Raw genomic sequence first — 57,671 nt, forward strand, 5'->3', positions numbered from 1 at the left:
GGTTGTATCACGTTGGCCGTATCAAACAGTGGTTGGGATATTTACGGAAAGAATACGATCAAGCTGATGAATTATTTATGCAGATCAGGGCATTAAAAACCTCATCAGATATTTCTAATGTTATCTCTTGGGTAGCCAATAAAAATATTGTTAATGTATAAACAGTAAGACGGCAGGGTTGTAATATACCACGGTTGGAAAATTTAAAAGACTATTGCATATATAAGATAAATGAATATTTTTTAGATTAATGTAACACCTAATTATCTAATTAAACATGATTAATGAATAATAATTGTTTCTAATTATATATTTTTTATTATGTTTTTATTGGTTTTATATTTAATTTTGAATTTATTTTTTATTTTAATGCAGCTAAATTTAAAGTCTTAATTATTTATATATTAAAATTAACTCGGATTAATAAAATAAATGATATGGCGAATTTTTTTTACGTTTAATCTGGCGTAACTAAAATGATCGGCTATAATAAAATTATTGATGACGATTGAATGAATATATTCATGGTTTATGATCTATTTAGGTATAGATAGTATACATAATAAAATTGTAAAAATAATGACTAAATGTGTAAAATAACATCTGTATAATTTACCTATATATGGTATGCGGATTTCAATATTTTCTATATAAAGCATTTTTTACATATAGTATGTTGCTCTAATCCTGAAATATCACTATCTCATTATAGATAATGTTTATTTGTAATGACTTTATTTTTATCGTGATAATTAATTTAGATTAATATCTTTAAATTTCATATAAATAATTGGATGTGATTACATCATAAATATAGTTATCCAGATGGATTTATATTTTATGTATCGGTGGATAATATATTTTTTGAATAACGCTAAGAGGTTGATTATGTATCATCATGAATATGAAGAGCAAGATAAAAAACAAGATGACTATAGCCATTGGGTTGGAGTAAATGGTATTAGAGTGAGAATTCGAGGAATGAATGATTCTACTCGCTTATTTGCTAATGGAAGAAATGTAGTGGCTGTAGATGTTCATATTATACCAACTGACGCCAACGGTAAGGACATTTCAATTTTTAGTTCCAAATTTTTAAATCATGTCTATTTGATTGATTATGAAACGGGAGAACATCTGACTAGGCAGGCTAAGGGAGTTTCAAGAGATAACTGCACATGGGCGTATAGGAACTCCCCTAATAGTTTTACTGAGTTGCCAGATATATCTGATTATTTTACAAAAAAAACAATTACAGCATTTGATTCTGAATTAACTACTAATATGGTGACTTTTTATGTTTATTGTTTCCGAGCCGAAGAAAAAAAAATAGGTGCTTTTATCAAGACTCCAAACGGAGATGAATACACTTCACAAGGTACTGAATCAGGACAATCTGGATTTAATTCACATATTCAATTAATTGGGATACCTGAAATAATTTATTCAACAGAAACAATAGACATAACAGATTATGCTAGTCATCGACGGATCGACAGTAATGATGATTGGGAATACCATAATACATATGTATCCTTAAAAAACAATTCACTACAGAGAGAACGACGTATTATATATGTAGATATTGCTGGTAGATCTAATGCTGCATATTCTGTTTTTCATACTGGTCGATATAACAATATTTTTCATTATATATGGGAAATAGGTTGTGTAAGTGATGTTAAATTGAATCTTGATGGAACCGATTGGGGGATTGGTAAATTTACATACGATATAAGTGCGACTATTAAAGAAATGCCTGGAGCTCTTTGTTTTACTGTGTTGTATATAAAATACCTTAATCCACCATATAAGAATATCAATACTAAGCTTCGAATAACTCTCTATGATCAATATGGAAATACAGGTGATTTTATTGTGAAAAGTAAGGACCCTACAAGATCTAAAATTGAACTTCAATCAGTTAATAATGACGAGCCGTAAAAAATCGTGTATTTAATCTATTGATTCATCAAACTGGAACAGTTTTTAATGCTTGGAAAATTTCACTGGATATAGGGTTTGTAGGACGAGGCCCAGTGAATCACTATATCCATTCTTTCAAGTTTTAGACTTATTGGCTATGCTTGCTTACTCGATTATGTGGTTATAGTAATGATTTAGCGAATATATTAATTTTTTCTAATTTTTCGAGATTGAAAATATGCATGATGGAATTATAAAAAATAATCCATCTATGTAATAAATGACATTTTATAATATTCCTAAACATGTTTCTTAACGTTTACTACACATGTAATCATGACATTAATTTGTATAGAAATAGAAATTAGTTACTTTGTCAATATAGTTATCCAGATGAATTTATAGTTTATGTATCAGTAGCTAATATGTTTATTGAATAATTCCAAGAGGTTGATTATGTATCATATATATGAAAATAATGATGATTATGGTCAGTGGGTTGGGGTGAGTGACTTTGGCATTGAAATTAAAGGAATGAATGGTTCTGCCCACTTGTTTGCTAATGCAAGAAATATGGTGGCTGTAAATGTTTATATTAAACCAATTGATTTAAATGGTAAGGCAATTTCAATTTCCAATTCCAATATTTTAAAGCATGTGAGTCTTATTGATTATGATACGGGAGAAGAAATACTCATGGATCAACAGACATGGAAATATGATGTACCGAGATGGTCATACACGACAACCCCTAATGAGTTTACTGAGTTGCCAGATATTTATCATTCTTCTACAAAAAAATTGACTGCTGAATTTAATGCGGAATTGGCTACTACTAATATGGTGACTTTTTATGTTTATTGTTTCCAAACTGAAGCAATAAAAATAGGTGTATTTATCAAGACACCATCTGGACATGAATACACTACACGAGATAATGAATCAAAACAATCTGGATTTAATTCATATATTCAATTGATTGGGGTTCCTAAAATAATTTATTCAACAAATAATTTAGAGATAAAATCTTACCCCAGTAACCAAGATGATGACAATGATGACGAACATTCTTGGGAGTATCATAATATATATATTTCCTGCAAGGAAAGTCTACTGCATGGAAAAAGAAGAATTATAAAATCAGAAGCACATAAAATAGAAAAACCTATAGATGCAAAACCGGGTAGAAAATATGATTTTGAATTTGATAGTCCATACTCGTATTATCGTGGCTATGAGTATTCCCCTAATTCTGGAAGTGATTTTATTCTTCATTATTTATGGAATTTAAGCCCCGTAAGGGATGTTCAGTTGGGTGATCATATAGGTTTGCCTGACTTTAAATTACATATAGATATTACGGCAACTATTAATGAAGTACCCGGAGCTCTTTGTATTACTGTGTTGTATTTGTCCAATATAATCGGAGATCTTGGTCCCTACATAGGGGTGAGTCCAATATCTATTTATGATCAATATGGAAATAGGGGTAGCTTTGTTATAAATAGTTATTTTGATACGAATTATTATGATATTCAACTTAAACCGGTGAGTATTGACTCTGACTGCTGAAGAGAAACGCGATGTTTTTCTTAAATCGATTAAAAGTGGCTGCTCGTAAAAAAGATCGTGTATTTAATCTATTGTTCCATCAAAACGGAACTGTTTTTAATATTTAACCCATTTCACTGGATATAGTCCTACAGGCCCTATATCCAGTGAATAACTATCCCCGTCGTCTTTCAAGTTACAGCTTTATTGGCTGTGATTAGCGCATTGAACGCCAACCGTAAAAAGAGGCCTCAAATGAATAATACTTTTTTCTCCAACGCCCACAATTTTCAAAGTGCGGCGACAAGCGGCGTTGACCCAAGAACCGGCCTGTTTAATTACACGTTGCTGGTGGCCCAGATTAGCGGCAACAATCACCTTGGCCCTGATCTGACCATGGCACTGTCATACAGTCCCCTGAATACTAAAAATACTGGCTTTGGCATTGGATTTACGTCCGGCTTGACCCAGTATGACCGACAAAACCGGCTGTTAATGTTGGCGAGTGGGGAGCGCTATAAGGTGATTGAAACCGATCAGACCGTCTACCTGAAGCAGTACAAGCAAGATGTCGTACGCTTTGAAAAAGACACCAAGCAGAATGTTTATCGGGTGATCCATAAATCCGGCCGGATTGAAGTGCTGACCGGGGCAGAGAATGGCTATGACCTCAAAGTCCCCACCCAGATTTTTAGCCCGTTGGGGCACTCCTTAACGCTGGACTGGGATTTCAATCGGGGTGTGATCCCCTATCTGACCCGTATCTCGGATGAAACACAAGTCCTGTTAACCGTTAACTATGAGTTGGGTGTGCATACGAAAATAACGGTTTGGCCAGATACCTCGGAATCCCATGAGATCCAGTTATTGTTTCAGAATGAGTATGTCACACAGGTCAAAAACACAGCGATTGATCCGACTTTGGTCTGGCAGCTTGGGTACAGCCGGGATCACGTCCGACTCTTAACCGAAATCACCTTCCCGACCGGGCTGATTGAGCACGTTGATTACCAGTCTGACGGGCATCGGTTTCCCGAGAATGTCCCCTTGTCCCCGTTACCCTATGTCACCCGGTACACCCAGTATCCCGGCCATGGCCCGGCTATTGTGCGGACGTATCAATATACCGATCTTAACTTCCTCGGTTACGGCGGATTTGGCAACTGGGATCGTGATGAAGACTATCTCTATAGCATGATGACCGACTATCAGTATGGCTCGACTGAAATCTGGGATGACGGCACCTCGCAACGCCATATTACCCGGCGCTATAACAACTACCATTTGCTGGTGTCAGAAACCATTCAGCAAAACCAGTGCAAACGGGAACACCGGACCGACTATTATGCGCAGATTGGGGTTGCCTTTGAGCAGCAGCCGGCACAGTTCCAGATGCCGAAATCGGCTACCGTCCGTTTTAATGATGAACCAGACGGGGACGTTATCCAGACGGAATTTGATGCGGCGGGCAATCCCATGATGCAGATAGCTCAGGACGGCACTCGCACGGACTGGATCTACTATTCGGCTGACGGCGAAGGCGACGATTGCCCGCCTTCGCCGCACGGTTTCGTGCGTTTTGTTAAATCCCAGACCGTCACGCCGGGCCGCTCCTCCCCCGAGGGGGCTTATGACGATGCCCCAGTACACCAGACAATCTATCGCTATAGCCGATTTCCCACCCGCGAAGGGACACCTGCCGCTTATGCTGTGGTGCGCACCTATCAAGGCTTGTTCAGCACCGGCCAGTTGTTGCATGAAAGACAGACTCACTATATCAATGCCGTTAGCTCCCCGGATCATGGTCGTCTCCAGCGCATTGAAGAGACCGTACATGAGGCGACTCCGGCGGCGGCGAGACAGGGCTGGACGAGCCAGCAGACCTTTAGCTACAGCGTACAGGGTGACAATTTGGTACAAAGCACCCAGTGGACCGGCCATGACCAACTCAGCTACACCACCCACCGCACCCAATCACGGTTCAGTGGTCAGGTTCGGCATGAAATGAATGCGCAAAAATGTACCTGTGATTACTATTACGACGGCGTTGGCCGTTTGCTGAAGCAGGTCACGAATGCGGAAACCGATTATGCCCATGAAATTAAGTATGCCTATGCCTTTGAGGAAGACGGTTTCGTGACCACCACCCAGACCGATGTCTGGGGCAACCAGCAACGCACCCGCGTTGACGGGTTGGGACGGCCCTATCAGCAGGAGGTACTGGAAAAAGGGCAGGAAGCACAGGGCTGGCGGAAGGTGGCCGAAACGGCGTATGACAGCTGGGGGCGAGGGGTCAGCCAGACGCATTATGACCGTCTGCCCGTGGACAATGATGACGGTAGTGAGGCTGGTAGTGAAACCCTCGTCGCTGCCCGGCTGCGTTTTGAATATGATGACTGGGGACAGCAACATCGTACCATTCAGGATACCGGTGAAAGTGCCCAACAAGATTACGATCCGGTGACCCGTACCACGCAGATAACCCGGCAGGCAGGAGGGTTGAGTTTTGCCAAAAGTACCGTAGTGTATGATCAAAATCACCGTCCGGTGACCACCACGCTGTATGACCGGGCAGGCAAACCGTATAGCCAGCAGAGTCATCAGTACGACGGTCTTGGCCGGGTGCGGGCCACCATTGATGTACTGGGGCAAAAGACGGCTTACGCCTACGATGTGTTCGGGCGGGTCAGCACCCTGACACACAGCGACGGGACGGTTGTCCGGAAAAGTTATGCTCCTTTCAGCAGCGGCAATCTGGTGACACAAATTGAGGCCGGTGGACACGTGCTGGGCACCCGCAGTTTTGACAGCCTGCACCGCCAGACATCAATCACCTGTGGTGGCCGTACCGCTCAGGCGACCTATCAGGACGTGGCTCCGTTGCCCTGTCAGGTGACCGATCCGTCAGGCCAGACAATGACGTATGACTATGAGATGATGCTGGGAAATGCTCTGACCCGGGCGTCGGCCGGAGACATGCAGCAGTATTTTACCTATGAGCCGAAAACCGGGGTCATGACGCAGGCCTGTGCAGCCCGGCAGGCCACTCGCCGTCTGAGTTATACCCCCGCCGGCCGGTTGCAGCAGGAAAGTTTCCGCTTTGACGAGACAGCGGAAGAAAACAATGAGCGGCAGGCAAACTACATTTACTCCTCCTCTGGTGTGCTGACCGGCTATCAAGATGTGACGGGCACACACCGCAGTGTGCACTTTGATCCCTTTGGCCGCCCTGTTTTCGCCCGGGATACGGATATTGAAGTATCTTTCACTTATGATGCGGCCAGCCGGGTCAGGCGCTGGCAGGTGTATGATATTCAGCATCAGCAGACGTGTGCCACTGCGCTGGAGTGGGATGAGTTTGGTCGGGAGATCTACCGTCAGATCCAGACAGCAACAGAGACCCTGACTCTGGAACAAACGTATACGGTCAAAGGGCAGCTGGCTTCTCGCCTGACCCATTCACAGCAGAGTGGGGTATTACGTCAGGAGAGCTACACGTACGATCCGGCCCGCGGCTGGCTGATGGCCTATGTGTGCACTGGCGTGGAATGCCCGCGCGACGCCTACGGTTTTGTTCTGGCCAGCCAGCGCTTTACCTATGACCGATTGGGAAATATCCTGACCTGCACCTCCAACCTTGAAGATGGCAGCACGGATACGGCCACATTCCGTTACAGTGCGTCAGACCCCTGCCAGTTGCACACGATCACCCACACCCATCCGGGGTATCCTGCCGTGCTTTCCCTGAAATATGATCAGGCCGGGCGTTTGATTGAAGATGAAGCGGGCCGGCAGTTAACCTACGATGCCCTGGGGCGGCTGGCGGCTGTCAGTTTAGATGACACGACCAGTACTTACGCTTACGACGCCACCAACCGGTTGGTGCAGCAACAAATCGGAACAGATAACACTCATGAGCTTTACTATCGCGGGGCCAGCCGGGTGGTGGAAATCCTGCGGGAAAGCGGGGTGGCGACACGTCTGCTGCGTGCCAGAGGAGAAGCCGTCGCCACGGTGACGGGGAACGACAGCCAGTTGCTGGGTACAGACGGGCACAGCAGCGTTCTGCTTAGTCACCAAGCGGACGGCAGCCAGACCCGCCATCGTTATTCGCCGCATGGGCAGCAGGCGGAAGAAGAACGTCATCCGGCTATCCCGGCCTATAACGGCGAACGCCTTGACCCGGTCGGCGGCGTCTATCATCTGGGCAATGGCTATCGGGCTTATAATCCTGTACTGATGCGTTTTAATGCACCCGACAGCTGGAGTCCGTTTGGCGCAGGGGGCCTTAATGCGTATGCCTACTGTCAGGGCGATCCGATCAATCACACCGATCCCTCAGGGCATATGAGTCTGGGCAATATTCTGGGGATTGCCTTTGGTGCTATCGGACTTATCGTGGGGCTGGTTATGGCCGTTCCCACTGGCGGGGCATCGTTGGCGGGTGATTTAGCTATTATCAGTGGTCTGATCGCGGATGTGACAGGCATTGCCAGTGCCGTCACTGAAGAGAGTAATCCACAGGCGTCTGCGATCCTCGGGGGTGTTTCCATCTTGTCTGGGGTGTTCAGTCTGGGAGCTGGCACCATCGGTGGCATTGCCCGTGGTATGCGGCGGGTGGGGGAAAAACTGATAGGCAGCTTTGCCCCAGGGCTGAGTGGAAGAGGGGCTGTAGGAGCAGGTGCACAAATAATGGGAAGACAGACAACGGCAGAAGGTGCTTTTACGCAAGCAATAAACAATGGCTGGATTCAAGAAATTGAACATCCTGCGGGTAGTGGTTTTCATACGTTACAGCTTACAGCACCTGAATTTGTGCCAAGTCTTTCAGTAATTCACGAAGACTATCCGCTTCTGATGAGATTAGGATTTGATCCAATGGATGTGTCGATGACGGGAGGGAGGGTAAGTCAAATTGATAATACTGCCATGACGTTCGGGGGGGCGCCGCCTTATATAGATATCACAATTAATACGGTATATAGATTATATGCACCATTCATAACCGAGAATACAGGGCTTGATGCTGGTAGAACGATGATCAAGATACTTCATTCCAGCATAGTTGAGCGTTTCACTAATGGTAGTCTGATGTACCGTACACCATTTGATCAACAATATATTCATTCAATAAGCCATTTTTGGAGCCTGAATGGAGTGTCTCATAGCCCACAATACTGGCTACTGAATGATATGATGGAGAGAGATGTGTCGTTATGGGGACTTATTGTAAACACGTTCGGCACGGAGGCTGCTACATATAATAATATTGATATATTTAGCTTTTACAATACCTTGATCTCTGGCCTTCCTTGATATAAAAATAAATTTCTGGAATTACCATCAGGAAAATAAAAAGGAGCCCTGTTTTGACAGACTCCTTTTATTTTTCCATACTATAGCAACCTTATTACGATATTTATTCTATACCTGGATGCTATTATCACAGAGATGTTTATATTACTGGTATTCACATATTAATTATTATTTATGACCAATATGAAAATAAGGAAATATTTTTAACCGAGGGACAAGATTATAATAATAAAAAGGAATTTACTGTTTATTTTGCGGATGTTTGGCCTTGTCGTACAGCCCTTGAATACCAAGTACGCCGATTTTAGCATTGGTTTACGCTCGGGATGAACCCAGTATGACCGGTAAATCAGACCTGATGGAAGTGCTGGCTGGCGCAGAGAATGGCTATGACCTCAAAGTCCCCACCATGATATTCAGTCCGATTGACCACATCTTGGCTTTAGACTGGTCTTTCGGGACAGGCGCAACCCCTCCAAGATTATAATGACATTATTGTTAATTGGCTGAATGCGGATTCAGGGATACCATAATAATAAGAAAGTAATCTGTTATTTTGTAAACTTATTTATCAGTATTACTAATTACTGATAAATATCTTCTCTTTTAAGATTTGCAATTTTTTTTGTTAGTGTCTTAAATTAGGGCATAGAAGCGTAATTGGATTCGTAAGAAAACTATCTAATCAATATTGGAGGTTGTATATGGGTATCCTATCATGGATTATCTTTGGCCTAATTGCTGGGATTCTTGCTAAGTGGATTATGCCGGGAAATAATAGCAGCGGTATCATTATGACGGTGATTTTAGGCGTGATTGGTGCAGTTGTCGGTGGGTATATCAGCACATTCTTTGGAATGGGGAAAGTTGATGGCTTTAATTTTGGCAGTTTCGCCATTGCTGTTGTAGGAGCGATGATCGTCCTATTTGTATACCATAAAATGTCTAATCAATAATTTCCAACTTTTTTACAAATTTACAAAATAATTCTACAAAGTGGTTTTATAAATCTAAGAATCAATATGATTAATAACAAAAAAGGGCATTGTAATAATATGCCCTTTGCTATTTATTATTCTTCTGACATTTATTTTTCTAACGGAAGAGAATCGTCTGCTCCCCATTCAGCCCAAGAACCATCGTATAATCCCGCTTCCTTATGGCCAATCATGTCAAGCCCCAATACTAAAACGGCGGCTGTCATTCCTGAACCACAACTGGTCATGATCGGATGGTTTAAATCAACGCCTTGTGCACTAAATATCGCCGTAATTTCTTCTGCTGATTTATAACTTCCATTATCAATCAAAGTTGTCCAGGGCACATTTTTAGCGCCGGGAAGATGACCCATTCTTAAGCCCGGACGCGGTTCTGGAACTTTTGCCTGAAAGCGATCTTCCGCTCTGGCATCAACAAATTGTATGGGTGTCTTGTTATGCAGGGCATCAAGGATCTGTGCCTGAGCACAGACTTTTTCCGGGGTAAACTGAATATTGAAAATTTCAGGTGAACGGATAACTTCTCCTGATTCAGTCGGATAACCAGCCTGCTGCCATCCTTGTAACCCTCCTTCAAGAATACGGATATTACGTGTGCCAAAAATTTTGAATGTCCACCATGCCCGTGGAGCAGAAAACATGTTTCCCTGATCGTAAATTACGACCAGATGATTTTCACTGATCCCCATTTTACTGGCAGTTTGGCGGAAAACTTCCGGCTCAGGCAGCATGTGTGGCAGGTTGGTCTGTAGATTGGCGACTTTATCAAGATTAAAGAACTGGGCTCCCGGAATATGTTTATCCAACCAGAGCTGATGATAATCGATGGATTGGGTAGGCATTGGGGCACTGGCATCAATGATAACGATATTCTCATCATGGAGATGCTCGTTTAACCATTGTGGACTAACAAAATATTCATTTTTCATGAGCTTCCTCACCTGATGTCGTAATCTCGGATATTGTAGCGTGATATGCTGCAATATCTGGTGTTGCGATAAAAGCTGATATATTTATTGTTGCCCTGTCGGGGCATCTTCCTGCTGAATTTGTTGCGGCTTTTCTATTGGAGTCGTTGAGCGTGTGTACATATTCAATCCCGCAAGAAAAACACCGCCAATGGAACCGATAGAAAATAATATAATGATAATGAGCAGGATTTTTTTCATCTTTGTATCCAATAAGATTTTAATAATGCATTATAACGGCCATAAAAAGCCAAAAGATAGAAAGTCAAAAGTATATCGGCTTCTGCATTCCAGACAAGTGATATACCCAATGGATTTTAAGATGCAGCGTGATTAAGCTGATTTGATATCAACTCTATGCGAGAATAGCCTTCCAATTTTTAAGCAGCAAAACTCATGGCACTTTCCAGCTCAATAAAAAATCAAATTAGTCAATGGTATAAGGCACTATCTACCCATATTGATGGTTTCATTCCACGCGCACCCCAACGTCAAATGATTGCAGAAGTCGCAAAAACGCTGGCGGATGAAGAAGGCAGACATTTAGTGATAGAGGCTCCTACAGGAGTCGGAAAAACTTTGTCGTACTTGATTCCGGGGATTGCAGTCAGTCGGGCAGAACAGAAACCATTGGTGGTAAGTACAGCCAATGTTGCCTTGCAAGATCAAATCTACAGCAAAGATTTGCCGTTGCTACGCAAGATCATTCCTGACCTGAAATTTACGGGAGCTTTTGGTCGGGCGCGTTATGTCTGCCCCCGCAATCTGGAGGTCATTTGTGCCGCAGAGGGTGAGCAGATTGATCTGATGTTTTTGGTCGAAGATCGGGCGGAAGTTGCCAATAGTGAGGAACGGGAGTTATGTCGCCGATTGCGTAGTGATTACACGACCTTTGCATGGGACGGTTTACGTGATCATCATAAATTGGCACTACCAGATTCTTTGTGGAGAAAGATCAGTACGGATAAAATGAACTGCCTGGCGCGAAATTGTCAGTTTTATCACCGTTGCCCGTTTTTTCTCGCTCGCCGGGAAATTGAAGATGCAGATGTTGTTGTTGCCAATCATTCTTTAGTGATGGCCGCACTGGAAAGTGAGTCCGTTTTACCGGAGGCAAAAAATCTGTTGCTGGTATTGGATGAAGGTCATCATATTCCCGATGTTGCACGGGATTCACTGGAAGTTGAAGGCGAAATCACGTTATTTCAACTTAACGGGCAGCTCGATATGTTTGTCCGCCATGTGGAGCAATATCTGACTCAGTTCAGGCCGGCTAAACCACCTGCTTTAGCAAATATTCCCCGATTACAGACTCATTGTGAAACTATCCGTGAATATTTTAAGGAGCTGGCAGAGGTCACACAAGCGCTATTGCCTGAACGTAGTGAAGCAGAAGAATATCTATTCGAGCTGGGAAAATTACCCGATAGCTTGCTGTTATGTTGTCAGCAATTATTTAAACTTACTGATGGATTGCGCGGTTTAGCTGAAGCAATTTTAAATGATTTGAGCGATCAGACGGCTAAACAGGATATCGTTCGATTACATCGCTCTATTTTGCAAACCAGCCAAACATTGGGCTATTTTGAGAATATGACAAAACTGTGGCGTCTGGCTTCACAGGAAGAGTCTTCCCATGCACCAATATCAAAATGGCTCACGCGTCGCTATGAAAAAAACCAATCACACCTTTATTTTCACTGTGCCGGCATTCGGGTCAGTGAACAATTAACCCAGTTGTTATGGCGCAATATTCCGCATGTTGTCGTGACTTCGGCCACATTACGTTCTCTGAATAGCTTTTCCCGTATTCAGGAACTGACAGGTTTACATGAAAACTATGATGATCGTTTTGTGACTTTATCATCACCTTTCGAACATGTGCGGCAGGGGCGTTTAATTATTCCTCAAATGATACAGGAACCAACCATTCAAAATGAAATGCAGCACCTTGAGGAGATGGCTCGTTATTTTCGATTGCAGGTGATGGAAGGGAAGCACAGGGGAATGCTGATACTATTTAGCAGTCAGCGTGCAATGGAAGGTTTTCTTACTTTTGTCAAAGACCTGCGGTTAATGTTATTAGTACAAGGTGATCAACCTCGTTATCGATTGGTAGAAACGCATTGCAAGCGCATTGATGAAGGACAATTCAGCGTTCTGGTTGGATTACAGTCATTTGCTGAAGGATTGGATTTAAAAGGCGATTATCTTTCACAGGTACATATTCATAAAATCGCATTTCCGCCCGTGACTAACCCTATCATTATTACTGAAAGTGAATGGCTGAAATCTCTGAAACGCTACCCGTTTGAAGTGCAAAGTTTGCCAAGCGCTTCTTTTAACTTGATTCAACAAGTAGGGAGATTGATCCGTAGCCATGAATGCTATGGTGATGTGGTAATTTATGATAATCGATTATTGACCAAACGTTACGGACCACGTCTTTTGAATTCGTTACCTGTATTTCCAATTGAGAAACCTAAAGTACCATCAAAAGAAGAATTGATGATATTGAAAAAGGATAAATAACTCATGCTTGGGTTATTTATCCAAATCCGACATAATTAAAGTCCCGTATTAACAATCTGATTATTATGTATTTTATAATCATTAATGGTTAATCCTTGTGTGAACTTTTCATCATGTGAGCTTAAAATAATAATTTTTTCATCTGAAAAAATGTTAATAAGCTCTTTAAAGAAATCGATGGACTTTAAATCCAATCCATTAGTCGGTTCATCAAAAATATAAACATCGACATCAGTCATCAGCGCTGATGTCAGTAATAATTTCCTTTTTGTACCCAGTGACATATCGCCAAATTTTATATTTAAATAACTTGATATACCGAAACCAGACAAGTAATCATCCAGATGACAGTGTTGATTTAATTTTTTGTAGCGTTTCGTCAAGTTTATAATATCAAGGCCGGTAAGGAAATGATAAAAATCAACACTGTCAGATAGATAAAACCCCTGTTTTTGCAAATTAAATTTTTGGCATTTATTTTCTTTGATGAAATTAATTTTACCTTTATTCATTTTTTTTAAGCCAGACAGACAAGAAAGGAAAGTTGTCTTTCCCGTTCCATTACTTCCAATAATACGATTTAACCCTATATTAAATTGACAATTAACGTTTGAAAGTATTTTCCTATCACCGACAATAGCTTCTAATTCAATAACTTTAAGCATAAAAATGTCCCCACAGATAAGAAGATAAAACAATAAAACATAATGCAATGAGTTTTGTATATTGTGTTCTTAATAAACATATTAATGTGGTAAAAATAGACATTATGCAATAATAAATAAATAGAGTCATAGGGAATAAAGGCATTAAAAACAAAGAGAAAAAAATACAAGATACAGAGAAAAAAGAAAAAGATAAACAGCACTTTAAAAATGATAGATTTTTTATAGAGATGAAGTTAATTAAATATCTAAGGTGGTTTTCGTTATTTTGAATTATTTTGTAGAATAATATCATTGATATATACAGCGTGTACCCAAAGAATATTATGGCAATGTCATTAGTCTTTTCGGGAGTTTCTTGACGTGCTAAATAAGCGACGGTAAATGAAATTATCATTGAGTTTATTATATTTAAACAGAATGTTTTGTTGGTTGATAGAAAATTAATTCCATTAATAAAATGGAAGGAAGGAAGGCGCTGTAGAAAAATACCACTTATTACAATGTTATTTTTATTGTTTTTTTTAGTTTGAATAAATAATTGGAAAGCTAAAGACAAAATAATAATCGTATAAAGAAAATCACACAATGGGTTATATCTAAATATAGATAACAATATAAATAAAAATGACAAAATCACAGTATGAATTATCATGAGTTCAGATAAAGAAAATCCAATCACTGCAAAGGAAGTGATTAAAAATAATATAGATGCTATGTGTGATACAATATTGTTGTTATCAGATAATAAACTGATTAAAAAGAAAAGGGAAATAGGAATAGAGCTATAAATCATAAAAATTATTCTACATGAAAAAAATGTTCTATCATTTATCAATGATGAAATAAATCCATTTGAATGTCTCAGAGGCAGTAAATTTTTTTGCAAAGAATAAAAAACAATATATATCAATAAGAATATTATGGATAGATAAAAACAACTTGTGGCACTATTTGGGATTACGATATAGTGTGATAAGTGTATCAGACCATTAAACACACCTCCGGATTTTGCTGGAATAAATAAAAACAACAAAAATAAAATGAGATTTTTATTTCCTGCAGCAAGTTTATTTATCTTACCTTTGTACTCCAGTGCGTCAGCAATAAATAAATTCATATTTATCTCCTAAAACCAAAATCTATATAATTTTCTTTTTGAATTTTCAAGGAACGCTGTTCTGGAATGCAAATATAAATAGTTACTAAAAACAACACACTGATTATTTTTTAATTTAAATCTATATTGATTTTCTTTTTGGTGTATGAGGTGAGTTAAATCTCTAAGAATAGAATGGACTTCTTTAGTGCATTTAAAGTTATTTATTAATGGTGAAAATGATATTCCAATATTTTTATTTATTTTTGAAAATATTTTTTTTGTGAATTGTTTATTAATGAAAGAAACACAATCATCATTAAATAAAGTATGAATTTTCTCGTTATACTTATCAACTAATAAGTTATAAATAGATTTTGCACTAACCAATATACTATCACCTCCAATTTCAGAGGGCGTTTCACAATAAAGAGCCAGTGTATCAGGTTGTGTTTTCTCGTGACCTTCATCTGTATGTACAGGTTGAGAATAATGAGATTCAAAAAACCATTTTGGTTTTTTTTGTGATTCTATTATTTCATATTTTTTATGTTTTCTATTTTTATTGTTTATGGTTTCTCCAAAGATGTTTTCTAAAAAAATGGCCACATCATTTACATTGTCTTCTTTATCAAAATTAATAATATATACATAGCCTAAATTATTTATATTTTCATTAATGTCTCGCTTTGTGTTTTTATCAATGTTTCCTTTTTTTAATTTATGAAAAATAACGTTGGGGTTGTATTCTGAAAGATTATATTCTTTAGTGTTAATAATATTTTTAACTTCATTAAATAACGTCAAGTTATTTGATTCCATTTTATTTCCTTAATTGTTTGTATAGGGCATCAATTTTTTTGATAGATTGAATATGTCCTTTGCTCTATTTGAGAATAAAAAGATGTTTTTTTCTATTGAAATTGCCATTGTTTGACATAATTTTATAATTCTTTCGGTTGTTCCATGATATGTTGAGTTTGATTTTATCCCAAATAATTCACTTCTATAGTTAAATATTTCCACGCCAACGATATAACTATGGAACAGAGTGTATATGGGGAATTTATTATCATTAAATATAGATTTAATGCCTTCTACTTCTACTGTGATTAGTTTATCATCTTCTTTCATATGACTGCTTGCGATATCATCAATAAATAAAACCATATGTATTAATTGATGAAAAATAAGTTCTAAAAAATCTTGTTTGCTAAAATTATCTTTGAAGTCAATACAGGCCAGCCCAATTGAGTTTTTTGTCGTTCCATTTGTGTACGAAGATAATTTGTTTATTATAACTAATTTAATAATTTTATTAATCAAAGTGTAAATTTCATCATGGTCTTTTAATGTATCAAACCATTCATAAAATATTTTGTTTTTTATCATATTTTCAATTTTTTCGGTATTTTCAGAAAACTTATCTTTTAATGAAATAAGATGGTTTTGACAAAACTTCAATCCTTCTTTATAAGATGTAAATACGGGGAATTTTTTATTTGGAATGACAGAAAAAACAGATTTATTTTTAATGAAGTCGTCATAAGAATGATAAAGATAAGGATGTAGACATATGGAATCATTCATAGATTGTATGATTGATTTATATCCGAGTATATAATACATATCAATACCTTTTAGATGTTTTTCATAATTAAATTTAATACGATATCATTTGTTTCTTTATTGCCAATAGAGAATCTAATGCTGTTATCAGTAACTTTTGAGAGGTTTTTAGGGAATGTGTTTATTTTTATGCCTAACTTAATAAGTTCAGTATTGAGTTTTTCTATCTTAGTGTTTTCTCCGGATTTGTCATTTTTTTTACTAAGAAAAATAAAATTGGCCTGACTGTTGGGTACGAATATATTTTCTAGATTAGATATTTTAGTTGTCAATTCATCTCTTAATGTTTTTATCTCATTTATATATCTTAAAATGGAACCATGTCTGCCTAGGATGTGAAGTGCCAGCTTTATTTTAAAATCACACAATGAATATTGTAGTGAAAACTTATTGATATATGAAGTTAGGTATCTATTTGAAATCAGATAGCCAAGACGTAACCCGGCAAAACCTATTTTAGAAAAACTTCGTAAAATAATAACGTTGTCATATGCGGTGATAAAATTTAAACAACTGGAGTTTTTCTTTGAATAGGCTATATATGCTTCATCTATAATAATAGGACATTTGCAATTGGCTATTATTTTTTCTAAATTGTTTTTTTCAAATAACACTCCTGTTGGATTATTAGGATTATCGATAATCACTATAGGATTCAGGTGTTTTTTCGTAGCTTGAATAATCGCAGGTATATCAAGATTTAGGGTGTTTGTTAAAGGGATTTTACATATATTCAATCGGCATATTTTTGATAATCGTGTAAACATAAAGAATGAAGGGTCTGGTATTATTAATGTGGTTTCTCTGGTCGTAAATGACAATAAAATTGTTTGAATGACTTCTAAAAGCCCATTGCCTATGAGTACATTGTTGTCAAAAGATATTTTATTTATTTGACATATTTTTTCTTTTAATTCATCAACATTAAAATTTGGATATCTATTTACATTGATAAGTCTTATTGCCTCATGGTTTTTTTCGTAATCTAAGTTAATCTGGTATGGTAATTCCATCAGACTTAGGTTTTCTTTGGCCTGATATTGTTTAATTTCTGGGATTTCATTATATAGATGATATCTATAAAAATAATTTTTGTTCATAAAATTAATTTCATTTCATATTAAATGGGAAAGGTTATAAAAATAAATTTAACTTTAAAGGAGCTTTCTCGCTAACTTGTTTTTCCAGTTTGAATAATCAATGGTGCTGTCACGTTCTATCATCGGAGGAAATGATTTTCTTTTGAATCTAAAATAATTTTCTCTCAGATTACCTTCTAAAGAATTATTGTAAGTAAGAAAAATACATTTTCTATGAGTATCTGTTAGGTTGTCATTTGATTTATGAAGAATAAACGAACTAAATATTATAAGGTCTCCAAACTTAGCTTGAATAGGTATCCATTTGTATTTTTTATAGATGGTTTTCAAAACTTCCCCTTTATTTATAGGCATTATTTTTCTTTTGAATGGGATTTTTGATATGTACAAGCAACCATTGCTGATTTTCATATCATCAATAGGTATCATTATGTTAAACATTTCTTTTTTAATAAATTTGGTGAACGCAGGGTGATCTTGGTGAGGTTTAAATCCCCCTCCTCCGCTTAGTTTTAAATTTATCTTGTCTTTAAATAGTAAGTATTTTTCTTCTATTATGCTTGATAGGAGTAGGGAGACTTTTTTCTCTATTTTATTTATAGATTTTATTTCATTGCTATCAATAAAATTTTCTATTCTGTTAAGTAGGATTCCGCCATCAATTATGCTGGATTCATAATATTTCATGATTTTTCCTGGCGTATCTTTCCTCGTATAAAGGTACTGAATATCCATATTAATGGCTGTTTTTTCTTCATCACTGAAGTGGTTTTTTATCAATATGTATCCTTTTTTATTTAATTGTTCTTTATATTTATTTTTCATAATTTATATAGTTCCTTATTTTTTATTATTTCAGATATTTTTTGATCCAGATTTTTTCTATTGCTATATATAGAATGAGAATCTTGAGTAGTTATGGCATTTCTAACCCAATAATTTTCTCTATCAATACAAATGATAGGTATTTTTTTCTGTTTGGCTATGACGGCAACCCATATATCGGACATGTTTTTTATCGGGAACGATTTCATTGAAAAAGAATGGAGTGAGGAATGATAAGCCAAAGTTCCTGTGCCGGGAATATTTACAATCGTATCTTCATCGAGAGACTTGCTAAAGTGTATTCCTTTTTTGTTTTTATAATATGATAAGAGTGAACTCTTATCTATGATATTACCATGTACACATATAAAAGATTTTCTTTTGTATTTTTCTACTTTATAAATTAGTTTTTTTATATAATCAGGTGGATAAATGAGATCATCATCTAGTGTAAATAAATAACCTTTTTTGTTTTTTAAAGGATAGAACTTAGAAGCATCACCAAAATCGCCAAATTGAGAACTCACGTAAATATTTATCTTACGTCGATTTAAAAATACAGGTATCTCATTATATCCATTCAAATATATATTGAGCTCATTAACTTGAGAATATATTGAACTAACAGAAAGAAATAAAGCCTCTTTTCTGGTAGGGATGCTGGCCATCGATGCTATCCTTAATGTTGTATTTTCTGTGAAAATATCATTTTTTATTTTCATATGCTTTCTTATAAATGTCACGTGCTATAGTTATTTCGTCAATAATAGTTGTATAGCTATCAATATTAGAATCTCTTTCAATTATTACAGCATTGGTATCTGTTTTAGAAAGTGCCAATTCGTATAATTCCCAGACTTCATTCCAAATTTTATTCGCATGAGTATCTATAAGCATATCAAATTTGTAACTTCCACCGGCCAAGTGTATTTCGACAACATGATCTAGCGGTAATTCAAGAAGGAATTTTTTTGGATCATAATTATGATTGACTGAATTAATAAATAAATTATTAATATCTAGTAACATTCCACAATCACTTTCCGTTATTATTTCATTGATGAAGTCTATTTCTATTAAGTCAGATCCTGGCATTTCGTAATAATAAGTGATATTTTCAAGTATAAAGTTATCATCAACTTCTGCTTTTATTTTCTTTATTTTTTCTATTATGTTAAAAGCATTCTCAGCTGAGAATTGTATTGGCATCAGGTGCCCAACTTCAATATCATCATGCTTTGTTGCAGATAAATGATCACTATACCACTTTGGTTTCTTATCAATAATGATGTTTTTTAATGTATTCAGATAATCATCATCTAAAAAACCGTCGCTCCCTAAGGACATATCTAACCCATGAAAGATAATGGGAACTTCCTTGCAACTTTTTTCTAAATAATCATCGTCATTATATAAGAAAAATTTTTCAGAATGTATTTCAAGAACGTCTATACATTGGATGTTTTGGTATATCTCTTTAGATATTGATGCCTTATAATTAACACCAACACCCATTTTTTCATATTTTTTCATTGTGGATCACTTTTTTATTAAAGGATATCAATTTTTTTTCTTTAAGTATTTTTAACGTTGATATAACAGACCCTTCATCAATGTTAAATAATTCGTTTGTTTTTTCTAATAATTCAGAAACAAGAATTGGTTTTTTACTTTTCAGAATAATATGGTGTATTATATTCCCTATCGATAATGAAATGACTTTATTGGAGTTTTCTTTCCTATAGAAAAGCACTTTGCTTTTTTTTCTTTGCGATTTTTTTTGGTAGTTTTCTTTTGAGGTGTTTTTATTAATATCTGATAATAAAGATAAAATATCTATGTTGAATTTTATGATCCTTATTGTTGGATTTGATATGAGTAGAGCTTCTGGTATCTCATTGTTTTCTATTTCATTCCCATTGTTTTCTTTTTCGTTATCTGATGTTTTTACTTCTAAGTTAATTATTATTTTATTTTTTTCTTTTTCATATAACGCTATGCTTTTTATAATGTTATCTTTGGTGTTTTTTATTATATGCCTACAAAAAAATACTGATTCAAAAATCGGGTTTTTTTTGACATTATCGTTGAAACTAAGGTTTATAAAATATTCTTCAAATTTACATTCAAATTTTTCTTTTCCTAAATAGGAATATAGAATGGGTAGGGCTGATATTAGCCCATCCATTCTTCTTATTTTTTGCAAAATAGATGATTTTACAAATTTATCCCCGTTAATTTTGAAGAAATTTATAATTAATTCTTTATTTTCTTTAGAGATGTCATGCTCTATCATAAATTTATGAGGGTTTTCATGCATCTTTATAGAATATTTCGGATTTGATATGAGCTTAGATAAATAAATATTTATCTCTTTGATTTTAGTATTCATGTTTATTCTTTTTAGATGTAAGTCATTATTAATCCCCCTTTTTATAAAAGGGGGATGGAGTTAGCTTATGGACATCCGACGCTATTGCAAAGAACTTCAACAGACGATTCGGATTCTTCAATAAATTCAATTTCCATTTATTTCCCCTATTTTTTAGTTAGGCTGTTAATAAATTAAAATGACTATTACCTTGCTGGCGATATTGAGTCTAATTTTATATTTCCCTATGTCAAGGGTTTGTTTTTTGTTTATCAAATAATTTCTTTATTTTTTTATTAACTGGTTGTTTTGGGTTAATATTTATATTATATAACAGTAAGTAAGGTAGAATTTGATTTTTATGAAAAATTTAAAATAATAATATTGTTTTCTCACATTATGAAATATTGTTATAAGTGTTAATCGATAATGTTGCATAACAAATCAATACCATGATTTGTTAATCAAGCGGGTTTTGTTTTTTGCATTTTATTTAGGTAAAATTTTATATTTTCTATTTTCGTCAAATGATTACCGTCCATTGGATATTTTGGTGGCGAATAATATTCCTATTATACCAACTGTGCCCTTTAAAAGGGCAGTAGTTCTCTGTGCATTAGAATCAGATCTACTATTGGAGTGGATAGGCAAACGACATCAATCGGTAAAGTGATATCATGGCTTTTTTGCAGTCATACTTCACTGGTAACGGAACTCGTTAGCTGTTCTGATATGATGTGGCTTAAGAAAGGGTAGAAGCAGGGCGAAATACGATTCGATTTTAATGCAATTAATGAAAAAGGATAAATAATATAATAGATAATATTATTTATCCTTTAAACAGAAATGGCGTTGTAACGGCTATTTATACTACTTTTTTCAGGAAGCAGGTTTTCAGTACTAATCCTTTGATTTTATCAGCACTACACTCAATCTCATCATCACGATGAGTCAGGCGGATGTTTTTGATCAATGTACCGCGTTTTAGTGTCTTGGAAGTGCCTTTGACCTTCAGATCTTTAATCACCTGAACTGAGTCACCATCATTCAGCTGCGCACCATTAGAGTCTTTTACTTCGTTATCCATCGTATGGAGTCCTCATGTTTACTTTTACACCAACCAGGGATTATAGAGAGAAAAATGATTTTTTTAAAGGTTAGTATGATTTTTTAGATGATGACTGCTGTTTTTTGTATTTTTATCGTTATTAACACTTTTATTATTATTAACATAATTTAATGCAAAAAAGGCCACTAATGTGACCTTAACGTAATGAAAAATAATATTTTTATTTTATTGCTCAGTATTTGCTTCGATAAACCATAAAAATTTGTCGAGATCACGGGATGCCGCAGTAAACATATCTGCGGTATTTTCATCTTCCGCATCAACAATTGCTTGACGGATAGCGTTAGCGACGATGGCGTAGCGTTCTGCCAGTTCTTTCAAATGATCCTGTACATCGTGAATATTTGTTGGGTAACTTTTCAGGATTGTATGTTTGTTCACTTCCTGAATCGTTCCCAAAGCTGTGCCTCCCAATTGAACGGCTCGTTCAGCGAATGTATCAAGGTGCTCGGTGATTGCGTCACGAAAATCATCCAGCATTTCATGAATAGAGATGAAGTTCCGGCCACGCATGTTCCAATGAGCTTGCTTCGTCAGCATAGACAGGTCGATAAATTGAGTCACCATATGATTCAAGATATAAATTGATCTTTGTTTAATGCCTTCATCAATATTATTGCGGGTATAAATCAGGTCAGAAGTTTGGGTTCTGATTAATTTTGCTGTACTCATAATAATGTCCTCTTAATTCCAGATAATGAGTTATACCCGTTATATTTCAATTTGTTGCTTTGCTATCTGAACTACAATTTGAACTTTATTGGGTATACTTATTAGATGAAATAAATTTAGCTGACATCTTATCAGGAGTCATATCGATTATTTCTATTGTATTGATAGTTGTCGTATTGAAAGGTTTTTCATTGGAGAAAATGTAAATAAAAACCGGAGAATACGGGGCTTTCTCCGGTTTTCATCGTTAATGCCAGCATTTTGGGGATAAAGTAATTATTCTACTTTTTCTATTTTAGCTTTTTGCTTGATAGTAAAGGTTGAACCTATGGAGGCACATATAATGCAGAACAGCGCCGTCCACTGGGTCATCGTCAAGTGTTCGTTAAGGAAGATAATGCCTGATAATGCGCCCAGTGCAGGCTCAAGGCTCATTAATGTCCCAAACGTTTTGGCTGGCAGACGAGTGAGGGCTATCATTTCCAAAGTATAAGGGAATGCGGTGGATAAAATCGCTATTCCCAGTGCAATAGGCAGCAGCGAAACATTAAACAATATTTCAGGGCCAGTTTGTATTAACCCAATTGGGAAGAAGATAAAAGCAGCAATCAATGAACCAATAGAAACGGTCGCAGCGCCATAGCCTGCACCGGCACGTTGCCCGAAAATAATGTAAAGTGCCCAAAAAACACCTGCTCCCAATGCATATAAAATACCGATAGGATCAAGCGTGGTGACGCTATCTCCAACGGGTAACAGAAAACCCAAACCGGCGATAACCAAGGCAATCCAGAGGAAATCCAATAGACGTCGAGAGGAGAACATAGCTACGGCCAAAGGCCCTGTAAATTCAAGCGCAACGGCAATACCCAGAGGAATGCGGGATAGTGACATATAAAACAGGTAATTCATTGCCCCGAGTGAAATGCCATAGGCAAAAAGGGGAACTAATGAAGCCCGTTGAAATTTCAGACGCCACGGTTTAAAAATCAAAAATAGGATAATTGTTCCTAATGCAAGTCTCAGGGCCGTGACACCAGGTGCCCCAATGACAGGGAATATTGTTTTAGCCAGTGAGGCACCAGCCTGAATTGATGTCATTGACAGCAACAACAAAATCACGGGAAGCAGTGGAAAAGCACCTGCCCGATGTTTGGAAAGAGACATTTACAGAAACCTCAGTTACAACATGTTATTTAAGGGATCTATCTTCGCAGTGAAACAGATATAACTCAACTGTATTATCAATTGTGTATTTATTAGGCTGGCGTATAATCGGAAATTAAAAATAACGACGGAGTTTAATAATGAAAGAGATTATAGTGAAAAATTCCTCAGGAAAAAACCGATCTATTAAGAGCATAGCGGTTTATTGTGGTTCAAGTCTGGGTATTACTGAAATTTATAAAGAAAGTGCGATATCTTTTGCGAAAGAATTAGTTAAACGCGACATTACTTTAGTTTATGGTGGTGCAAGCGTGGGGATCATGGGAACTGTGGCGGATACTGTTTTGAAGGAAGGGGGAAAAGTTATTGGTGTGATCCCAACATTATTGGAAGAACGTGAAATTTCCCATAAAAACTTATCTGAACTGCATGTGGTAGAAACCATGCACCAACGTAAAAGTAAAATGATCGAACTGGCAGAAGGTTTTGTTGCGTTACCCGGTGGTTTTGGCACATTGGAGGAGTTTAGTGAGGTTTTTACCTGGAGCATGATTGGCCTGAATAACAAACCTTGTGGTATTCTCAATATTAATCAGTTTTATGATCCCCTGATTTCAATGATTGATAAAATGGCAGATGAACAATTCTTGCAGGAAAAATATCGCCATATGGCAATTATTGAACAAGATCCCGCTTTATTACTGGATCGTTTTAGTGATTATAAAGTTCCTTCGATAAAAAGGTATGACAAATAATTTTAATCTCAGGAGGAAAAGTGATAATAAGAACTGCGTCTATGCAAGATGTTGAGGCTATTTCATCCCTTTATAATATGTTGTTTAGCGAAATTTAGCTTGTTATTTTCAAGTTATTGCAAAAATATATTATTATCCGATAGTGGGAATAATAGTGGGTTAATATTTCTCAATCTTACTAGAAAAAGGATATTGAGGGATAATGCAATAATAAAATCAATGGTTATTTCATTTTAAAAATAAATCACTTTACACTCAGTCTGATAACGTCATTGTCACAGGATTAGTCATTGGTAAGAATGAAAAATTTGATTAGGATTAATTGGCCAACCAGATATTCAGAAACGCGTCTTTGGCTCATAACCAAAGGCGCGCCCTTAATAATTCTTGTTAATTATAATTTACCGTGCAGTCATAGGTCGAAATGTACGGCGGCTGATACAACCCGCCCGTGATATTTCCGACTTTCATTTGCAGAGTAATCCTGCAGTTTGCCGGAATATTCAATCCCACAGCACTGACCATGGTCGAGCCGTTGGCTACATACAGAAATGCTTCCCATGCAGCAGAATTATCCGGGGTGGTGATGAAAAGACGCAGTGTGATCTGATTTTGCCAGCCAGCCCAATTGAATCGGTCATAGTTACACAGAATGGAGCTCACAATTCCTGAAGGAATTTGTCCGTTCAAGGGAGACAGGGTTGTACCAGGAATATACACTCCGCCCTGAATTGGTCTAGGGCCTGAACCAGCGCGATACCAACGTGGCCCGACCTGTTGTGTGAGACTCTCTTCGGCTTGAGTTTGTTGTTGCAGCAACTCCAGCAGAGATGAATCTTCTTTGGTGAGATCTACTTGGGTCAACGAAACAGTTTGTTCCTCTTTTAATAATATATCAGAGGGAAGAATTAGCTTGTTCATTCACTTTCTCCTAATTTATCTTGAAAAGATGGTTATCTAAAGGACATTAAAACATCATGTGTATATAGTAAAAATAACCCATGAGAAAACCTAACTTAGGTTATTTATATATTTGAATGTGTTTAATAAAAACATTTCTTTAATTAAATTCTCGGTATTTAAATTACAATATAGATTTATATAATTCAATTGGTCAGGATTGATAATCTTAATTAGTTTCTAACAAAACAGAATTAACATAATGGGTGGGTTTAGATAATTAAGGGGTGCAGCTTAATACTGGCCCCCCGGTCTTGGCGTGATCCCTTTTAGGAATTGACGTATAAGATCTCTCGATACTCTTTTAATACTTCATCGATAACCCAACTGGTACGGGCGGCAGACTCCCCATTGGATGGACAAATATCATTACCTTGTATTTCATCGACCACTGTCTGGATTAATGGCATTTGAATATGTTTGGGGTTTTCAAAATGATATTGATGCAGTTGATTATTTTTGTCGTAGTATGAAATGGGGGAATCACCAAATGTAGCAAAAGTTATCTTGCCTTTGGTTCCGATAATTTCGACTTTATCCTCCCGGGCACTGGCGACAAAATTCCAAATACCAACGCCCTGAATATTGTTCTCGAACATAAATGACATGGAAACACAATCTTCGGCCGGATAGGCTTTTGCCTGTGAATTGGCATGTCCTTTAACAGAAATAATTTTACCAAGCAGAAAGTCCAATATATCCAGTGTGTGACAAGCCAAATCAACAAATAATCCACCACCAGATATTTCTGGTTTTACAAACCACGGTAAATTGTCGGGATCTTGATAGAGGGCAGATAATTCCCTGAATAGCATACAGTGTACAATTCGTGGTGTGCCAATTGCTCCCGAGTCAATTAACGCTTTTATTTTAATGAATCGTGGTAATGCCCTGCGATAATAAGCGACAAACAGAGGAACTTTTTGAAATCGGCAGATGGCAATCATTTCGTTGCACTCTTCGAATGTCAATGCCATCGGTTTTTCGACATAAATACTTTTTCCGGCTTGTGCTGCCAATATGGTGTATTTTTTGTGGGTAGAGGGCGGGGTGGCAATGTAAACGGCATCAATTTCCGGGTCATTAATCAGAGATTCAGCATCTGAATACCATTTTCTGATATTGTGCCGTTCAGCGAAATCTTTGGCTAAATCTGCATTGCGGCGCATTACCGCCACCAATTCAGCGTTTTCCAGTTTATAAAAAGCCGGACCACTTTTTACTTCAGTGACATCACCACAACCAATAATACCCCATCTCACTTTTTGCATTGTATGCTTCCTATATACTCTTAATCTATCAAGTTGCTGAGTCGGAAATCCAGATGCAGACTATAGTAATATCGCACCTTTTCCCATATTTCTTTGTCTGATTATTTAGGCTTTTAAATTTTACAACTATTTATTATTCATACTGTTATGTTGGATTTTCCTTGAGTTATGAGAGATGGGCGAGCGCATTCTGGCGATACTTTTTTCTTGTTGTGGCATAATGCGCGGCTATCGATTTTCAAATTCCCTTTTTATTCACTTTAAGAGCAAAAGTTGTGTTAAGTACAAACAACATCACTATGCAGTTTGGCAGCAAGCCACTGTTTGAAAATATTTCTGTCAAATTCGGCAACAACAACCGTTATGGTTTGATTGGTGCGAATGGGGCAGGTAAATCTACTTTCATGAAAATCTTGGGCGGAGATTTAACGCCAACGGCCGGTAATGTCAGCCTTGATCCTAATGAGCGTCTGGGTAAATTACGTCAGGATCAGTTTGCTTTCGAAGAGTATACCGTGCTGGATACTGTCATCATGGGGCATACGGAACTGTGGAAAGTCAAACAGGAACGTGACCGCATTTATGCTATGGCAGAAATGAGTGAAGAAGACGGCTATCGTGTGGCTGATCTGGAAGTCGCTTATGGTGAGATGGATGGTTACAGCGCTGAATCCCGTGCCGGTGAATTATTGCTGGGCGTGGGTATTCCTGTCGATTTGCATTATGGCTTGATGAGTGCTGTGGCTCCGGGCTGGAAATTGCGCGTATTATTGGCACAGGCGTTGTTTTCTAATCCTGATGTCTTGCTGCTCGATGAGCCAACCAACAACTTGGATATTGCTACTATCCGTTGGTTGGAGCAAGTGCTCAATGACCGTGACAGCACCATGATCATCATTTCCCATGACCGTCATTTCCTGAATACCGTATGTACTCATATGGCTGATTTGGATTATGGCGAGCTGCGCCTGTTTCCCGGCAACTATGATGAGTACATGGTGGCTGCAACGCAGGCTCGTGAACGCTTGATGGCAGATAATGCGAAGAAGAAAGCACAGATTTCCGAATTGCAATCATTCGTCAGCCGTTTCAGTGCCAACGCTTCTAAATCCAAACAGGCGACTTCTCGTGCCCGTCAGATTGATAAGATCCAGCTAGAAGAAGTGAAGGCTTCCAGCCGCCAGAATCCGTATATCCGCTTTGATCAGGATAAGAAACTGTTCCGTAATGCGTTGGAACTGGAAAGCTTAACCAAAGGCTATGATAACGGGCCACTGTTCAAAAATCTGAATCTGCTGATGGAAGTCGGCGAAAAGATGGCGGTAATTGGTGAAAATGGTATCGGTAAAACGACATTCCTGAAAACGCTGATTGGCGAAGAAACACCAAATAGCGGCACGGTTAAATGGTCTGAAAACAGCACCATTGGCTATTATGCGCAGGATCACGCGAGTGATTTTGATTGCGATATGACCGTTTTCGATTGGATGAGCCAATGGAGAAGTGACGGTGATGATGAGCAGGCAGTGCGCAGTATTCTGGGGCGCTTGCTGTTTGGTCAGGACGATATCAAGAAGAAAGTCAAAGTACTTTCAGGTGGTGAACAAGGCCGGATGCTGTTTGGTAAACTGATGATGCACAAACCTAACATTCTGGTCATGGATGAACCGACCAACCACTTGGATATGGAGTCTATTGAGTCTCTTAACCTTGCACTGGAATTATACGAAGGAACACTGGTTTTCGTTTCCCATGACCGTGCATTCGTGAGTTCATTGGCCAGCCGTATTCTGGAAATTAAATCTGACAAGATTGTTGATTTTAAAGGTACTTACGATGAGTATCTGAGAAGTCAGGGAATCGGCGGATAATTTTGCCTGATGGTTATTATAGCCCCGATAGTTTACGGGGCTATGATCAATGTTCTCTGCAAATCTCACACTTAGGATCTTTAGGCAGTTTTATCTCCCGGAACTGCATCGTCATGGCATCGAAGAGTATGACTTTGCCACAACTCACTTTTCCATATTGAGCCAGTAATTTTATTGCCTCCATAGCCTGTAAAGAACCCATTGTTCCTACCAGTGGTGCCATGACACCTGCTTCAACGCAAGTCAGGCTGTTTTCTCCGAATAATCGGCTCAGGCAACGATAACAAGGCTCTTCCGGTTGGTAAGTAAAGACAGAAAGCTGACCTTCCATGCGGATCGCTGCCCCAGAAACCAACGGTATTTTACGCCCGTGACACAAACGATTGAGCTGTTCACGGATGGCAACGTTATCCGTACAATCGAGTACAACTTTATGTTGGTGGATTAATGTATCCAGGGCAGGATCATCCAATAATCCCTCAACGGACTGGATGGTGACATGCGGATTAATCTCCCTCAGTGTCAGTGCTGCAGAATACACTTTAGGCATACCAATGCGTTCATCACGATGGAGAATCTGTCGTTGTAAGTTAGAACGGGAAACGGTATCAAAATCCAGCAGGGTGATTGTCCCAACTCCTGCCGCCGCAAGATATTGTGAAGCCGCGCAACCGAGACCTCCCACACCAACTATCAGCACTTTGGCAGATTTTAACTTCTCCTGTCCGTCAAAATCGAAACCACGTAAGACAATCTGTCGGTTGTAACGTAAGGTTTCTACATCAGTAAGTTCGATAGTCATTTTTTATCTTATTGATTTTTCAATAAATGATTAAAGTATTCGATTTGTACTGTTTCACCCGCCGCAACATACCCACGTTCTTGCTCCAAGACGATAAAACAGTTACCGAGGCTATATGAACTAAAGATATGGGAACCTTGATGTCCTGTAGTTTGTACTTCTAACCCGCCATTTTCATTGATGGCAGTGATACCGCGCTGGAAATCTAATCTGCCGGGAGATTTTTTCAATGGTGTTGTCGTTTTGGCAGTAAGGCGTATCGGCGGTTGCCAGGCGGTAAAACCGGACAGGCGGGCAATCAGTGGTTGTACCAATTGGTAGAATGTCAGCACGGCAGAAACAGGGTTGCCCGGCAAACCGCAGAACCACGCATTTTCCAGTTTGCCAAATGCAAAAGGTTTTCCCGGTTTAATGGCGAGTTTCCAAAAACTGATGTTGCCCACTTCATCTAAAATCTGCTTGGTGTAATCCGCTTCACCCACGGAGACACCGCCGCTGCTGATCACTAAATCAGCTTGCTTATCTGCATCAATGAAAGTCTGGCGCAATATAACGGGATCATCGCGGATCACACCCAGATCGATAATTTCACAGTCGAGTTTTTCCAGCATCAGGCGAACAGCAAAGCGATTGGTATCGTAAATTTGTCCTGCCTGTAAAGGCTCACCGATGGCTTGTAATTCGTCACCAGTAGAAAAAACAGCGACTTTCAGCTTGCGGACAACCTCAACCTTTGCAATACCCAGTGAAGCGATCAGAGGCAGTTGTGTGGTAGAAAGCTTGATCCCTTTTGGCAATACTACGGTATTTTGGGTGATATCTTCCCCAATGGTACGAATATTTTGCCCCTGCTTTACCGGATGAGTGAATCGGACTCCCGTTTCAGTGATTTCTGCTTGTTCCTGCATCACAACGACATCAGCCCCAGAAGGAATGGGGGCACCCGTCATAATGCGAATGCAACTGCCAGTCGGCAATACTCCCTGAAATGGTGTCCCAGCCAGCGCCTTGCCAGCCACGGGCAAAATCTGATTTTCGTTCAGATCGGCAAGGCGAATCGCATAACCATCCATTGCGGAGTTATCAAAAGAAGGAACGTTGATGGGAGAAATGATATCGGTGGCGGTAATGCGTCCGGCAGATTCAGTCAGGTGAATGGTTTCTGTAGTAGTCAGAGGAGTGGTTTGTTCCAGTAGTTTTTCCAGTGCTTGTTCAAGTGAGATTAAGCCTGAGGTATGACAGTGATCCATGAGGAACTCCCTATATGCCTGTACCGCAAATTGCGGACAAGCGTCTATTCTTGAAGCGGTTATTCTTGCATGGGAGCATTATGGCAAAGATTGCCTTGATGGGGAATCATGAGAAATGACTGTTAATAAAAGATGTATATTATATTCATGATTTGTTATAACTGAAGACTCTCTTAATAAAACCAATTGATTTAATTACTATTTAATCACTATGAGCAATCAAATAATCGCATCTCGTGAACGTCATTATCAGGCTTTTCAGATTGCATTAAGCGGTTTTTTCGCTTTGGTTGTTGCAATGGGAATAGGCCGTTTCACTTTTACTCCACAAGTTCCGTTGATGATTGCGGAATCCCAGATCACATTGACGGGAGCAGGAATTGTCGCGGCATTCAATTATCTTGGTTATCTGGCAGGCTCCTATGATGCAATGCGGTCGCAGCGTTTTGTCGAATACCGCCTGTGGAGTGGGCTGTGGGGCGCAGTGGTTATCACGTTGCTTTCAGCATTGTTGGATGGGCCAATATTGCACAGTATCGCCCGTTTCTTTATTGGCTGGGCAAGTGGCTGGACGTTGGTATTGGTAGCAGCGTGGACAAACGATGAGCTGGGAAAATTGAACCGTCCCGGATTAAGTGCGGCTGTTTTTTCAGGTACGGGTATAGGTATCTTTATTAGCGGCATACTGGCGATAGGTATTCAATCCTGGCAGATGAGCGCAGCCAGTGCGTGGTTGTTATATGGCGTCTTGGCACTGATATTCAGTATTTATGTGAGTCGTCATTTTCCTCGCAGTGGCGAACTGCACCGTCCGCAAACTGTTATTCAAAAACTCACGCTGACACCGGAAATCAAACGATTAGTATGGAGCTATAGTCTGGCCGGATTCGGCTATATCTTGCCCGCAACATTTCTTTCTCAAATGGCAGCAGAGCGCTTTCCTGACAGTTTGTTTGCCCAATTTGTCTGGCCAATATTTGGTGTGGCTTCGGTCATTGGCATTATGCTGGGGATTTTGATGCGTAATGTATCAACCCCAAAAATCCGCTTGGCGATCACGTTATGGCTTCAGGCGCTGGGTATTCTGGTGTCGGAAATGTTGTCAGGAATCAGTGGACTGATGATTGGCGCGTTGTTGGTGGGTGGTGGATTTATGTGTGCGGTGCAACTGGCTTTGCAGTATGGCCGTGAATTGGCGCCAAATCATGCTCGTTATATGGCAGGACTATTGACTACAGGCTATGCACTGGGACAATTGGTCGGGCCGATGTTGTCAGCCATTTCAACATCGCTGACAGGCCGACTGGAACTTGCCCTTTATATCGCATTTATTGGTTTGGTCATTGCCGGGTTACTGGTATTTTATCGCAGTAAAATTCATCGGGTGCCATCCTGATTTGGCGCATTGATGACGTACAGGTATAGTTATGCGCAGATATAATGTGAGCGAATACCGTGTGGTGTTACATATCACGGATATCTGCGTAAAATAAGTGTTCGATTACCCGTCAGGTGACGGAAGGTATTATTCTTGGAGAAACAGATGTCATCCTTAAGTACAGAAGCAGCGCTGGTGCATTCGACACTGGTTGCCCGTGGTCTTGAAACCCCATTGCGTGAGCAAACTCTGGAGCCAGAGGTGCGTAAAGTACGCATTGAGGAACACATGACAGAAATTATGAAACTGTTAAATCTCGATTTGAGTGATGATAGTTTGGCGGATACACCAAGTCGTATCGCGAAAATGTATGTGGATGAGATATTTTCAGGGCTGGATTATAACAATTTTCCGAAAATAACGTTAATAGAAAATAAAATGAAAGTGGATGAAATGGTGACGGTGCGTGACATTACGATGACCAGCACTTGTGAACATCATTTTGTCATTATTGACGGCAAAGCCACCGTTGCGTATATCCCTAAGGATAAAGTGATTGGCTTGTCGAAGATTAACCGCATTGTCCAGTTTTTCGCACAACGCCCACAAGTGCAGGAACGTTTGACCCAGCAGATCCTGATTGCCCTGCAAACGCTGCTTGGCACGAACAATGTTGCCGTTTCCATTGATGCTGTTCATTATTGCGTGAAAGCACGTGGCATTCGTGATGCAACCAGTACGACGACGACAACATCTCTGGGAGGGTTATTTAAAACCAGCCAGAATACACGGCAGGAATTTCTGCGTTCCGTGTGTCATCTGCACCTGTCATGATGAATTCTTATTATTATGGGACATGGTTGTAATGGCGTGACACATCAGAGAATTGAGATGCTTGATAGCGTACGCGGCTTCGCCATTCTGGGAATATTGCTGTTGAATATTTCCGGTTTTGCCTTGCCATATGCTGCCTATATTAATCTGTTTTATAAAGAGTTAGTTTCATTTTCTGATGTGGTGACTTGGTCTGTTCTGAGTATTTTTACTCAAGGAAAGTTTCTGTTCATCTTGACGCTGTTGTTTGGGGCATCACTCGAATTGCTCCGGCAGAGAGGACGTGACTGGAATATTCCCAGATTACTGATTTTGGCTGTGATTGGTTTGCTGCATGGGGTTTTGCTATGGGATGGTGATATCTTGTTGTCATATGGCATTGTCGGCTTACTGGCGTGGCATTTTATCAATACCCGCCAAAAGTTGTTTGGCACAGCAGTGACTTTTTACTTATTTGGCGTAATGATGTTTTATCTTCTGGGACTGTTTCCCGTAGAGGAAAATAATGCGTTCTGGCTGCCAACACAGGACGATATTTTTCATGAAGGTTACTGGAAAACGTATGGTGGATTACTGGCTGTAGAACATCGCATCAGTCAAATAAGCGGTGCGATGATTGTGGTGATTGTGCAATATGGCTGGCAAATCATCGGGGTTATGCTTGGTGGTGCCATGTTACTGCGCAATGGTTGGCTTAAAGGCGAATTTAGCCGCACACATTACCGTCGTTTGGCATTATGTCTAATTCCCGTTGGGATGATGATCCAATGTGCCGCTTTATCAATACAGTATTTATATCCTTACAGTTATTTTGCGTCATGGACTGTCCGGTATACGATTACTGAATTGGCAACACCGTTGTTGGCATTAGCTTATATCTCTATGATTTACGGATTCTGGCCCACTATTTCATGCTGGAGAGTGACTTTTTGGCTTCGGCAGGTTGGGAAAATGGCATTAAGCAGCTACTTATTGCAAACGCTGATCTGTACCACGCTTTTTTATCGTCTTGAGCTGTTTGGGCAGTTTACCCGTTTGGAATTAATGGCGTTTATTCCATTTATCTGGGCATTGAATATCTGGTTTGCCTGCTGGTGGCTGAAACGTTATTCACAAGGGCCAATGGAACAAATTTGGCGTGGATTAACAACAAAGCTGGCAGGTAAGGCATAAGCAGAAATTTGGTAAGAAGTCGATTTAGTCAAAAGTCGATTTAGTCAAAAGTGAAGGGCCTATCCCTGACACCTAATAGGCTCTTTTTTTTCGTTCTTTATTTCCCGCGCGGTTTTTTTTCTAATTCCTGCAACTCTTCTGGTGATACAGCAGGATAGCCTTGAATGCCAACCGGAACCGCATGTGGAGCAGGGATCGGCATTAAGGGGCCTAAAAATCGGGGCTGACGTTTTAAGATATAGAGGTCAGTCAAGGCTCCAAGACGGGCAAATACTTCCCGGAAACGCACGGTCATCATATTCTTGGGTGAAGGTACTGCGTAACATTGTGCTTCTATGTTTAAATGCATAGCGATAAACAGGGCGCGTTCACAATGGAAACGTTGGGTGATGATCGTAAAATCGTCTGTATCAAATACCTTGCGAGTTCTGACAATCGAATCCAGCGTTCTGAAACCGGCAAAATCCATCACGATGCTACTGGCAGGGATTCCTGCTTTGATCAGATCCTTACGCATGGTAATGGGTTCATTATAATTATGTTGGGCATTATCTCCGCTTAATAGCAGGTATTTAACTTTTCCACTATTGTAAGCATTTACCGCTCCTTGGATACGGTAGAAATAATATTGGTTATATTTACCTGTTTTATAATATTTGGATGTGCCAAGTACCATACCCACTTCTCGCTCAGGCAGTTGCCTGAGATCATCAAAGATGTAAGGGGCAGTTCTCCAGCTAATCCAACGATCAAGCATAATAGCTGCCAGCATCAGGACAGCAATAATGAGAATCAGACCAATAATCAAGCGTTTCCACATTATTTTTGTGTGCCTTATATACTTATGGATCAATGGGCTAAAGGCTACTTCACTTGAAAAACCTAAGCAAGTTTTCAGTGAGTTATAGTAGAACTTATTTAATCCAATGTGGACATGTCAGTTATGGGGCGTATTAGTGGATTTTATAAGATAAATTTACTATTAAAATTGAGAGCGATAAGAATAAAAGCCTGCCAATATTGCTGGCAGGCTTGTTAAGGAGATTATTAGAATGAAGTCCGTTTATAAACGCGATATTCTGGTTTCCAGAAATTCCGCTCAATCGCTTCATCTAATGCATCTTCTGATGTGACGATCGCTACGCCTTGAATTTGAGCTTTCTTCGCAACTTCTTTGGCTATTTTGCGAGAAACCTCTTGGATATCATCAATCGGTGGCAGTAATGGGCCTGAGCCTGTTTGTGCCAGCGGTGAACAATCCGCCAATGCGCGGCTGGATACCATCAACATATCATCCGTAACGCGTTTGGCTCCGGAAGCGATAACGCCCAAGCCGATCCCGGGAAAGATGTAGGAGTTATTGCACTGCGCTATTGGATATTCCTGACCCTTATATTTTACCGGAGCAAACGGGCTTCCGGTCGCAACCAGCGCCTTGCCATCCGTCCAGTTAATGATGTCTTCAGGACGAGCTTCAACACGCGATGTCGGGTTGGACAAAGGCATCACGATTGGACGTTCGCAATGTTTGTGCATTTCACGGATGATGTCTTCAGTGAATAAACCAGACTGACCGGAAACACCAATCAAGACAGTGGGTTTCGCATTACGAACCACATCCATCAGTGAAAGAGAATCATTGCTGACATCCCATGATTGCAGGGTTGGACTCTTCTGTACCAATGCACTCTGGAAGTCCAGCAAGTTCGGCTGCTTATCAGTCAGCAAGCCAAAACGATCAACCATGAATACACGGGCGCGAGCCTGTTCATCACTCAATCCTTCGGATTTCATTTGGGCGACTATCTGCTCTGCGATACCACAACCTGCGGAACCTGCACCGAGGAATGCCACTGTCTGATCTTTCAACTGACGGCCGGCAGCGCGGCTGGCCGCAATCAAGCTACCAAGGGCAACGGCTGCGGTGCCTTGGATATCGTCGTTAAAGCAACACAGCTCATCGCGATAGCGGCTCAGCAGTGGCATGGCGTTTTGCTGGGCAAAGTCTTCGAATTGCAACAATACGTTAGGCCAGCGGCGTTTCACAGCCTGAATGAACTCATCCACAAATTCATCATACTCTTTGCCGGTAATGCGTGGATGGCGCCAGCCCATGTACAGCGGGTCATTTAAACGCTGTGGATTATTAGTACCGACATCCAGCACAACCGGTAGGGTATAAGCCGGGCTGATCCCGCCACAGGAGGTATACAGTGACAATTTACCAATAGGAATACCCATGCCCCCGATACCCTGATCACCCAGACCAAGAATACGTTCGCCATCGGTGACAACGATAACCTTAACATTCTGCTTAGTGGCATTTTGCAGCATGTCATCAATGTAAGCCCTGTTCGGGTAGGAAATAAACAGGCCACGGGCACGACGGTAAATGTCAGAAAAGTGTTCACACGCTTCACCGACGGTTGGCGTGTAGATAATAGGCATCATGTCGCTGAGGTGGGCGTCAAGGAGCCGGTAGAACAGCGTTTCGTTGGTGTCCTGAATGTTTCTTAAATAAATGTGTTTATCAGAGTCATTTTTGAAATCGCAATATTGACGGTAGGCGCGTTCGGCCTGCTCTTCTATTGTTTCAACGATTTGAGGCAGTAAGCCATGCAAGTTGAAATTACTGCGTTCTTCTTCTGTAAAGGCACTGCCTTTATTCAGCAGAGGAAATTCCAACAAGATGGGGCCAGCGTAGGGAATATAGAGAGGACGTTTACTTTCGTGTTCCAGTTCCATGATGCTTACTCTTTGGACTAATCAATCAATAACAAAATCGGCTATAGATCCTAAGAAGATAAAAAAAATAAGTACAGCAAATGTTACTTAAATATGTTTATCATGAGCAAAAATGAGAGATAACATACAGAATTGGCTAATTAAATGTTATTTAATTCTTTTATTTTACCCCTCTTAGGGGTAACAGAGGGGATAAATCGCCATTTTGTTAACTGACTCTTATTTCACTTCAAAAGGTATATCGTTCCATTCTTGTACAGCCAAGTGCAGTTAATGTGGATTGTGTGGCGTTCCATTGTGATAAATGGCTGTTTTCACCCTCCACCAACACTGCTCGTTTGACGGATTTACAATCGCTGCCCGACATATTCATGAATATCAATGCTGCCTGCAACGGTGGCAAACTCGGGTTAAATGCGGCATTTTCTGCATAACGACCGGTGTAAATTTGCCCTTTCTCATCCTGTAGCGCTATCCCTGAATGAGACTGGCTATAAGGTGCGTGACTGCGGTTCGCTGCCTCTAGCGCTGCCTGTATTAATTCGTCATTGGTGGCTAATTGATGGCCGTGGTGAACGGTATCCAGCAGCAGTGGTGCGTCTAATAAATCACCGGGACCAAAGGCTTCCGGCAGATAATCAGCCAGAGTTAATTGTGGGCGGTTGGGCAGGTAAACTTCCAAGTGTGCCCCACTGTTTAATTCATTCATAAACTGGCGGCAGTGACCACAAGGCGAATAATTGATAATGATGGAAACTAGCTTCTTCTCACCACGCAGCCAGGCATGAGTGATTGCAGATTGCTCGGCATGGACAGTTTGCTGTAAGGGAACACCGGCGAATTCCATGTTGGCACCAAAATAGAGGTTGCCACTTTCCCCTCGTGCAATTGCGCCAACATTAAAATGAGAAATAGGTGCAATGGAGCAGGATGCAGCCAGTGGTAATAAGGCAAATGCCAGCGCATGATCATCAAAGCCGCAGAACTGTTTGATTGATTCAACTTGCTCTGCTGTCAGCATGGCTGGAAAATCGTCATTATCAATAAAAGGCAACAGAGCTTCTTGCAATTTAGGCGTGATTTCTGACCAAATAGCGTGAAAACGAGCTTGCATAGAATGATCTCCAAATTAATTGAAGGTCATTCTAGGACGTATGCTCAGGTTTGTAATGTGATAACAGACATAGAATTAATGAAATTTGTGTAATAAAGAGGTTCTTTTAGCAACTTATATCAAATTTTCGCGGTTGTGGTTTATTTTTTTACTTTTTCGTTACTCATTGATAACTATTTTTTTGGGTGTTATATGTACAACACTCATCAGCGTATAAAGATCAGCCAAACAGATGGAGCAATACCGGAAATAGAAAAGGTGCAACCAGAGAGGTAATTATGCCGCAAGTCATTAAAGCCAGTGAACTGTACGCCCCTTCAACATGATCCATCTCAGCACAACGGGCTGTCCCCACCGCATGGGATGCCGTGCCCATCGCCAATCCGCGTGAAGCCTGAGTTTTTATTCGCAGAATATTAAACAAATTGTGCCCAAAGACTCCACCCAAAATACCCACGGCAATGACACAAGCGGCACTGATAGCAGGGATACCACCAATGGAATTGGCGACTGCCATCGCAATCGGGGTGGTTACAGATTTAGGCAGAATGGACGCCGCGATCTCGGGGGTTGCACCTGCCCACAATGCGATGGCAGTGCCGGTGACCATTGCAACAATACTGCCGATAAAACAAATGGTAATAATCGATTTCCATTGGGCACGGATTTGGTGAAGCTGTTCGTAGAGAGGGAAAGCTAAGGCGACCACGGCAGGTTGCAGTAAATCATTCAATATCCGGCTACCGGCAAAATAGTGTTTGTAGGGAGTATGTGTCATGAGTAGCAAGGGAATGATCACGGTCATTGATATTAATAACGGATTAAATATAGGTAATTTGAGCCGCACTGACAGTTTTTTGGCAAAGTAAAATACGAGCAGGGTTAATGGTAGTGACCACCAGATATGACTTAACATTTTTCTTTCTCTTCCGGTTGTTGCAATGGCGAAGTATTTGTTGGCGTGGAGGCGGGTTCCTGTTGAGTGCCAATAATAATGCGCTCGCGGTGAACATAGTGGGAACTGTACGCGACAACAATCATGACAATTACTGTACTGGTGATACAGGAAAGGACTATCGGGAGCATTTGCTGGCTGAGTTGCGGGTAATAATCCATGACGCCGACTCCGATAGGTAAAAAGAGCAATGTCATATTTTTCATCAGTAGGCTACAGCTCGGTTTTACCCAATGTGAGGGGATAATTTGGAACGCCAGTAAACAAAACAGAAGAAGTAAACCAATAATACTGCCGGGGAGAGAGAAAGGAAGTAGTGCTGAAATGATATTCCCCGCAATCAGGCACAAATAGAGCAACGCGAATGCGCGTAGGTACTGCCAGCCTATCATCAGCACATTTTGGAAAGACATAATCGATAATTCCTCAATATAGAGAGGGAATTATCATACGACTAACGCTGTAAATGTGCCACACATCACATAAAAAAGCGGGCTTATTTTAGAGCCCGCTTAGCTATTATTTTGATGATAAAGGGATATTTTATAATAAATAATATCCTTTCAAAATATGTATTGGTTATTTAACCTGCATTCCTGGTTGCGCACCGCTGTCCGGGCTTAGCAGGAAGATTTCTTTCCCACCAGGGCCTGCCGCCATCACCATGCCTTCTGAAATGCCAAAGCGCATTTTACGCGGAGCAAGGTTGGCAACCATCACTGTCAGACGATTTTCCAGTGCTTTTGGATCAGGATAGGCTGCACGAATACCGGAAAATACCTGACGAGTCTCACCACCGAGATCAAGGATCAATTTTAATAACTTGTCTGAACCTTCGACGAAATCTGCCTGTTTGATCAATGCGATTCGCAGGTCAACCTTGGCAAAATCATCAAATGCGATGGTGTCCTGAATCGGGTCATCTGCCAACGGGCCTGTTACGGTTTTTTGTGGCTGGATGTTCTCTTTTGAGTCAGCGACCATGGCTTCCACTTTAGCCATTTCAATGCGGCTGAACAGTGCCTTGAATGGTGCAACGTCATGGCTCAGCAGAGGCTGCTGGATACCATCCCAAGTCAGTTCAGTATTCAGGAAGGCTTCTGCTCGTGTGCTTAAGCCCGGAAGAACAGGTTTCAGGTAAGTCATCAACACACGGAACAAGTTAATGCCCATCGAGCAGATAGCTTGCAGGTCAGCATCACGGCCTTCTTGCTTCGCTACAACCCACGGAGCTTGTTCATCAACATAACGGTTGGCCAGATCAGCCAGCGCCATGATTTCACGAACAGCCTTGCTGAATTCGCGGTTGGTAAAGTCTTCGTCAATACCCTGTGCCGCATCAACAAACTTTTGGTACAGCTCAGGATCAGCGAGTTGATCTGCCAATTTGCCACCAAAGCGCTTATTGATGAAGCCTGCATTACGGGAAGCAAGGTTAACCACTTTGTTAACGATGTCACTGTTTACGCGTTGAACAAAATCTTCCAGATTCAGATCAATATCATCAATGCGGGAAGAGAGCTTCGCGGCGTAATAATAGCGCAGGCAGTCTGCATCAAGGTGTTTCAGATAGGTTTCAGCCTTGATGAAGGTTCCACGGGATTTGGACATCTTGGTGCCGTTAACGGTGATATAACCATGAACGAACAGATTGGTCGGCTTGCGATAGTTGCTGCCTTCCAGCATTGCTGGCCAGAACAGGCTATGGAAATAAACGATATCTTTACCGATGAAGTGGTAGAGATCCGTTTTGGAATCTTTAGCCCAGAACTCATCGAAATTCAGGTCATCACGCTTATCACACAGATTCTGGAATGAACCCATGTAACCGATTGGCGCATCCAGCCAAACGTAGAAATATTTACCCGGCTGATCAGGGATCTCAAAGCCGAAATAAGGCGCGTCACGGGTGATATCCCACTGTTGCAGACCCGAGTCGAACCATTCCTGCATTTTGTTCGCCACTTGCTCTTGCAGCGTACCGGAGCGAGTCCATTTTTGCAGCATGTCGCTGAATGCCGGTAGATCGAAGAAGAAATGTTCTGTACTGCGCATTTCTGGTGTCGCGCCAGAAACAACGGAACGAGGGTTGATCAATTCTGTTGGAGAATAGGTTGTTCCGCAGACTTCACAGTTATCGCCATACTGATCTTCCGCCTTACATTTCGGACAGGCACCTTTGACGAAACGGTCCGGCAGGAACATTGACTTTTCTGGATCGAACAATTGAGATATCGTCCGGTTCTTGATGTAACCGTTTTTTTTCAGTTCCAGATAAATTTTGGATGCAAGTGCTTTGTTCTCTTCGCAGTGCGTAGAGTGATAGTTATCATAACTGATAGCAAAACCAGCAAAATCCTGCTGATGCTCCAGGCTCACCCTGGCAATCATCTCTTCTGGCGAGACCCCACTTTGCTGAGCTTTCAGCATGATTGGCGTACCGTGGGCATCATCTGCACAGACAAAGTGAACCTCTTTGCCGCGCATTCGATGATAACGAACCCAAATATCAGCCTGAATGTGTTCCAGAATATGACCGAGATGGATGGGACCGTTAGCATAAGGTAACGCACAGGTCACCAGTAATTTATTCGCGACTTGAGACATAGTTAGGATCTTACTTCCGTAAAATGAAAAGGGTTTTTGATGTTACCTGATCAAGAGCGTTGTCGCTAGGATAATGGGAGAACTTCGTCACTTTTACTGTTGCCTTATCCGAAGTTGTTGGCTTCTGTTATGATGGCCGAACAGTTTTATACCCGTCGTCTTTCAAGTTGCAGCTTTGTTGGCTACGCTCACTCACCCCAGTCGCATAGTTATCTATGCTCTTGGGGATGCGTTCCCTTGCCAAATCTAAACATGATTATTTTAACCAATTTTTAAGATACAAGGAGCCGGGATGAACTCAAAATCCCCCGAGCAGACCAATCCTGACCTGCTGAAAGAACAGGTTGCACAAATACTGGCAACCTTCAAACATCCGACATTAGAACGCGATTTAATCGCCCTGAAAGCGTTGCATCTTTGTACCGTGCTGGATGGAATACTGCATATTGAATTAGTCATGCCGTTCGTCTGGAAACGTGCATTTGAAATATTAAAGAAAGAAACAACCCGGCCTCTGCAAGCCGCGACGGGAGCGAAATCCGTTGAATGGCGGCTGACCCACGATATCAGTACTTTGCGCCGGGCCAATGATTTACCGGGCGTAAATGGTGTGCGTAATATTGTGGCGGTCAGCTCAGGAAAAGGCGGGGTGGGGAAATCCAGTACTGCGGTGAATCTGGCGCTGGCGCTGGCTCAGGAAGGCGGAAAGGTGGGTATTCTGGATGCAGATATCTATGGCCCGTCCATCCCCAATATGCTTGGTACTGCCAAAGAACGCCCCACTTCCCCTGATGGCCAGCATATGGCACCGATTATGATTCATGGTATGGCGACCAATTCTATCGGCTACCTTGTTACTGACGATAACGCAATGGTATGGCGTGGCCCGATGGCGAGCAAAGCCCTGATGCAGATGCTACAGGATACATTGTGGCCGGATCTGGATTATCTGGTAATTGATATGCCGCCGGGAACGGGTGATATTCAGTTAACACTGTCTCAGAATATTCCGGTGACAGGAGCATTGGTTGTCACAACACCACAGGATATTGCCCTGATCGATGCGATGAAAGGCATCGTCATGTTCCAGAAAGTCAATGTGCCGGTATTGGGTATTATTGAAAATATGAGCACACATATTTGCAGTAACTGCGGTCACCATGAGCCGATTTTCGGGACAGGCGGGGCAGAGAAACTGGCAGAGAAATATGATTGCCAATTATTGGGACAGATCCCGTTGCATATCTCACTGCGTGAAGATCTTGATCGTGGCGAACCCACAGTGAGCAGCCAGCCAGACAGCGAATTTGCGGATATTTATCGTGAAATTGCAGCCACTATTTCTGCACGAATGTATTGGCAGGGCGAAAAGATCCCGACCGAAATTTCCTTTCGGGCGGTCTGATTTAACGGGTTGTTTGGTAAACATACAATAAGGCGCCGTTTTAGTTCATGATCTTTCTAAAACGGCGTTTTCTCAGGTGAGAACTTTCTCAGATGAAAATAGTTTGGCGCGATCAATATGCTGTACTGCCATAAAGATCACGCCATTCTTTTATAAGAAATCGACTCAATCAGCCATTTCTAACATCCCCTCAATAATATGTACTTCCTGCTCGATGATATCGTGGTGATCACAAAGCAGAGGTATGATAGACAAATGTCGGCAAGCTTGCCCTATATGGTTGTCACTGGCGGATACTGCCTCTGTCGGCACCATCTCCTGCTTGGTTAATTGAGAATGGAATTTCGGCAGTCGCATGGCTTTGAACAGGGTGACCTGGCTGTGTTCCAAACGCTGGGAAAGCTCACACTGGCAAATGGTATCATCCGCTGGGCCTGCTTCCAGTGCCCGCGCTGCGGCATCACCTTCCAGCCCCAACTCCTGCAATAACATTTGCCGCCAGCTAGGATGCAGGGAACTTAAACTGACCTGATAGAAACTGTCCAGCAAATAGAGATGGATATCTGTGATCCCTTTGGCTTCCAGTTGGGAGGCGATCTCCAGCGCAATTAATCCTCCCATTGACCAGCCCAAAATATGTACAGGGCCGTGTGTCAATGGTTGACAGCGTTCCATTTGCTCCAGATAGAAACGGGCAATGTCGTGCAATGAGGTGATTAACGGTCGGTGATAGAGATTGTAGTTATCCACGCCCAGACAGTGCAGTTGGCCTTCCAGCGTCTTGGCAAGATTCAGATAAACCTCACATCCCGCCATCGCGGGATGGATCATCCACAATGTTTCCTGCGTTGACTTTTTGTTCAACGGTTGTATCAACTGGTATTCAAGGCTGTCCAAAATACCGCGGATGTTTCGTTGCTTGAACAGTTCCATCACGGGGACCGATTGTCCCAGCAAGATGGACATCTGTTGACAGACGGGGATTGCCAGAATGGATGTGCCACCACATTCAAAAAAGTCATCGTTCACACCAACGTGAGTCCGTCCTAGCTTCCGCTGCCAGAGTTGACAGAGTTGCTGCTCCTGTTCGGTTTGCGGCGCTTGATAGTGATGCAGTTTCGGCGCGAAGTGATGGAGTGCTGACAGTTGTTTACGGTCGATTTTGCCACTGGAATTCAGCGGCAGTTCCTGCATCCGTACCAATATAGCCGGCACCATATACGGTGGTAGCGTGCGGGCGAGATGTTGGCGCAAATCCGTTTCATCAAGCGGCTCATCGCTGACATAATAAGCGGCTAAACTATCAGATGAGCCACTGACTTTGACCAATGCGCACTGGCGAATACCTTTCATTGCCATCAGCGTATTTTCAATTTCTCCCAGCTCAACCCGATAGCCATTGACTTTAACCTGACTATCTATCCGGCCTAAGAATTCAATATTGCCATCTGGCAGCCAGCGGCCTAAATCACCTGTACAATACAGACGCTCGCCACTTATCGGGTGTTGGATGAAACGTTCTTCCGTGCGAATCGGATCGTTATAGTAACCTATCGCTAACCCGATTCCGCTGATATACATTTCACCAATGGCTTGAGCCGGCACAGGTTCGAGATCGTTATCCAGGATCAGGAAAGCCTGATTAGCCAATGCCTTGCCATAAGGAATGCTCTGGTTATACCTGGCCCCTTGCGGTACTTCGAATAAAATCGACCAGACCGAGCTTTCGGTAACGCCGCCGCCGCTAAATACACGGCAACCGGGCAGCCAGTCACGGCAACGCTGAACATGGTTAACCGGGATCCAATCGCCGGTGAGCAATACTCTGTCCATTGCAACTTTGTTTGTAACAGCAGGCAGCCCTGTCCGGTTTTCGACTTCCTGCAATAGCAGCTCGAACAACGCGGGTGCCGCATTCCAGATAGTGACATTGTGTTCATGGATCAGGGTCAATAAAGCGTCAGGTTGGTATCGCTGTTCCTCGCTGGGAATAACCAGTCTTCCTCCTACAGCCAAAATGCCGAAGATGTCATAAACCGACAGGTCAAAGCACAGGGCATTGAGCGCCAGTAAAGTATCTCCCCGCACGACGTTCAACTTACGGTTGATGTCTATCAAAGTGTTATTCGCGGTGTCATGCCGGATAGCAACGCCTTTCGGTGTTCCTGTGGAACCCGAGGTGAAAATCACATAAGCCAAACTGTCACAGCGAATAGGAACAGGGAGTGACATAGGCTCAGGTGCCGGCAGATGCAATGCGCATCCGTCAGGCGCAATTTGGATCACTTCACAGGTTTTCTCCGTCCACGGTTTGGCACTGATTACCAACTGTGTTCCGGTTTGCTCTATGATCTTCTGGCAACGCTGCTGAGGCCAAGATACATCCATCGGCACATAAGCCCGTCCTGCCAGTAAAATTGCCAGAACAGCAATCACTTGTGCGCGCCCTTTGCTGACCTGAACCGCAATCAGCTCAGATTGATTACAAGGGTGTTGATGGATTTGTGCTGCCAATATCTGTGCAGACCGGAGCATTTGTGCATAGCTGCATTGGCCGATGGCATCAATCAACGCAATATCATTCGGATACTGTTGAGTCCAATCAAGAATGCCCTGATACAGAGGATGGCTATAGAGTACGGCATCCTGCGTTTCCATTGGCGGCTTCAATAAAGCAATTCTTTCTTGCGGCGAATACAGGCTGATGTTTTTCACCAATTGTTCAGGATGTGCCACCATCTGCATCAATATATTCTGCAAATGCGTGATCATCCCATCAATGGTATCCGGTGCAAACAGCGCGGTGGCATAGTTAATATTGCCAGACAGGGATTCATGGCCGTCTTCAAAATAGAAGCCAAGGTCAAATTTGGCGACATCATACAAATCCACCAGACTCTGCATGGTGAAGGGGGCATTGGCATCAATGTCATTCGCTTTTTGTTCTAAGGAGAAAGAGACTTGGAACAACGGATGGCGCGATAAATCACGTTTCAGGTTCAGGAACTCAACCAGTTTTTCGAAAGGCATATCCTGATGCTGTTGGCTGCTGGTGGTGTTGGCGAATACCTGCCGGATTTGTTCAGCCACACTCCAATCTGTCGCTATCTGATTACGCAATACCAACATATTGACAAACATGCCAATCAGCGGTTCCAGTTGCGGATGTGAACGGTTAGCAATCGGGCTGCCGACCATAATATCGTGCTGACCGCAATATCTGACCAGCAGGAAATTAATACCGGTCAATAACACCGAATGCGGGGTAACGCCCAATTGTCGTGCCAATTGACGCAGTTGGTGACTCAATTGTGGCGCGATGGAAAAAGCAACCGTGTGACCACGGTGATCAAAAATGCTGGGACGTGGATAGTCACAAGGCAGTTCCAATTGAGGGCAGTGCTGCAACTGTTGTAACCAAAACTGTTTTAATGGTTCTAATTTGTCACTGGACAATAATTTCTGCTGCCAAGCGGCATAATCCATATATTGAATAGGCAGCGGCGGTAATGCTGGTGGACGTTGGTTCAATTCTGCGCCATAAAACTCAGCCAACTCCTTTAGCAATACATTCAGCGACCAGCCGTCAAAACTGATGTGGTGAACGTTGATTAGGCAGAAATGAGAGACTTGCCCATCCGCTTCAATCCGTTGCAATAGCTTGGCCCTGATGGGGTATTCACGGCGCAAATCAAAGATCTGGAAGATTTCCTGATGCAAGAAATCGAACCAGTTATCGGCTTGCACTTTCGCGTGAGGAACCCGCAGCGCATCCTCATGGGCTTGCAGGAAAAATGCCTCTTTGTCATCTTGCTCAAAAGTACAGCGCAAAACTTGATGTCGACGGACTACAGCTTGCAGGCTGCGGATAAAACTGTCCATTTGGGTATCGGCCCGCAGGCTGAATAATAGCGGGATATGATAGACATTATTTTCCTGCATCAACGTTTCGATGAACCAGAGCCGCATTTGTGAAAAGGACAGGATGCTGCGTTGCAAGTCTGCTTTTGGTATTTCGTCAAGGTGTTCTATCTGGCTTGAGTGACTTGACAGGAAAGTACACAGCGATCTGACGGTAGGATGCCGGTTCAGGTCTGCCAGTGAGATCTGGCGTTGCAATGTCTGGCTGAGACGGTTACTCAACTGAATCGCCATGATGGAGTTGCCGCCCAGTTGGAAAAAGTTATCATCTATACCGATCTGTTCAGATGACAGCAGTTCCGCCCAAATATCACAGCATTGCTGTTGCAACGGCGTTTCTGCGGGAGTGTATCTCTGTTGTAAATCTGCAAAGGTGGGTGCGGGGAACTTATGGCGATCCAGTTTACCATTGATGGTCATCGGAATGAGAGGCAATGGGATCAATGCACTGGGTTGCATATAGTTAGGCAATATATGTACCAGCGTTTTTCGGATTTCCTCTGGTTCTACGCCATTGGCCGATGTGTAGTAACAAACGATTCGGGGGGATTCCTTGCCATGAATGATGGCGACCGCCTGATCGACACCTGAGACAGTAGCAATAACACTCTCGATTTCTCCAAGCTCGATCCGATGCCCACGAATTTTCACCTGATTGTCGTTACGGCCAAGGTACTCCAATGAGCCTTCCTCCAGCCAGCGAACAATATCGCCAGTACGATATAAACGTGAATGGTCAATATGTTGCCGATAAGGATTGGCAATGAATTTTTCTTCGCTCAATGTGGGTTGATTCAGATAACCGCGCGACAATCCAATACCTGATACAAACAATTCACCCGGTGCGCCGACTGGCAGTGGTTGCAGATTGGCATCCAGCACGTAGACGCCATACTGTGTCAATGGCTTGCCGATATTGGCAGCTCCATTGTAACGATAGGGGTTAACGGTAGTTAACACACTGGCTTCGGTGGGACCGTAGCAATTGAACACATTGCGTCCCTGTGCGGTATAGTGATCCAACACATCCTGAGATACTGCTTCACCGCCAATTGCCAGCCATTGCAGGCTATCCGGAAATGCCGGTTTGAGCTTGAGCAGGGCGGGCGGCAGCATCGCATAACTCACTTGGCATTTTTGCAACAAGGTTTGGAGTTCCTGCAAATCATAACGCTGCGTGTCAGAAGCCACGACCAGAGCATGACCACCGACAAATGCCGGGAAGCACTCCATCAAATGGGCATCAAATACAACGGAAGCAAATTGCAGGAAGCGAAGCCCCGGTTGTGCTGACCCCAATCCCAGTCTGGATAGCAGACCACGCGCCATGAGCGCAGTGCCTCGATGTTCTATCAGCGTACCTTTTGGTTTGCCGGTTGTGCCAGAGGTGTAAATCACATAAGCCAACTGGTCTGGCTCGACTTGCGGCAGAAGCGGCTGTATATCATCAGTGGTTTCTGCATCCGCCAATTCGCTCAGGTAAAGCTGTTGCAGACTTGGGCGATCAAATAGTGATGCCAGATCCGGCTCGGTCAGTACCAACTGCATTTTGCTGTCTTGCAGGATGTAATCCAGCCGTTCTTCTGGAGATTTTGTATCCATCGGAACATATGCGGCACCTGCTTTCAGGATGGTCAATAATGCGACAATCATATCGATGCTACGTTTGCAGCACAGGCCAATCAATTCACCCGAAGCCAGTTCACGCTGGAAACGATGGCGGTATATTGCACGAAGCTGAGCTGCATAACGTGATGAGAGATCATCCAATTCTTGATAACTCAATGTTCGGTAATCATCCATCAATGCGGGAAGCTGTGGAGTCAATCGCGCTTGTCTTTCCAATAAACCATGCAGGGTACTGGGCTCCCAGATTTCAGATTCTGGCGCAGCAAAAGCCCACTCTTCTAAAAGTTGTCTGCGTTTGTCGTCATTCAGTGCCGATAACCGTTGGTGCGGATAATGGAGATGAGAAGGCAGGCGAGCCAGCAATACGCTTAACATATCCAAAAGATCATTGGCCCGTTCTGCATTCAGGCAACCGGGCTTGTAAGCAAGGGTGAGTTTTAAGCCTTGTTCTACATCACCTTCTGCAATCAGGTTCAACGGGTAGTCAGTATCGCCCTTGGCAGTCCTTAAACTGGCCTGCATGGTATCCAATTTTGTTGTGGGATAGTTTTCATAGACAAAAAGTGTTTGGAACAGTTTTTCACCACTGAAGGGCAATTCGGCCAGAGGCTGATAACTGTGAGTATCCAAATCAATCATGCGCTGATGCAGTGTACGAAGTAGTTGCAGACAAGTCAGTTGCGGTTCCCAATCCATCATCAGGGGGAGTGTATTGATAAATAAACCGACGCTGTCTTCTATCTCTGAAATAGGATGATTACGACCAGATAAGGTAACGCCAATGATGGTCTGGCTTTGTTGGCTAAACAGGTGCAGTAATTTGTGCCAGGCGAACTGCAACATGACGTTGAGTGTCAGGCCATGATTGCGGGCGGTTTCCTGCAATGATAGGGCAACAGGATGAGATAATGTGTGATGCACAGTAGACTGGACTTCTGACAAGCCATTATCAGGGGCATTCAACAGCAGGGAAATATCGGTACTCTCCCAATGCTGGATACCGAGTTGCTGCCAGTGGCGCTGACACTCTTCCGCTTGACTGAGGTAATAACGCTGAGTCGCCAGATAGGCTGTATCCCTGTGGGTATCAGGAGTCTGGCCTGTCAGTAGTTGTTGGTAAGTATGGTGAACATATTCCAGCAAGATCTGGCTACTCCAGCCATCAATAATAATATGGTGGCTGGTATGAATCAGGCTGTACCGGTCTTCTGCCAGCTTAATGAGACAAACGCGCATTAACTCCGGTTGTCGCAGATCGAAAGGTTGGCTGTTTTGTTGCTGGCAAAGTTCAGCCAACACATGTTCTGGTGCGGAGTGGGCGCTGAGATCATGGTATTGCCAGGACAGTTCAGCATGTTGGAATACAATTTGACGTGGCTGCTCTTGCCAATCAAAACCCGTGCGCAATATAGGATATTTTTGTTGGGCACATAGCCAAGCCTTGCGGTAATGGCGGGGTTCGATGGGTTGTGCGTAATCCAAAACAAACTGAAAGTGATAGGTCGAATTATGCGCATGGCTCAGATGATGGTGGATGAATCCCTGTTGCAGGCTGTTGGCCGGATAGACCCAAACAGGCTCTAATCCTGCTGGCAGCCGCGCCAGTAAATCGGCATCAACGCCGTCATCTGTTTCCTTCTGGCTGGTATTGGAGGCGCTGGTATTGGAAGAAGAAGTCAGATGGTTAATTAACGACATCAACGCGACCTGAAAATGTTGATCCACCTGTACAAGTTGTGTCTGGCTTAATAAACCGTCCCAGCGATAATGCAACGTTTGACCGATAAACCAGATATTGAGGGTAAGCAAACCGCTGTCCGTATTATGTGGGTGGACCGTCTGACCCGCGGCTTCAGCGGTGATTTGCCAATCACTTTCATGCGCTTGTGCGTTTGTTTGTAGCTGCCCCAAATAATTGAATACGACGGCCGGGTAAGGTAAGGGTAATGCGTTGCGCAAGGCACCGTATGAAATACCTGAATCCGGTACATTGGCAAGGGTAGCGTGGACTTGTTGCAAAGAAATCGCTTTTTCACCATCGGCGGAAAAATGCAGAGGATACAGTGCAGTAAACCAACCAACTGTACGGCCAACATCCAACTGTGCGGATGAGAGTTGGCGGCCATGCCCTTCCAGCAGCAGCGTGTGGTTTGATACTCCGCTGACATAATCCAAAGTATGCAGCAGCGCAGTCAGCAATACCTCATTGAGATTGTGTTTATCGGTCTCGTGCTTTGCGGCACCATTGATTACATTCAGCAGACGGATACTGGCTGCGGATGGCAGAGTTTGCCACAGGTATTGGCGAGTGTCATGAGTGTCCAGAAACGGCCGGTAGTCGCATTGAGGTACACACTGTTGTTGCCAGAATTCGCGTTGAGACTCAAAGTGAGGGATCTGTTCCGTCAGGGCGGTTTGCCATTGCCGATAGCTGGCTGTTTTAGCGCCGAGGGCTTCACCATGATAAAGCTGTTTCAAATCATCCAACAGTATGCGCCATGATACGGCATCCACAATCAGGTGATGCAGGGCACAGTAAATACGCGCTGAGCCGTCTGAATAGCCATCAATATAAGCAAAACGCCACAACGGGCCATTGACGATATTGAAATCACTCTGCCAAGTATCCAGACAACGATTAAACTCGCTCTCGCTCAATTGATCATAATGGCAAATTTCTAATGCCTTTGGCGTCATCTGAGTGAGATCCAGATAACGTTGATGTTCAGCAGGGAGAAAGCGAGCTCGTAGCATATCGTGTCTTTCTGTCAGTGCCTGAATCGCAATTTCTAATTTTTGTGGCATCAAAGGCGGAACCCGAATCAAGAAAGTCTGGTTCCAGTGGTTGGATTGAGAAAATGCCTGTTCGAAGAACCAAGATTGAATAGGATGCAGAGGAAATTCTCCCTGTAATATACCCTGTTCGGCCGGCTGTATCTGAGTATCGGTTGTCCCTGCCAGTTGGTCTGCCAGTCTGGCAATGGTACGGCATTGATGTAATAGCTTGGTGTTGCAGGATAATTGCTGGCGACGCATTTCTGAAATCAGGCGGATAACGGAAATAGAATCCCCCCCCAGATGGAAAAAGTCATCATCAACGCCAATCTCATCCAGTCCCAGAATATGTTGCCAGATAGTTTGCAGTTTGTGCTCCAGTTCCGTGGTTGCAGCACGATAAACGTGATGGCTCTGTGTGAAATCAGGTTCTGGTAACGCTGCTTCATCCAGCTTGCCATTGATGGTCATTGGCAGAGTTTCCAGTTGCACGAATGCTGAGGGCATCATGTAATCCGGCAGGGAAAGCTGTAATGTACGACGGAGATTATCTTCGTTTAGAGTCATGTCTGACACATAATAGACGACGATTTGTGAGCGATCCTGCCCGCGTACTTGTGCCGTACATTGACTTAACCCCGATAACGCAATAAATGCCTGTTCGATTTCAGCCAACTCTACCCGATGCCCACGGATTTTTACTTGAAAATCCTTGCGTCCCAGATATTCCAGTTCTCCATTCGGCAACCAACGGGCCTGATCACCGGTGCGATAGAGTCGCTGATCATCGGTATGCTGCGTAAAAGGATTGCTGATAAATGCCTTTGCCGTTAACTCAGGTTGTCCCAGATATTCTCTGGCTAACACAGGTCCGGAAAGATACAGCCCACCGCTCATTCCCATTGGTACTAACTGCAACCGTTCATCCAGCACATAGGCATGAACACCCGGAAACGGTTGACCAATATTGCGATCGTTATCCCCATTCCCTTGATAAGGGTGCATGGTGGCACATACGCTGGCTTCTGTCGGGCCATACGCATTGAACAGTCGCCGTCCCTGCATGGTGTAATGATCCAAAATGGCTTGTGGGGTTGATTCACCCCCGACCAGAATGGTTCGTAATGTCGCAGGCAATGCCGGTTTTGTTTTCAACAGGGTCGGTGGAAAAATGGCACCTTGAACCTGATATTGTTCGATTAAATTTATCAATAGATCGGGATCATGGCGCTCTTCTTCTGAAGCAATCACTAAAGTATGACCAAAACACAGCGCAATGAACGTTTCGAACACATGGGCATCAAACGCCAGAGAAGCGAACTGTAACCAGCGTTGAGGAAACCCAATATCTTCAATGAGAGCAGAATACTGGCCATTCAGCATAGTCAATACGCCGCGATGTTCTAACAAAGTTCCTTTTGGACGACCTGTGGTGCCAGAAGTATAAATACAATAGGCCAACGAACGCGGCCCTGCGGCTGATTCGGGGGCACAGTCGGGTTGGTCACGATAATGATCTTTGGGATTATCTAATGTCAGCAGCGCCAGATTCTGGCTGTGGTCGCGCAATCGGGTTTGGTGCGCCAGTTGCGTGATTGCTAACTGAGATTGACTGTTTGCCAGAATATAGGCCAATCGTTGGGACGGAATTTGCGGGTCAAGAGGCAGATAGGCGGCGCCTGCCTTCATGACCGCCAGCATGGCAATTACCATGTCGACCCCACGATTCAGGCAAATAGGCAGTAAGGTATCAGGGGACAATGATTGCCCTGTGGCCTGTTGATAGCGCGCTTGTATCTGATGGGCTAATTGATTGCTGCGCTGTTCCAATTCCGCATAACTCAATTGTTGCTGGTTATCGATTAAAGCAATGCGTTGCGGATGTTGTTTTGCCTGCCGCTGGAAACTGTCATGAAGCGTTGTTGCAGGAATATCTATCTGTTTTCCCTGATTGCCGAATTTCAATAACAGGTTGCTTTGTACAGGAGACAGGGCAGAAAATTGTTGAAGCGGTGTTTCAGGATTTGTCAGGGCATTCACCAGTAACTGTTGGAACTGTTCCCCCAATACTGCGATTTGCATCGGATGAAAACGGTCAAGCAGATAACGAATACGAAAAGACCACTGATCATTCTGTTGCTGGTATTCCAGTACTAATTCTGAATTGGCTAAATCATTATTGAAACGGTGATTGTACTGGACATCACAACCTGCCAGCTCCAGACAAATATCCTTGAGATGGGCTTGGGACATAGCAACGTTCAACTGGCCGACAGGGCTAGAACGCAGAACCTGAAAGATCGGCCAGGATGAGAAGCGCAGACCAGGCGCGGCTTTCAATGATGAAGTGTAACTTAGTGTGTGCTGATAGAGCGAAGCAAAACTGGCAGTGTCATCCAAATGGAGGGGAAAGATGGCGGTATTGATTTGCGCCCCCAATGAAAAAGACTCACTGCCTGTCAGAGCAAGGGGATAACTGATATGTGCTTTCTTATCAGGAGAATATTGTGCAATCAATGCTGCCCACAACGTTTTGAATATGAGGAAGGGGATACCGTGTCGCAGAGAATGTTTGAGACGTTGCCATTCATTCAGTGGCAGGCTGAAACGATATTCACCGGTCAAATCCTGCTCATCTTTTGCTTGTGCTGATTTTGATGGTAATGACAAATAGGGCAATGAATTGCTGATGTTCATACCATCCAGACAGGTTTTCCAGAACTGTTCAGGATGATGCTCTTCCAATATTTCTACTTGTCGGTGATATTGCGCGAACTTTTCTGCAATTTGCTCTCGCGTCAGCGGGGAATGACGCAGTGGTCGTTGATTATAGAGATCGGATATGGCTTGATATAACTCTGCCGTGCTCTCTCCGTCCACTACAATATGGTGCAATACGATCACCAGTTGAAATTGCTGTGCTGCTTGCTGGAATAGTCCAAACCGGATTAGCGGCCCTTGTTTTAAATCAAATGGCAATAAGGCAAATTGGCGTAGCTTATCTTCGCTATCAAAAATTTTCAGAGGATCGGTGTAATCGGAAAAGGGTTTCCAATATATTTGACCATTCTCTTCGTCAAGCCGGGATTTAAGTAACGGATATTGATTCATCAATTCCTGTAAAGACCAACTCAATTGACTTTTATCTAAATCGCCATAAATAGTTTGATCTATAACCATATTATATTTAAAAGAATCAGGATCGAGAGTCCATTCATTCCAAAATAATCGGGTAAACGGAGAGGCCAGAATATTATCCATATAAATACTTCCTTCGGATTTAGGGTTAAATAAAAAGTGTTCACCTGAGCAAAAAGCAGGCGAGTATCTTTTGAATCAGTCCTGGTGATACATTGGAAAATAAATACTTTAATTAGTCTTTATGCCTAGATTGATTGACTGGCGAATATTATTATTTATTGTTTTTATAGGTGTTTTCATTTTGATAAGTATATTTTTGGAGTTTAATCCTTGATGTGGATATATCTTGATATCGTGATATATAGCTTTGAAATTTGTTTCAATCACTGATAGTTATTTAATTTATAAAATGATTATTTAGATTATCAATATTTTGAATTTTAACTACGCAATTCTGGTTATCCTTTATTGTGAGGTGAGTAATGGAAAAGAGAAATAAAAATTAGTTTCAAGGAATTACCTTAATGTTGGTTTATTGTTTTTGTTTGTAATTGTTTTTCTTTAAATAAGATACTTTCACAACAAAATTAAATAAATATTATTTTAAGTAATACACTAATCATAAAATATTTAAACGTATAGGTAATCTTATAATAAATAAGCCTTCGACTTGCTAATTCAGGTTTTCACTTTCAGGGCGGGGATATATTCGTCAGAATTGGCGTATTGATAACGGCCAGTACTATATTCTTGATGTGGTTATTAAGTAGGGTTATTCACGCATCATATTGGATATCGCGATTTAAAATATGGCGTTGTTAGGGGGTATTGTGTTGAACATGCTTGAAAAGTGCAATTGCGGAGCTTGTTCCGGTGTTACCTTGAAATTCACTGTTTCAAAAGGTATTTTATAAACCTTAAAAAAATCTTATGTGGAGTATAAGGGATGGTAATGGATTTCAATAATAGCAACAGAAAATGGAAAAAAGGGATAATGGCGCTTTGTATTGCGCTGGCGCTATCAGCATGTGATAACAAGAAAGAAGAATCAGCCTCTGCCCTATTAACGGAAACCGTACAAGATTCCTCAGCAACAGGAAAGGTTGAACAGAAAGCTAAGGAAGATAGAAATGAACCCGTTCAAGATCCTGAAGAAGTTCTTTCGGCAAAAATGCAGGTGTATATAGAGTGTTATAATTCATTGGATGAATCTATTAACCGTAGTATCGTCCGCTATGCGAGTTGGATTAACGATTTAGAAAAAGGTCCTATCGGAAATGAAAGAGTTGTTTATGGTCTTTATTCCGTCAGGCAAGACAGCGTAACTGATTGTCTGGATAAAATTAAAAAAGTTGCAGCTATGAAGCCAGAGTTGAAGGCGATTGATGGTATTGCTGTTAACTACATTGAATCATCCGCAAAACTAGTACCAGAAATTAATGTGCTAAAACGTTATTACGAGCAAGAAGATTATAAAGATGACAATTTTGCCAAAGGCAAAGAAAAGCATCAGCAATTGATAGCGGCTTATCAAGAGTTTGAACCCGCATCGGTAGCATTTTCTCAATCTATTGAAGAGATTAATGATGAGCGTCAAATAACTGCTTTACGGTACATGGAAAAAGAGAGTGGTCGAACGTTGGACTATTATAGTCTGGCAATTTTAATTGATGCCAAAAAGATCAATCAGGTGATAGAAAGCGATACTTTTGATACTGCTCAGGCATTTGCGATGGTCGCTGAATTACTAAATAAAGTTGAAAACGCTCTCCCCTTGGTGACAGAACGTAAGAATGAAGGCGGCACTTCCTATATAGGATATGACTCTCTATTAAGAGAAGCAGACAGTTACGCTAAAGTGGCAAAAGAACGCATTCGTAGAATCCGGGATAATGTTCCTTACTCTGATTTTGAGAAAAGAAGTTTAGGTACTGCTTCTGAGTGGATGGTTGAGGGATCTGTCGGTAAACTGATAGATAAATATAACAGATTTGTTAATGAATTTAACAGGCTGTAATTACTATTGCATTGTCAAAAAACGGGTAGTCAATGGCTCTGCTTGGTGAGGGCCATTGATTTATATAGAACAAAGGGATTGTTTTGGAAGTAATTTTAAGAATAGTTTTGGAAGTAATTTTAAGAATAGTTTTGGGAACGATTTTAGGAATGATTATCGTGCTCGCATTTGAACACTATTTTTAGAGCATTCGTCATCTGAAGCATCAATTTGCCGGATTTTTGTGCGAAACGTATCGAAAAAAACGAGACTTATCTTGTTTACTCTGGAATAGAAGCCATTAACTCCCTATAATCCGCCAAACATGGTGTGAGTGAATGCCATGTTCCCACTTTATTTTTTCTTTTTTTAACCAGGTTACTTCTATCATGGCTGACGAAGCACATCAGTGTACAATCGTAGGTATTTCAGGTGCCTCTGCCTCAGGCAAAAGCCTTATTGCCAACACGCTTTACAGAGAATTACGGGCTCAGGTCGGTGATCACAATATCGGCGTTATTCCAGAAGATTGTTATTATAAAGATCAAACCAATACTCCGATAGAAGAGCGTTATAAAGTAAATTATGATCATCCAAGCTCAATGGATCACAGTTTACTGTTCGAACATCTTCGGGCACTGAAAGCCGGAAAATCCATTGAATTACCGCAATATGACTACGTCGAACATACCCGCAAATCCGAATCTATCCATTTTAAACCGAAAAGAGTCATTATCCTTGAAGGTATCCTACTATTAACGGATAAGCGTTTACGTCAAGAGCTGGATTTCTCCATTTTTGTCGATACGCCACTGGATATCTGTCTGATGCGCCGCATTAAGCGAGATGTGAATGAACGCGGGCGTTCGCTGGATTCCGTTATGGAACAGTACAAAAAGACCGTGCGCCCAATGTTCCTGCAATTTATCGAGCCATCAAAACAATATGCAGATATTATTGTTCCGCGTGGCGGGAAGAACCGCGTGGCCATTGATATCTTAAAAGCTAAGATTGGTCAGTTTTACGAATAATATGCCGTTCAGGCATTCATAAGTATCATCGTATTTGAGAGGAAATAATGCGACTCTGTGACCGTGACATTATTAAATGGCTAGATGAAGGTAAATTGGTAATTACCCCA

At 41.6% G+C, this 57,671-nt stretch carries 41 protein-coding genes (2 of these 41 running past the window's edge); 16 read left to right on the forward strand and 25 right to left on the reverse strand.

The window, feature by feature from the left end; translation table 11 throughout:
* The 6 genes from dusC to FE394_RS00570 all read left to right on the forward strand — a co-directional run.
* A protein-coding gene (dusC, locus tag FE394_RS00545; RefSeq protein WP_319924456.1) for a tRNA dihydrouridine(16) synthase DusC crosses the window boundary here: on the forward strand, nucleotides 1-161 show its 3' portion. 796 nt of this gene lie to the left of the window's left edge; only the last 161 of its 957 coding nucleotides appear in the window; its start codon lies off the left edge, out of view; it ends in the stop codon at nucleotides 159-161.
* A gap of 727 nt (nucleotides 162-888) precedes the next feature.
* Nucleotides 889-1,944 carry a hypothetical protein gene (locus FE394_RS00550; RefSeq protein WP_319924457.1) on the forward strand — a complete coding sequence of 352 codons (1,056 nt, stop codon included), beginning with the start codon at nucleotides 889-891 and terminating at the stop codon, nucleotides 1,942-1,944.
* 438 nt (nucleotides 1,945-2,382) lie between these two features.
* The gene (locus FE394_RS00555; RefSeq protein ID WP_319924458.1) at nucleotides 2,383-3,498 is read left to right on the forward strand and encodes a hypothetical protein; all 1,116 of its coding nucleotides are present in this window, start codon (nucleotides 2,383-2,385) and stop codon (nucleotides 3,496-3,498) included.
* A gap of 234 nt (nucleotides 3,499-3,732) precedes the next feature.
* On the forward strand, nucleotides 3,733-8,793 hold the full coding sequence (locus tag FE394_RS00560; protein WP_319924459.1) for an RHS repeat-associated core domain-containing protein: 5,061 nt from the start codon (nucleotides 3,733-3,735) through the stop codon (nucleotides 8,791-8,793).
* Between the two features lie 337 nt (nucleotides 8,794-9,130).
* A complete protein-coding gene (locus FE394_RS00565; protein ID WP_319924460.1) occupies nucleotides 9,131-9,280 on the forward strand; it encodes a hypothetical protein in 150 nt (49 codons plus the stop codon).
* A 217-nt stretch (nucleotides 9,281-9,497) separates the two neighbouring features.
* Entirely contained in the window at nucleotides 9,498-9,749 is a 252-nt protein-coding gene (locus FE394_RS00570; protein ID WP_319924461.1) for a GlsB/YeaQ/YmgE family stress response membrane protein, read from the forward strand.
* Between the two features lie 131 nt (nucleotides 9,750-9,880).
* On the opposite strand, the gene sseA is transcribed toward FE394_RS00570, so the two are convergent.
* Nucleotides 9,881-10,720 (reverse strand): 3-mercaptopyruvate sulfurtransferase, encoded by an 840-nt coding sequence (gene sseA, locus FE394_RS00575; protein ID WP_319924462.1) that lies wholly within the window; start codon nucleotides 10,718-10,720, stop codon nucleotides 9,881-9,883.
* 84 nt (nucleotides 10,721-10,804) lie between these two features.
* A complete protein-coding gene (locus tag FE394_RS00580) occupies nucleotides 10,805-10,960 on the reverse strand; it encodes a hypothetical protein (RefSeq protein ID WP_319924463.1) in 156 nt (51 codons plus the stop codon).
* A 195-nt stretch (nucleotides 10,961-11,155) separates the two neighbouring features.
* On the opposite strand from FE394_RS00580, the gene dinG reads away from it, so the two are divergent.
* A complete protein-coding gene (dinG, locus tag FE394_RS00585) occupies nucleotides 11,156-13,291 on the forward strand; it encodes an ATP-dependent DNA helicase DinG (protein ID WP_319924464.1) in 2,136 nt (711 codons plus the stop codon).
* A gap of 35 nt (nucleotides 13,292-13,326) precedes the next feature.
* On the opposite strand, the gene FE394_RS00590 is transcribed toward dinG, so the two are convergent.
* The 12 genes from FE394_RS00590 to rhtA all read right to left on the reverse strand — a co-directional run bounded on the left by FE394_RS00590 (nucleotide 13,327) and on the right by rhtA (nucleotide 23,948).
* Nucleotides 13,327-13,956: an ATP-binding cassette domain-containing protein gene (locus FE394_RS00590; protein WP_319924465.1), complete on the reverse strand. Its 630-nt coding sequence runs from the start codon at nucleotides 13,954-13,956 to the stop codon at nucleotides 13,327-13,329.
* Nucleotides 13,949-15,076 carry a hypothetical protein gene (locus FE394_RS00595; protein WP_319924466.1) on the reverse strand — a complete coding sequence of 376 codons (1,128 nt, stop codon included), beginning with the start codon at nucleotides 15,074-15,076 and terminating at the stop codon, nucleotides 13,949-13,951. Before FE394_RS00595 ends, FE394_RS00590 begins: the two co-directional genes overlap by 8 nt.
* Nucleotides 15,077-15,085: 9 nt before the next feature.
* Nucleotides 15,086-15,877, reverse strand: coding sequence for a TauD/TfdA family dioxygenase (locus FE394_RS00600; RefSeq protein ID WP_319924467.1), 792 nt, complete (start codon nucleotides 15,875-15,877; stop codon nucleotides 15,086-15,088).
* A gap of 9 nt (nucleotides 15,878-15,886) precedes the next feature.
* Nucleotides 15,887-16,684, reverse strand: a complete 798-nt coding sequence (locus tag FE394_RS00605) for a hypothetical protein (RefSeq protein ID WP_319924468.1) — start codon at nucleotides 16,682-16,684, stop codon at nucleotides 15,887-15,889.
* Nucleotides 16,685-16,695: 11 nt separating this feature from the next.
* Nucleotides 16,696-17,784: a pyridoxal phosphate-dependent aminotransferase gene (locus tag FE394_RS00610; protein WP_319924469.1), complete on the reverse strand. Its 1,089-nt coding sequence runs from the start codon at nucleotides 17,782-17,784 to the stop codon at nucleotides 16,696-16,698.
* Between the two features lie 54 nt (nucleotides 17,785-17,838).
* Nucleotides 17,839-18,609 carry a phytanoyl-CoA dioxygenase family protein gene (locus FE394_RS00615; RefSeq protein ID WP_319924470.1) on the reverse strand — a complete coding sequence of 257 codons (771 nt, stop codon included), beginning with the start codon at nucleotides 18,607-18,609 and terminating at the stop codon, nucleotides 17,839-17,841.
* Nucleotides 18,606-19,331: a glycosyltransferase family A protein gene (locus FE394_RS00620; RefSeq protein WP_319924471.1), complete on the reverse strand. Its 726-nt coding sequence runs from the start codon at nucleotides 19,329-19,331 to the stop codon at nucleotides 18,606-18,608. The genes FE394_RS00615 and FE394_RS00620 overlap by 4 nt, the downstream gene beginning before the upstream one ends.
* Entirely contained in the window at nucleotides 19,315-20,142 is an 828-nt protein-coding gene (locus FE394_RS00625; RefSeq protein WP_319924472.1) for an MbnB/TglH/ChrH family RiPP precursor modification enzyme, read from the reverse strand. Before FE394_RS00625 ends, FE394_RS00620 begins: the two co-directional genes overlap by 17 nt.
* The gene (locus tag FE394_RS00630; RefSeq protein ID WP_319924473.1) at nucleotides 20,129-21,001 is read right to left on the reverse strand and encodes a hypothetical protein; all 873 of its coding nucleotides are present in this window, start codon (nucleotides 20,999-21,001) and stop codon (nucleotides 20,129-20,131) included. Before FE394_RS00630 ends, FE394_RS00625 begins: the two co-directional genes overlap by 14 nt.
* Nucleotides 21,002-21,845: 844 nt before the next feature.
* Complete coding sequence (locus FE394_RS00635) at nucleotides 21,846-22,067, reverse strand: alkylphosphonate utilization protein (protein ID WP_319924474.1); 222 nt, start codon at nucleotides 22,065-22,067, stop codon at nucleotides 21,846-21,848.
* Between the two features lie 207 nt (nucleotides 22,068-22,274).
* A complete protein-coding gene (dps, locus tag FE394_RS00640) occupies nucleotides 22,275-22,781 on the reverse strand; it encodes a DNA starvation/stationary phase protection protein Dps (RefSeq protein ID WP_319924475.1) in 507 nt (168 codons plus the stop codon).
* 276 nt (nucleotides 22,782-23,057) lie between these two features.
* Nucleotides 23,058-23,948: a threonine/homoserine exporter RhtA gene (rhtA, locus tag FE394_RS00645; RefSeq protein WP_319924476.1), complete on the reverse strand. Its 891-nt coding sequence runs from the start codon at nucleotides 23,946-23,948 to the stop codon at nucleotides 23,058-23,060.
* A gap of 140 nt (nucleotides 23,949-24,088) precedes the next feature.
* Here rhtA and FE394_RS00650 point away from each other — a divergent pair, with 140 nt between their 5' ends.
* Nucleotides 24,089-24,703: an LOG family protein gene (locus FE394_RS00650; RefSeq protein ID WP_319924477.1), complete on the forward strand. Its 615-nt coding sequence runs from the start codon at nucleotides 24,089-24,091 to the stop codon at nucleotides 24,701-24,703.
* Nucleotides 24,704-25,093: 390 nt separating this feature from the next.
* Here the strand turns inward: FE394_RS00650 and FE394_RS00655 are convergent, their stop codons facing one another.
* Both FE394_RS00655 and FE394_RS00660 read right to left on the reverse strand, forming a co-directional pair.
* Nucleotides 25,094-25,624 carry a hypothetical protein gene (locus tag FE394_RS00655; RefSeq protein ID WP_319924478.1) on the reverse strand — a complete coding sequence of 177 codons (531 nt, stop codon included), beginning with the start codon at nucleotides 25,622-25,624 and terminating at the stop codon, nucleotides 25,094-25,096.
* A gap of 308 nt (nucleotides 25,625-25,932) precedes the next feature.
* Complete coding sequence (locus FE394_RS00660; protein ID WP_319924479.1) at nucleotides 25,933-26,934, reverse strand: Gfo/Idh/MocA family protein; 1,002 nt, start codon at nucleotides 26,932-26,934, stop codon at nucleotides 25,933-25,935.
* A gap of 275 nt (nucleotides 26,935-27,209) precedes the next feature.
* On the opposite strand from FE394_RS00660, the gene FE394_RS00665 reads away from it, so the two are divergent.
* Nucleotides 27,210-28,805: an ABC-F family ATPase gene (locus FE394_RS00665; protein ID WP_319924480.1), complete on the forward strand. Its 1,596-nt coding sequence runs from the start codon at nucleotides 27,210-27,212 to the stop codon at nucleotides 28,803-28,805.
* A 46-nt stretch (nucleotides 28,806-28,851) separates the two neighbouring features.
* On the opposite strand, the gene moeB is transcribed toward FE394_RS00665, so the two are convergent.
* Complete coding sequence (gene moeB / locus FE394_RS00670) at nucleotides 28,852-29,607, reverse strand: molybdopterin-synthase adenylyltransferase MoeB (protein WP_319924481.1); 756 nt, start codon at nucleotides 29,605-29,607, stop codon at nucleotides 28,852-28,854.
* An 8-nt stretch (nucleotides 29,608-29,615) separates the two neighbouring features.
* Nucleotides 29,616-30,857, reverse strand: a complete 1,242-nt coding sequence (gene moeA, locus FE394_RS00675) for a molybdopterin molybdotransferase MoeA (RefSeq protein ID WP_319924482.1) — start codon at nucleotides 30,855-30,857, stop codon at nucleotides 29,616-29,618.
* 211 nt (nucleotides 30,858-31,068) lie between these two features.
* Here moeA and FE394_RS00680 point away from each other — a divergent pair, with 211 nt between their 5' ends.
* The 3 genes from FE394_RS00680 (at nucleotide 31,069) to yeiB (ending at nucleotide 34,242) form a co-directional block, all read left to right on the forward strand.
* Complete coding sequence (locus FE394_RS00680) at nucleotides 31,069-32,253, forward strand: YbfB/YjiJ family MFS transporter (protein ID WP_319924483.1); 1,185 nt, start codon at nucleotides 31,069-31,071, stop codon at nucleotides 32,251-32,253.
* Nucleotides 32,254-32,400: 147 nt separating this feature from the next.
* Nucleotides 32,401-33,069 (forward strand): GTP cyclohydrolase I FolE, encoded by a 669-nt coding sequence (gene folE, locus FE394_RS00685; RefSeq protein ID WP_319924484.1) that lies wholly within the window; start codon nucleotides 32,401-32,403, stop codon nucleotides 33,067-33,069.
* A 57-nt stretch (nucleotides 33,070-33,126) separates the two neighbouring features.
* On the forward strand, nucleotides 33,127-34,242 hold the full coding sequence (gene yeiB, locus FE394_RS00690) for a DUF418 domain-containing protein YeiB (protein ID WP_319924485.1): 1,116 nt from the start codon (nucleotides 33,127-33,129) through the stop codon (nucleotides 34,240-34,242).
* Between the two features lie 97 nt (nucleotides 34,243-34,339).
* On the opposite strand, the gene sanA is transcribed toward yeiB, so the two are convergent.
* The 6 genes from sanA to metG form a co-directional block, all read right to left on the reverse strand.
* Nucleotides 34,340-35,062: an outer membrane permeability protein SanA gene (gene sanA, locus FE394_RS00695; RefSeq protein ID WP_319924486.1), complete on the reverse strand. Its 723-nt coding sequence runs from the start codon at nucleotides 35,060-35,062 to the stop codon at nucleotides 34,340-34,342.
* Nucleotides 35,063-35,289: 227 nt separating this feature from the next.
* Nucleotides 35,290-36,987 (reverse strand): NAD-dependent malic enzyme, encoded by a 1,698-nt coding sequence (locus FE394_RS00700; RefSeq protein ID WP_319924487.1) that lies wholly within the window; start codon nucleotides 36,985-36,987, stop codon nucleotides 35,290-35,292.
* 229 nt (nucleotides 36,988-37,216) lie between these two features.
* Complete coding sequence (cdd, locus tag FE394_RS00705) at nucleotides 37,217-38,101, reverse strand: cytidine deaminase (RefSeq protein ID WP_319924488.1); 885 nt, start codon at nucleotides 38,099-38,101, stop codon at nucleotides 37,217-37,219.
* A 220-nt stretch (nucleotides 38,102-38,321) separates the two neighbouring features.
* A complete protein-coding gene (locus tag FE394_RS00710) occupies nucleotides 38,322-39,017 on the reverse strand; it encodes a CidB/LrgB family autolysis modulator (protein ID WP_319924489.1) in 696 nt (231 codons plus the stop codon).
* On the reverse strand, nucleotides 39,011-39,469 hold the full coding sequence (locus tag FE394_RS00715) for a CidA/LrgA family protein (RefSeq protein ID WP_319924490.1): 459 nt from the start codon (nucleotides 39,467-39,469) through the stop codon (nucleotides 39,011-39,013). The genes FE394_RS00710 and FE394_RS00715 overlap by 7 nt, the downstream gene beginning before the upstream one ends.
* Before the next feature lie 166 nt (nucleotides 39,470-39,635).
* Complete coding sequence (gene metG, locus FE394_RS00720) at nucleotides 39,636-41,663, reverse strand: methionine--tRNA ligase (RefSeq protein ID WP_319924491.1); 2,028 nt, start codon at nucleotides 41,661-41,663, stop codon at nucleotides 39,636-39,638.
* Nucleotides 41,664-41,955: 292 nt separating this feature from the next.
* On the opposite strand from metG, the gene apbC reads away from it, so the two are divergent.
* Nucleotides 41,956-43,068: an iron-sulfur cluster carrier protein ApbC gene (apbC, locus tag FE394_RS00725; RefSeq protein ID WP_319924492.1), complete on the forward strand. Its 1,113-nt coding sequence runs from the start codon at nucleotides 41,956-41,958 to the stop codon at nucleotides 43,066-43,068.
* Between the two features lie 165 nt (nucleotides 43,069-43,233).
* Here apbC and FE394_RS00730 read toward each other — a convergent pair whose 3' ends face one another.
* Nucleotides 43,234-54,654: a non-ribosomal peptide synthetase gene (locus FE394_RS00730; protein WP_319924493.1), complete on the reverse strand. Its 11,421-nt coding sequence runs from the start codon at nucleotides 54,652-54,654 to the stop codon at nucleotides 43,234-43,236.
* Between the two features lie 832 nt (nucleotides 54,655-55,486).
* Between FE394_RS00730 and FE394_RS00740 the strand changes: the two genes are divergently transcribed.
* The 3 genes from FE394_RS00740 to dcd form a co-directional block, all read left to right on the forward strand.
* Nucleotides 55,487-56,551: a YiiG family protein gene (locus tag FE394_RS00740; protein ID WP_319924494.1), complete on the forward strand. Its 1,065-nt coding sequence runs from the start codon at nucleotides 55,487-55,489 to the stop codon at nucleotides 56,549-56,551.
* Nucleotides 56,552-56,919: 368 nt separating this feature from the next.
* Nucleotides 56,920-57,561: a uridine kinase gene (gene udk / locus FE394_RS00745; protein WP_319924495.1), complete on the forward strand. Its 642-nt coding sequence runs from the start codon at nucleotides 56,920-56,922 to the stop codon at nucleotides 57,559-57,561.
* Nucleotides 57,562-57,608: 47 nt separating this feature from the next.
* Nucleotides 57,609-57,671 carry the start of a dCTP deaminase gene (gene dcd, locus FE394_RS00750; RefSeq protein ID WP_319924496.1) on the forward strand. It continues 519 nt past the right edge of the window, so only the first 63 of its 582 coding nucleotides appear in the window; the start codon lies at nucleotides 57,609-57,611; its stop codon lies off the right edge, out of view.

This window comes from Xenorhabdus littoralis, assembly GCF_033949345.1.
Lineage (GTDB): Bacteria > Pseudomonadota > Gammaproteobacteria > Enterobacterales > Enterobacteriaceae > Xenorhabdus > Xenorhabdus littoralis.

Excerpts from the sequence above, each read along its gene's own strand:
- FE394_RS00680 (WP_319924483.1), top strand. The coding sequence starts at position 31,069 with ATGAGCAATCAAATAATCGCATCTCGTGAACGTCATTATCAGGCTTTT.
- FE394_RS00610 (WP_319924469.1), bottom strand. The coding sequence starts at position 17,784 with ATGAACAAAAATTATTTTTATAGATATCATCTATATAATGAAATCCCA.
- FE394_RS00580 (WP_319924463.1), bottom strand. The coding sequence starts at position 10,960 with ATGAAAAAAATCCTGCTCATTATCATTATATTATTTTCTATCGGTTCC.
- FE394_RS00660 (WP_319924479.1), bottom strand. The coding sequence starts at position 26,934 with ATGCAAAAAGTGAGATGGGGTATTATTGGTTGTGGTGATGTCACTGAA.
- FE394_RS00655 (WP_319924478.1), bottom strand. The coding sequence starts at position 25,624 with ATGAACAAGCTAATTCTTCCCTCTGATATATTATTAAAAGAGGAACAA.
- FE394_RS00565 (WP_319924460.1), top strand. The coding sequence starts at position 9,131 with ATGACCGGTAAATCAGACCTGATGGAAGTGCTGGCTGGCGCAGAGAAT.
- FE394_RS00605 (WP_319924468.1), bottom strand. The coding sequence starts at position 16,684 with ATGTATTATATACTCGGATATAAATCAATCATACAATCTATGAATGAT.
- dps (WP_319924475.1), bottom strand. The coding sequence starts at position 22,781 with ATGAGTACAGCAAAATTAATCAGAACCCAAACTTCTGACCTGATTTAT.
- udk (WP_319924495.1), top strand. The coding sequence starts at position 56,920 with ATGGCTGACGAAGCACATCAGTGTACAATCGTAGGTATTTCAGGTGCC.
- folE (WP_319924484.1), top strand. The coding sequence starts at position 32,401 with ATGTCATCCTTAAGTACAGAAGCAGCGCTGGTGCATTCGACACTGGTT.
- sseA (WP_319924462.1), bottom strand. The coding sequence starts at position 10,720 with ATGAAAAATGAATATTTTGTTAGTCCACAATGGTTAAACGAGCATCTC.
- FE394_RS00700 (WP_319924487.1), bottom strand. The coding sequence starts at position 36,987 with ATGGAACTGGAACACGAAAGTAAACGTCCTCTCTATATTCCCTACGCT.
- FE394_RS00620 (WP_319924471.1), bottom strand. The coding sequence starts at position 19,331 with ATGAAAATAAAAAATGATATTTTCACAGAAAATACAACATTAAGGATA.
- metG (WP_319924491.1), bottom strand. The coding sequence starts at position 41,663 with ATGTCTCAAGTCGCGAATAAATTACTGGTGACCTGTGCGTTACCTTAT.
- FE394_RS00730 (WP_319924493.1), bottom strand. The coding sequence starts at position 54,654 with ATGGATAATATTCTGGCCTCTCCGTTTACCCGATTATTTTGGAATGAA.
- FE394_RS00595 (WP_319924466.1), bottom strand. The coding sequence starts at position 15,076 with ATGAATTTATTTATTGCTGACGCACTGGAGTACAAAGGTAAGATAAAT.
- FE394_RS00715 (WP_319924490.1), bottom strand. The coding sequence starts at position 39,469 with ATGTCTTTCCAAAATGTGCTGATGATAGGCTGGCAGTACCTACGCGCA.
- FE394_RS00550 (WP_319924457.1), top strand. The coding sequence starts at position 889 with ATGTATCATCATGAATATGAAGAGCAAGATAAAAAACAAGATGACTAT.
- yeiB (WP_319924485.1), top strand. The coding sequence starts at position 33,127 with ATGCTTGATAGCGTACGCGGCTTCGCCATTCTGGGAATATTGCTGTTG.
- FE394_RS00560 (WP_319924459.1), top strand. The coding sequence starts at position 3,733 with ATGAATAATACTTTTTTCTCCAACGCCCACAATTTTCAAAGTGCGGCG.
- FE394_RS00615 (WP_319924470.1), bottom strand. The coding sequence starts at position 18,609 with ATGAAAAATAAATATAAAGAACAATTAAATAAAAAAGGATACATATTG.
- FE394_RS00590 (WP_319924465.1), bottom strand. The coding sequence starts at position 13,956 with ATGCTTAAAGTTATTGAATTAGAAGCTATTGTCGGTGATAGGAAAATA.
- FE394_RS00600 (WP_319924467.1), bottom strand. The coding sequence starts at position 15,877 with ATGGAATCAAATAACTTGACGTTATTTAATGAAGTTAAAAATATTATT.
- FE394_RS00625 (WP_319924472.1), bottom strand. The coding sequence starts at position 20,142 with ATGAAAAAATATGAAAAAATGGGTGTTGGTGTTAATTATAAGGCATCA.
- FE394_RS00630 (WP_319924473.1), bottom strand. The coding sequence starts at position 21,001 with ATGAATACTAAAATCAAAGAGATAAATATTTATTTATCTAAGCTCATA.
- apbC (WP_319924492.1), top strand. The coding sequence starts at position 41,956 with ATGAACTCAAAATCCCCCGAGCAGACCAATCCTGACCTGCTGAAAGAA.
- sanA (WP_319924486.1), bottom strand. The coding sequence starts at position 35,062 with ATGTGGAAACGCTTGATTATTGGTCTGATTCTCATTATTGCTGTCCTG.
- rhtA (WP_319924476.1), bottom strand. The coding sequence starts at position 23,948 with ATGTCTCTTTCCAAACATCGGGCAGGTGCTTTTCCACTGCTTCCCGTG.
- moeB (WP_319924481.1), bottom strand. The coding sequence starts at position 29,607 with ATGACTATCGAACTTACTGATGTAGAAACCTTACGTTACAACCGACAG.
- cdd (WP_319924488.1), bottom strand. The coding sequence starts at position 38,101 with ATGCAAGCTCGTTTTCACGCTATTTGGTCAGAAATCACGCCTAAATTG.
- FE394_RS00710 (WP_319924489.1), bottom strand. The coding sequence starts at position 39,017 with ATGTTAAGTCATATCTGGTGGTCACTACCATTAACCCTGCTCGTATTT.
- FE394_RS00570 (WP_319924461.1), top strand. The coding sequence starts at position 9,498 with ATGGGTATCCTATCATGGATTATCTTTGGCCTAATTGCTGGGATTCTT.
- FE394_RS00740 (WP_319924494.1), top strand. The coding sequence starts at position 55,487 with ATGGATTTCAATAATAGCAACAGAAAATGGAAAAAAGGGATAATGGCG.
- FE394_RS00635 (WP_319924474.1), bottom strand. The coding sequence starts at position 22,067 with ATGGATAACGAAGTAAAAGACTCTAATGGTGCGCAGCTGAATGATGGT.
- moeA (WP_319924482.1), bottom strand. The coding sequence starts at position 30,857 with ATGGATCACTGTCATACCTCAGGCTTAATCTCACTTGAACAAGCACTG.
- FE394_RS00555 (WP_319924458.1), top strand. The coding sequence starts at position 2,383 with ATGTATCATATATATGAAAATAATGATGATTATGGTCAGTGGGTTGGG.
- dinG (WP_319924464.1), top strand. The coding sequence starts at position 11,156 with ATGGCACTTTCCAGCTCAATAAAAAATCAAATTAGTCAATGGTATAAG.
- FE394_RS00650 (WP_319924477.1), top strand. The coding sequence starts at position 24,089 with ATGAAAGAGATTATAGTGAAAAATTCCTCAGGAAAAAACCGATCTATT.